Source organism: Aeromonas sobria, assembly GCF_006243315.1.
GTDB lineage: Bacteria > Pseudomonadota > Gammaproteobacteria > Enterobacterales > Aeromonadaceae > Aeromonas > Aeromonas sobria_A.
In genome coordinates this window covers 1-40,770 of record NZ_NKWE01000060.1, presented here as the reverse complement: position 1 = coordinate 40,770, position 40,770 = coordinate 1, and the positions used below count along the sequence as shown (strand labels likewise).

The 40,770-nt window shown below is 51.2% G+C and carries 41 protein-coding genes, 1 tRNA gene and 3 pseudogenes; 37 read left to right on the top strand and 8 right to left on the bottom strand.

What is annotated here, in order from left to right; translation table 11 throughout:
* Window positions 1-1,107 precede the first annotated feature (1,107 nt).
* Window positions 1,108-2,316 carry a tyrosine-type recombinase/integrase gene (locus CF137_RS18830; RefSeq protein ID WP_139442878.1) on the top strand — a complete coding sequence of 403 codons (1,209 nt, stop codon included), beginning with the start codon at window positions 1,108-1,110 and terminating at the stop codon, window positions 2,314-2,316.
* A gap of 43 nt (window positions 2,317-2,359) precedes the next feature.
* Here CF137_RS18830 and CF137_RS18825 read toward each other — a convergent pair.
* The 3 genes and pseudogenes from CF137_RS18825 to CF137_RS18815 form a co-directional block, all read right to left on the bottom strand.
* Window positions 2,360-2,863: pseudogene (locus CF137_RS18825) on the bottom strand (tetratricopeptide repeat protein); the annotation flags it as partial.
* 756 nt (window positions 2,864-3,619) lie between these two features.
* Window positions 3,620-4,021, bottom strand: a complete 402-nt coding sequence (locus CF137_RS18820; protein ID WP_139442880.1) for an H-NS family histone-like protein — start codon at window positions 4,019-4,021, stop codon at window positions 3,620-3,622.
* Window positions 4,022-4,901: 880 nt separating this feature from the next.
* Window positions 4,902-7,007 (bottom strand): hypothetical protein, encoded by a 2,106-nt coding sequence (locus CF137_RS18815; protein ID WP_139442882.1) that lies wholly within the window; start codon window positions 7,005-7,007, stop codon window positions 4,902-4,904.
* Window positions 7,008-7,341: 334 nt separating this feature from the next.
* On the opposite strand from CF137_RS18815, the gene CF137_RS18810 reads away from it, so the two are divergent.
* From CF137_RS18810 to CF137_RS22420, 4 genes are all read left to right on the top strand, one after another.
* On the top strand, window positions 7,342-7,569 hold the full coding sequence (locus tag CF137_RS18810) for a helix-turn-helix transcriptional regulator (protein ID WP_139395871.1): 228 nt from the start codon (window positions 7,342-7,344) through the stop codon (window positions 7,567-7,569).
* Window positions 7,566-9,131 carry a YfjI family protein gene (locus tag CF137_RS18805; protein WP_139442884.1) on the top strand — a complete coding sequence of 522 codons (1,566 nt, stop codon included), beginning with the start codon at window positions 7,566-7,568 and terminating at the stop codon, window positions 9,129-9,131. The genes CF137_RS18810 and CF137_RS18805 overlap by 4 nt, the downstream gene beginning before the upstream one ends.
* A gap of 337 nt (window positions 9,132-9,468) precedes the next feature.
* Window positions 9,469-10,347 (top strand): YagK/YfjJ domain-containing protein, encoded by an 879-nt coding sequence (locus CF137_RS18800; protein ID WP_139442885.1) that lies wholly within the window; start codon window positions 9,469-9,471, stop codon window positions 10,345-10,347.
* Window positions 10,348-10,378: 31 nt separating this feature from the next.
* Entirely contained in the window at window positions 10,379-10,507 is a 129-nt protein-coding gene (locus CF137_RS22420; protein ID WP_265176764.1) for a hypothetical protein, read from the top strand.
* A 1-nt stretch (window position 10,508) separates the two neighbouring features.
* Here CF137_RS22420 and CF137_RS18795 read toward each other — a convergent pair whose 3' ends face one another.
* Window positions 10,509-11,105, bottom strand: coding sequence for a hypothetical protein (locus CF137_RS18795; protein ID WP_139442887.1), 597 nt, complete (start codon window positions 11,103-11,105; stop codon window positions 10,509-10,511).
* A 14-nt stretch (window positions 11,106-11,119) separates the two neighbouring features.
* Window positions 11,120-11,803: a hypothetical protein gene (locus CF137_RS18790; RefSeq protein ID WP_139442889.1), complete on the bottom strand. Its 684-nt coding sequence runs from the start codon at window positions 11,801-11,803 to the stop codon at window positions 11,120-11,122.
* 176 nt (window positions 11,804-11,979) lie between these two features.
* Here CF137_RS18790 and CF137_RS18785 point away from each other — a divergent pair, with 176 nt between their 5' ends.
* Both CF137_RS18785 and CF137_RS18780 read left to right on the top strand, forming a co-directional pair.
* Complete coding sequence (locus tag CF137_RS18785) at window positions 11,980-12,930, top strand: DUF932 domain-containing protein (protein WP_139442891.1); 951 nt, start codon at window positions 11,980-11,982, stop codon at window positions 12,928-12,930.
* 11 nt (window positions 12,931-12,941) lie between these two features.
* Window positions 12,942-13,502: a lecithin retinol acyltransferase family protein gene (locus CF137_RS18780; protein WP_139442893.1), complete on the top strand. Its 561-nt coding sequence runs from the start codon at window positions 12,942-12,944 to the stop codon at window positions 13,500-13,502.
* On the opposite strand, the gene CF137_RS18775 is transcribed toward CF137_RS18780, so the two are convergent.
* On the bottom strand, window positions 13,491-13,835 hold the full coding sequence (locus tag CF137_RS18775) for a helix-turn-helix domain-containing protein (protein WP_139442895.1): 345 nt from the start codon (window positions 13,833-13,835) through the stop codon (window positions 13,491-13,493). The two genes, CF137_RS18780 and CF137_RS18775, sit on opposite strands and share 12 nt — an antisense overlap.
* Window positions 13,836-13,982: 147 nt before the next feature.
* Between CF137_RS18775 and CF137_RS18770 the strand changes: the two genes are divergently transcribed.
* The 28 genes from CF137_RS18770 to CF137_RS18635 all read left to right on the top strand — a co-directional run bounded on the left by CF137_RS18770 (window position 13,983) and on the right by CF137_RS18635 (window position 38,759).
* Entirely contained in the window at window positions 13,983-14,774 is a 792-nt protein-coding gene (locus CF137_RS18770; RefSeq protein WP_139442897.1) for a hypothetical protein, read from the top strand.
* Window positions 14,775-14,841: 67 nt separating this feature from the next.
* Window positions 14,842-15,312, top strand: a complete 471-nt coding sequence (locus CF137_RS18765) for a hypothetical protein (RefSeq protein WP_139442898.1) — start codon at window positions 14,842-14,844, stop codon at window positions 15,310-15,312.
* 74 nt (window positions 15,313-15,386) lie between these two features.
* A complete protein-coding gene (locus CF137_RS18760) occupies window positions 15,387-15,602 on the top strand; it encodes a hypothetical protein (RefSeq protein WP_139390252.1) in 216 nt (71 codons plus the stop codon).
* 104 nt (window positions 15,603-15,706) lie between these two features.
* Entirely contained in the window at window positions 15,707-16,429 is a 723-nt protein-coding gene (locus tag CF137_RS18755; protein WP_139442900.1) for a hypothetical protein, read from the top strand.
* Window positions 16,430-16,508: 79 nt separating this feature from the next.
* Complete coding sequence (locus CF137_RS18750; RefSeq protein WP_139442901.1) at window positions 16,509-16,934, top strand: DUF2787 domain-containing protein; 426 nt, start codon at window positions 16,509-16,511, stop codon at window positions 16,932-16,934.
* A 10-nt stretch (window positions 16,935-16,944) separates the two neighbouring features.
* Window positions 16,945-17,373 (top strand): hypothetical protein, encoded by a 429-nt coding sequence (locus CF137_RS18745; protein ID WP_139442903.1) that lies wholly within the window; start codon window positions 16,945-16,947, stop codon window positions 17,371-17,373.
* Window positions 17,348-17,638, top strand: a complete 291-nt coding sequence (locus CF137_RS18740; RefSeq protein WP_139395857.1) for a hypothetical protein — start codon at window positions 17,348-17,350, stop codon at window positions 17,636-17,638. The genes CF137_RS18745 and CF137_RS18740 overlap by 26 nt, the downstream gene beginning before the upstream one ends.
* 84 nt (window positions 17,639-17,722) lie before the next feature.
* The gene (radC, locus tag CF137_RS18735; RefSeq protein WP_139442905.1) at window positions 17,723-18,220 is read left to right on the top strand and encodes a RadC family protein; all 498 of its coding nucleotides are present in this window, start codon (window positions 17,723-17,725) and stop codon (window positions 18,218-18,220) included.
* Window positions 18,217-18,408, top strand: a complete 192-nt coding sequence (locus CF137_RS18730; RefSeq protein ID WP_139442906.1) for a hypothetical protein — start codon at window positions 18,217-18,219, stop codon at window positions 18,406-18,408. Before radC ends, CF137_RS18730 begins: the two co-directional genes overlap by 4 nt.
* Window positions 18,409-18,432: 24 nt before the next feature.
* Window positions 18,433-18,846 carry a hypothetical protein gene (locus CF137_RS22350; protein WP_234879795.1) on the top strand — a complete coding sequence of 138 codons (414 nt, stop codon included), beginning with the start codon at window positions 18,433-18,435 and terminating at the stop codon, window positions 18,844-18,846.
* A gap of 54 nt (window positions 18,847-18,900) precedes the next feature.
* Window positions 18,901-19,407, top strand: coding sequence for a hypothetical protein (locus tag CF137_RS18720; RefSeq protein WP_139442908.1), 507 nt, complete (start codon window positions 18,901-18,903; stop codon window positions 19,405-19,407).
* Window positions 19,407-19,622: a hypothetical protein gene (locus tag CF137_RS18715; protein ID WP_139442909.1), complete on the top strand. Its 216-nt coding sequence runs from the start codon at window positions 19,407-19,409 to the stop codon at window positions 19,620-19,622. The genes CF137_RS18720 and CF137_RS18715 overlap by 1 nt, the downstream gene beginning before the upstream one ends.
* The gene (locus CF137_RS18710) at window positions 19,619-19,981 is read left to right on the top strand and encodes a hypothetical protein (protein ID WP_139442911.1); all 363 of its coding nucleotides are present in this window, start codon (window positions 19,619-19,621) and stop codon (window positions 19,979-19,981) included. Before CF137_RS18715 ends, CF137_RS18710 begins: the two co-directional genes overlap by 4 nt.
* Window positions 19,978-20,304, top strand: a complete 327-nt coding sequence (locus CF137_RS18705; protein WP_042019086.1) for a type IV toxin-antitoxin system YeeU family antitoxin — start codon at window positions 19,978-19,980, stop codon at window positions 20,302-20,304. The genes CF137_RS18710 and CF137_RS18705 overlap by 4 nt, the downstream gene beginning before the upstream one ends.
* Before the next feature lie 28 nt (window positions 20,305-20,332).
* On the top strand, window positions 20,333-20,857 hold the full coding sequence (locus CF137_RS18700; RefSeq protein WP_139442913.1) for a hypothetical protein: 525 nt from the start codon (window positions 20,333-20,335) through the stop codon (window positions 20,855-20,857).
* 234 nt (window positions 20,858-21,091) lie between these two features.
* Window positions 21,092-21,814 carry a hypothetical protein gene (locus CF137_RS18695; protein ID WP_139442915.1) on the top strand — a complete coding sequence of 241 codons (723 nt, stop codon included), beginning with the start codon at window positions 21,092-21,094 and terminating at the stop codon, window positions 21,812-21,814.
* 77 nt (window positions 21,815-21,891) lie between these two features.
* Entirely contained in the window at window positions 21,892-22,383 is a 492-nt protein-coding gene (locus CF137_RS18690; protein WP_139442916.1) for a hypothetical protein, read from the top strand.
* A gap of 94 nt (window positions 22,384-22,477) precedes the next feature.
* Window positions 22,478-23,617 (top strand): tellurite resistance domain protein, encoded by a 1,140-nt coding sequence (locus tag CF137_RS18685; RefSeq protein WP_139442918.1) that lies wholly within the window; start codon window positions 22,478-22,480, stop codon window positions 23,615-23,617.
* Window positions 23,618-23,682: 65 nt separating this feature from the next.
* Window positions 23,683-25,173 (top strand): SrfA family protein, encoded by a 1,491-nt coding sequence (locus CF137_RS18680; protein ID WP_139442919.1) that lies wholly within the window; start codon window positions 23,683-23,685, stop codon window positions 25,171-25,173.
* 18 nt (window positions 25,174-25,191) lie between these two features.
* Window positions 25,192-28,260: a virulence factor SrfB gene (locus tag CF137_RS18675; RefSeq protein WP_139442921.1), complete on the top strand. Its 3,069-nt coding sequence runs from the start codon at window positions 25,192-25,194 to the stop codon at window positions 28,258-28,260.
* Window positions 28,257-30,959 (top strand): putative virulence factor, encoded by a 2,703-nt coding sequence (locus CF137_RS18670; RefSeq protein WP_139442923.1) that lies wholly within the window; start codon window positions 28,257-28,259, stop codon window positions 30,957-30,959. The genes CF137_RS18675 and CF137_RS18670 overlap by 4 nt, the downstream gene beginning before the upstream one ends.
* A gap of 5 nt (window positions 30,960-30,964) precedes the next feature.
* On the top strand, window positions 30,965-32,029 hold the full coding sequence (locus CF137_RS18665) for a hypothetical protein (RefSeq protein ID WP_139442925.1): 1,065 nt from the start codon (window positions 30,965-30,967) through the stop codon (window positions 32,027-32,029).
* Complete coding sequence (locus CF137_RS18660; protein ID WP_234879797.1) at window positions 32,026-33,999, top strand: vWA domain-containing protein; 1,974 nt, start codon at window positions 32,026-32,028, stop codon at window positions 33,997-33,999. The genes CF137_RS18665 and CF137_RS18660 overlap by 4 nt, the downstream gene beginning before the upstream one ends.
* A complete protein-coding gene (locus CF137_RS18655; RefSeq protein WP_139442926.1) occupies window positions 33,999-34,709 on the top strand; it encodes an ABC transporter ATP-binding protein in 711 nt (236 codons plus the stop codon). The genes CF137_RS18660 and CF137_RS18655 overlap by 1 nt, the downstream gene beginning before the upstream one ends.
* Window positions 34,696-35,910: an ABC transporter permease gene (locus CF137_RS18650; RefSeq protein ID WP_234879799.1), complete on the top strand. Its 1,215-nt coding sequence runs from the start codon at window positions 34,696-34,698 to the stop codon at window positions 35,908-35,910. The genes CF137_RS18655 and CF137_RS18650 overlap by 14 nt, the downstream gene beginning before the upstream one ends.
* The gene (locus tag CF137_RS18645) at window positions 35,900-37,444 is read left to right on the top strand and encodes a formylglycine-generating enzyme family protein (protein ID WP_139442928.1); all 1,545 of its coding nucleotides are present in this window, start codon (window positions 35,900-35,902) and stop codon (window positions 37,442-37,444) included. The genes CF137_RS18650 and CF137_RS18645 overlap by 11 nt, the downstream gene beginning before the upstream one ends.
* Before the next feature lie 143 nt (window positions 37,445-37,587).
* On the top strand, window positions 37,588-38,259 hold the full coding sequence (locus tag CF137_RS18640; RefSeq protein WP_234879800.1) for a hypothetical protein: 672 nt from the start codon (window positions 37,588-37,590) through the stop codon (window positions 38,257-38,259).
* A 203-nt stretch (window positions 38,260-38,462) separates the two neighbouring features.
* Window positions 38,463-38,759, top strand: a complete 297-nt coding sequence (locus CF137_RS18635) for a TM2 domain-containing protein (RefSeq protein WP_139442931.1) — start codon at window positions 38,463-38,465, stop codon at window positions 38,757-38,759.
* A 63-nt stretch (window positions 38,760-38,822) separates the two neighbouring features.
* Here CF137_RS18635 and CF137_RS18630 read toward each other — a convergent pair.
* Both CF137_RS18630 and CF137_RS18625 read right to left on the bottom strand, forming a co-directional pair.
* Window positions 38,823-38,975 (bottom strand): annotated as a pseudogene (locus CF137_RS18630) (IS1595 family transposase); the annotation flags it as partial.
* Between the two features lie 454 nt (window positions 38,976-39,429).
* Window positions 39,430-39,517 (bottom strand) — tRNA-Ser (locus CF137_RS18625).
* Window positions 39,518-39,714: 197 nt separating this feature from the next.
* Between CF137_RS18625 and CF137_RS18620 the strand changes: the two genes are divergently transcribed.
* Window positions 39,715-40,464, top strand: coding sequence for a DsbA family protein (locus CF137_RS18620; protein WP_101346179.1), 750 nt, complete (start codon window positions 39,715-39,717; stop codon window positions 40,462-40,464).
* Between the two features lie 149 nt (window positions 40,465-40,613).
* Window positions 40,614-40,770: pseudogene (locus CF137_RS18615) on the top strand (IS1595 family transposase); the annotation flags it as partial.

The following is a 40,770-nucleotide window of genomic DNA, read 5'->3' as shown; positions in this document are numbered from 1 at the left end:
ACTAATTTTAAAGGCCTTCCCTAACGGGAAGGCCTTTTTGCTATGGGCGAATTTTTCCCATTGAGCAGCATTTTTGAATACAAAAGCCCGGTCTCTTGCCCGGGCTTTGTCATTTTTAGTATGCAAAACAGCCCACATCTGGCTTTTACCTGCCGAAAGAGGGCCAGACAGCCTGCCATTCCCGCCATTTAGTATCTATATCCCGGCCTTTTCGGTCGATTTGCAACCATGTGAACAGGGCTGTGGTCGGCTGTACAAACAAAAAGACCTCCCGTTGGGAAGGCCCCAGACTGATGACAAACCCCTAGAGGCCGATCCCGGGGGTTGATCTAATTACTGCATGGTCAACCAATGGACTGCACCATGCTCCGAGAACCCGCGCTCCATCCTGGATATTCGTCCTTTACCACCACGTCGGTGTGCCGAGCTGGGTAATCCGTGTAGCCCCTTGAGTTATTCGATAGGGAGGGTTCCCGCTACCTCAATGATGCCTTTTTCCCATGTGGCTTGATGTGCTTCAATCGCGGCCAAAAAGTGGTGATTCCAGTGGAAGGCCCTGCCCGCAATGGTTAGAGCCTGGCGGAGATGCGCACCTTCAATGAGGACTTTCCAGCATTGTGTCTTATGCGGTCAGGCCATAAGGGTGTTACTGGTGAGCTGGCACTCTTTGCAACTGTCGCGATCCAGCCTAAGGGGGCTGGCTGGGCAGCATCGGCCCGTACCGCAGGATACATGCTCAGGGAGGTCATTAAATATGGGCAGCTCAAAGCACGGCTGCGGATCACTACTGCATTCAGATAAGTGATGGCTAAGATCGCATGCAGTGGCTCACTCTGCCTGGCGCTGACCCATAAGGTGGGGGATGAGTGATTCAGCCAAAATCGCAGATACAAAAAAGCCCAACCGAATTAATCAGTTGGGCTATATAGATGGCGGAGGAGGTGCCCGCCGCAATCAAGTCCAACCAACTCCACGCCCATCCATCAAGCCCTTTACTATCAGTGCATTAGACGCACATGCTGTCCAATCCACCCCAATCACATATTACCACTGCGCATGCTTGGTGGCATACTGTGTGGCATATTCAATTCTCAAGGAGGTTACCTGATGGCAATCCTCACCGATACCAAAGCTCGTAGCATCAAGCCTGAAGATAAACCCCTTGCTCATGGTGGGGTCACCGGGTTGACGCTACACCCTTCTACTGCCAAGGGTAGAGGCAAGTGGGTATTCCGCTATGTCAGCCCATTGACGAAGAAACGACGTAATGCAGGCCTCGGGACTTACCCCGAGATCTCCATCGCTGACGCAGCTCGAGACGCACAGGCAATGCGGGAACAGCTGGCGAATAATTTGGATCCGCTAGAGGTCCGGCTGCAGGAGCAGAACAAGCCGAAGATCCCGACGTTGGAAGTATCGGCCAGATTGGTCTACGAAAGCTTGCTACCAGGTTGGAAGAACCCTAAACACGGTAAACAATGGATCACCACATTGGAGCAATATGCCTTTCCTACCATTGGCGCTATCTCCATTGATGCGATAACTCCAGCTCATATCGCTTCAGTCCTGCAACCGATATGGCTGACGATCCCGGAAACGGCAAGCCGTGTTAAGCAACGCCTACACGCAGTCATGGCTTGGGCATGGGCTCACGGCTATACCTCTGCAAACCCGGTGGATGTGGTGAGTCACTTACTACCGGCCCAACCCAGCAAATCCGTGCGGGTAGAACACCAGCCTGCAATGCCTTGGCGTGATATTCCCGCCTTTGTGCAAAAGCATCTGCGAACAGCGCAACAGTACGATGTAACCCGCTCCATGCTGGAGCTCTTGATCCTGACTGCATGTCGCTCAGGTGAAGTCAGAGCCATGAAGTGGTCAGAAGTAGACTTGGAAGCAAAGATCTGGACTTTGCCTGCCGAGCGTATGAAAGCCAAGCAACAACATCGTGTTCCGTTATCTCTTCGTGCCGTCGAAATCCTGAAGGGGTTAAGGGGATTACATGACGAGTTGGTATTCCCATCCCCCAGAGATCAGGTACCGCTCTCAGACACAGTGCTGACGATGTTTCTGAGAAGAGCGAAAGCGGAGAGCTGTACTCCTGGCAGAATGGCAACTGCTCATGGCTTTCGTTCCAGCTTTCGAGACTGGTGCAGCGAGCAGGGCTATGCGCGGGATCTCGCTGAACGAGCGTTAGCCCATACAGTGCAGAACAAGGTAGAAGCTGCGTACCACCGTACTGACTTGCTGGATCAGCGACGTCCAATGATGGATGCCTGGGCTGAGTTTGTGGCTGGTTATTTGCCCATTGAATAAGAAGAAAGCGGCCATTTGGCCGCTTTCTTCTATGTTCTTTTTTTTAGCTTTTCTTGGCGGGCGATGACATCTTGCCAAACCAGTGCTCAGAGAGTTTCTGCGCTTGTTTGACTTCCGGCTTGGTCATCGCTGCTTCCAGCTCATCACGAGCCTGCACGGCTTCCGGCATCCCTTCAGTGGCAGCAAGTGAGAGCCAGGCATAGGCATGCACTCGGTTACGCGGTGCCCCCAGGCCTTCCTCTCGCAATGTCCCCATTCGGTATTGCGCCATGCGATCACCTTGCTGGGCCGCCAGGCGATACTGCTTGAGGGCCAGCGCGTAATCCTCTTTGCCACCTTGTCCCAGACGTAACATTTCACCATAGGTGTACTGCGCGGCAATGAGTCCTTGTTGGGCAGCCTTGGCATAGCTGGCTCTGGCCTGCTCCAGTTCACCTTGCTCCTGCTGTAATGCTCCCAGATCGAACCATGCCTTGGTCACGCCACCGTCAGCAGCCCGAGTTAACCAATAGATCTGCTGTTTCCGGTCTACCTGCAGCACCCGCAGTAGATACTGCTGCCCACCCTTGCTGGGTACTCGTTGCTCATCGAACACAACGATCCCGGACAACGCTCGAACCCTGGCAAAATCTCGCTCTATGGACCAAGGCGAGACGCCAAACACGTCTGCGGCTTCACGGGCGCTGATTGCTCGCGGCTGTTCGTGCAGCCAATGTGCTTACTTGCAAGTAACGCGGCAAAGGTGGATTCGGATTGATAGACATGTAATTCCGTCATTACGCTGGGTGATGGGTAGGCACATTGGACTACCCATGGAGCGATTTGTTCAGGTAATCACAATAAACTTCCTGGCTAACTACTTGTCAGCAAGGCTTGGGCTTCGTCGCGTATCGCACAATATCGCTGTGTGAGGAGTGATCGTTTTTCAACTCGCCAACCGCCATATTTAGCTAGCCAGCGCCTGGGGCAACGTGGATCCCAACTATCAATGGCTTCGCGTAATCGCGCATCCAAATCGGTACGCTCTGCGTCTAAGTCTTTTATGGCTGGCATCAGGATCGGCTATGAGGAACTCGGTGGTTATCGTAGTGCTGACGAGAGGAATTGAACTGGTGACCTACTGAGCTAAGCCAGCATCATGCGCATGCTAAAGGATGTTTTGAATAATGTCATTAGAGCTGGCCTCTGTCATGCGACAGATCATTACCTAGTATTCCTGGTTCGTCACAACGAGAGCTGGCACTAATTAGCCACGAAGCACGTAAAAAGAAAGGCCACACCGTGAGGGCATGGCCTTGTCTATTTAGATGAGGAAGTCATCCAGCTGACGACCTTGCTCGAGCTGTTCAGCCAGGAACTTGGGTGTGCGGCCCTGACCGGTCCAGGTTTTCTCTACGCCATTCTCAACGTAACGGTATTTCGGGGGCCGAGGTGCTCGTTTCGCTTTAGCCGCAGTCGCTGCTGCTGGGGCACAGCCTACCAACTCAGTCGGGTCAATACCAGCCTGAGCCAACATCGCTTGGAACTCAGCCAGCTTTTGCTGACGTTCTGCATTGGCTGCTTGCTCTTTCTCTGCCTGCTCTAAACGCTCCAGATAAATCGATTCAATCTTCTCGTGGGCTTCTTTTACTTGTTCCAGAGACAACTCGCGCATTGCTGCGCGTAGGCTACGGATGTTCAACAGCACTTTCAAAAATTCACTCATAGATATCCTTTAATTAAATACTAAAAACCATACAGCCAGTCATCTCTATAGTTCACAACATGGAACATCATACTGCGATATAAGACTTTGCGAGGAGTATAGGATAGTATCATTGTGATAGCGATACAAGCAATCCAATATATACAAGCAGCCGTGACACCGAATGCCTATCAGGTCCTACCATCATAATGCCTACATGAACTTACTTACCCCATGCCCTCACGGGCATTATAGATAAAAACACATGGAGAAAATAAATGACTTCGTTTTTTAAATGGATGCCACCAAGTGTGGATAAATATATCTATAGAATATACCAAGTTCTGATGTACAGCTTGTCAATAAATTTAATCATAGGTGTTTGGCAATTATATTCACCAGTATTAATTTATATCTAACCATGACTTTATATTCATGTTCGCAATTAGTTACGTACAGATCCGGTAATAAAATATGCAAGCCAAAAAATAACCTCTATTGAGTCCTCTCGTGTGATATTTTTGATATTCGTATCAAATAATATCTGTGAATATCACATTTATAACACTGGTGGTTAAAAATCAGAACCGACTTAGATAAGGCTGGCGGAGCTTACCATTATAGCCCGCTAAATAACTGATCCTAATAGTGCTACATCTTGCCGGAAGCCTTGTGGCGTAAGGCATTTGTGCAATCTGGCGAGAAAGCCTGAAGTGACAAGGCTTAGCGCACGATGCGTGCTCCATGTCACTTGTAGAAGCTGTACGAGTGCAGTGATCTACTATTCGGAACAGCAATTTAGTTACAGAAAACGAATCATTTGATGCCAACACGAGACTCCTCTCCGGCAAAGCCGGAGAGGAGTCAATTGCGCACATCTCAGTTTTTTGGTCTGAAGACATCACTGTTTTTTGTGCTTTTCGTCTAACGTTTGATGGTATTGATAAGCCCGAAACAACAACTCTACCACTCGTGTATTTTTACCTAACTCAACAATGTTTTCGACATTATCACCAGGGACAGAAAAAAATGTGATAATGGTTAAGTGATCTAAGAGGCAGACCCCTAGAGATGAACCATCTACACAATGGATGAGATTTTTTGTTAGCTCTCTTCTTGTAATTATTTTTGCATGGAATAGATTTCTTGCAAAAACAATAGGCTCCACATCAGTGCTTACATTATCAAGACCCAGAAGTATTTTTCCACAAATGTTATTCAGATTATCGAGTAAATTATGTATAATTAAAGGAGATGCATAATTAACCTTTAAAAGGTTAACCTTGGCAACACTTTCCACACCATCTAAATAACTTTCATTTATAGCTGTGTGGCGTGCAACCGTAAAGTTATAACTATAGATAGCTTGAGCTATAATACTGTTGTAGGTATTTCCACCACGAATAATTGAGAATCTAATGTAATTATCTATAGAAAGCCAAGCGTCACTACATTCATTACCATCCGAATATATAACGTGAGGTGACTTAATAACAGGAATGGCTATCATACCCTGGTGGTTTATAATATCATTCACGAGTGGATTCATTGATTTATTCTTAATGCGTTCTCTTTTTAACAAATAGGTCAGACCTATTTGAAGAACCGCAAAAGCATACTTTATAAAGCCAAATAGTGGAAGTTTACCTCTGTCGTTGCTTATAACGCTATCCAAAGCAGCATTAGCATCACCACACTTAATAAAGTTAAGTGCATCTATAAGTGGTATATATTGACAAAAATATGAATTTATCTCTATGTTATTTGACTTGTCTTTTATAAGGCTAGTAATGTTCGCGACTTCAGCTATATTGAATACAGTAAAATTAACAGATTTAGCCTGTTCGAAAATGTCTTGTTGACTGATAATCATCGGTGTATTTAATTGAGGAGGTAAGGATACCATTTTAGACAAGTAATTTTCTTCAACAACAAGTGAATGCAATAACTTCTGTAAGTGATCGGGGATACCAACGAATAAATATTTATTTGCAGTTTGCTCTTGGATGTAACCAAGTATTTTTTTGACATTTTCCAATCGTTTATCACTTAAAATCTTCTCAGGCCTCATGTTGAAAGCATGACATTTTATAATTTCAATGGCATTAACTTGTTGGTAATTGTCATTAATAGCGTAATCTATGCTCATGAATAGACTGTGAATGTTTTCATCATCCCCATCAATAATACTGTTGTAAATGTCGTAAAAATGACCAAATTCTTTTGTTTTCTTTCCTATATCTTGCAAAATTATAATGGCAGTATAGGCTGCCTTAATTTTTTCTATAATCTCAATGAGTTTATCTATTATTGTTTTTTCATAGCCCTTCTTAGATAAATTACCGATGCAAGTTTCAATGCGTTCATATAAAGTCACACAGGTCTGATTTCCATTTTTTGGAAGTCCATCCATGTAATCAATAATCTCCGGGATTATTATTTCAGGCTTTATGCAAGTTCCATAATTAATTCCAGGGGATAAATCAGTCGATATAAACAGGAAGTTGATATATTCTTTTAAATATTTTTTAGCAACATTTTTATTTTGCATTTTAACACCGGAATATAGCTTGACTATACCCTCCATTCTTAAAATGCGGTCCAGATGAGTGTAGATAGAACTTTCTTCCCCATACTCACAAAAAATGCATATATCAATAGCTATTATAGGTATTAATATGGTCCTGACGTAATATCTATCTTGGTCGTCAGTAAGCGCTGATATAAAAAGACTTTGATGTGCCACTTCGTTATATATACATTCTAATATATCAACATGATTCGATGCCATAGAGGGCGGTATATTACAACCAGCATGTAGATGCTCACATATCCTCTTCAGTCTTGGCAAGTGACCATCTGTATCACATATTGATTGAAAGTATTCACGGTGTGCATCATAGGGTGACCTACTTATTTGTTGATCTTTCCGAGACTCATCATGATGAGCAAGAGCAAGTGTGTCCGCTATGGAATAAATTAATGCAGCAAAAGGATGTGTCTTCATCGTTTACCTATTGGATCGGCGTAAATTTACATCACGGATTATCTCACCTCTTATACCTGCACTGCTATCCATCTTATCGTCTAGTCGTGTCGTGCCCTTCGCCAGATGAATGATTTGTCCTTACCCACCTCACGCGGCAATCGCAGTTAACCAATGCAGTTCATGTGCAGAAGCCACTGCACAGGTTAATGAAAATAAAAGCATAATATAATCAATAACATACTGACTGCGCCATCATTTTCCCGTTGGGTTCGCAATTTGCCCCCTGCACGGGATGCCACGGGAAAACCATAATGCGAGCTCATTCGGTCACACAGTAGAAGGAGAGCACGCAATGCCACACACCACAGATCGCATCATTAGGCTGCCAGAACTCACAGAGATGATTGGTCTAGCCAGATCAACCATTTATGACAAGCTAGACATCAAGTCAAAACGTTACGACAGCGATTTTCCGCAAGCAATAAAGCTGGGTTTGTCAGCTGTCGGCTGGCGTCAAAGTGACGTCAACCAATGGATTGAAAATCGTTCAAAAAAATCAACTAAAGGATGTGAGAAATGAATATTCGCCGAGAAATCAGGAGCGCTATCGAAAACTTGGATGAAAAAATCCTAGCCCCCTTGGATGATGTTTCTCACGCAACAAAAGCACCTGAGTTTATGATATTAAGTCAGATGCTTTCAGTGATGAGTATAGCTGCGCAACCTTTGGTTGACATTAGAACACCTGTGGGTATGCAGTTACCTGTTTCACTGTATTTTCTCATTCTTGCCGCATCCGGTGAGCGGAAAAGTACGGTTGATAAGTTATTGATGAAGTCTATCCGTGAATATGAACTCTCTTTGGCAACAAAGACAGAAGCTACATATGCGAATTATGTAATAGAACTTGAATTGTGGGAACTGAAGCAAAAGGCTCTAAAAAAATGCTTAGAAAAAAATCATCATGATAGCACTACCTTTAACGAAGCTGCCGAAGAATGGCGTTTACATCAATTATGTAAACCGATTCAACCAATCACTAGACGAGTGCTGATAGATGATATTTCAGGTGCGAAACTGAAAATGATGCTATCAGAAAAAAATTCCTCATTGGCACTGACTTCAGATGAGGGGGGGACCCTACTATCTAGCGAGCTGATAAAAGACCATTCACTTTTTTGTTCGCTATGGTCTGGGCAAACGATAAGAATCGATAGGGCCAACAACACTGAGATACTAATTGATGGTGCTCGCCTCACAATAAGCATCCAGGTTCAACCTGATATATACACATCATTTAGAGAAAAAAGTGGGGCTTCATTCAGAAGCTCTGGACTTGATGCTCGTTTTTTGTTTTGTGAACCAACATCTGAGATTGGCAATAGATTTGAGGATGAGTCTGTAGATAGTGACTTGCCATTCCAGGGCTTAAATGCATTGTGCAATTTTAATACAAGAATTGAAGCTTTGCTGAGAGAGGGGGAAGCTTGTATAGCTCGTCACTGTTTGAAAATGACAGATAATGCCGAAATATTGTGGCGTCAAAAATTCAATGAGATTGAAGCTCATATGCAACGTGGTGAATACCTGATGGACTATACAGATTTTGGCTCAAAGTTTATGGAGCAGGTTTCACGTATCGCAGCCGTTCTTCATGTTTTTACTCACACTGACTATAAAGAGCACTCTGTTAATTACAAAACTATGGATATGGCTATTCACTTGACAGAAATATACTTGCATCAGGCCTTGGAAATTTTTACAAAGCCTGACAAAAAAGATCTGTCAGACCAAAAAGATGCTGACACATTACTCGCCTGGATTAAGCATAACTGGCGGAATAAGTGGATTTTAAAAAGTGACATAAGACGAAGTGGCCCCTATTGCATGCGTGATTTAGGCAGGTTAGATCGCGCAATTGAGATCCTTATTGCTACGGGAGACATTTATTGCTTCAGGAGAAAGCAGTCCCTGCTCATCTCCTTGTCATGGGATAGACATCCAAGTTACATACGTGACCGTTATAGGCTGGAGGAAAATTGTGGACGAATTAAAGGGTTGGTCCCCTATTACGGAAAATATAAATCAAAAATGCCATTGCGTATTCAACGCACACGTAAATTATTAGATGCATTCTGTTGAATGAGAACTCTCGACATAAACGATAAGCTATGCATGCAAGTCATCTGAGATATTTCTAAAGACATATATGAATCCATAAGTTTACAGAAGCCTGAATTCCATATATTTAGTGTTTGCACTATTTTTAGTGCACATAGTTACATATGCATAGGTTGAAACCAGCATTATTAACTTACCAATGAAATCCATTTGGTTAAGTGGTTTATATTATTCATTAATCAATTGCTATTCATTAATCAATTACCCATTAATCAATCAATTGAATTCATTCATCAGTCAATATCAATAGGATTGGCATCCACCAATCCTATTGCCACTCTTCATTGAGGAACTACTCGTGTCTACAGACATACTGGACTTCATTAAAGACTTCGAATCTGACTATCCATCATTCAGCATCCATGCTTTCCAAAAAGCAATGGATGCAGTAACCAAACACTACTATCAATACCAAGAGGCTAAATCAGCTCAACCCTCAGTTGAGCTATTTCTAAAATCCTTCTATCAGTACCGAGACCTGAATGTATTTGACAAATGTTTATCTGCTGAAGCACGCAGTGAACTTTTGACTGAGCTAGAATACGTTCTAGAGGATTTCATGAGTGATCTGATGTCACCGCACCATCAACTACGGCTACGCAATCTGAGACGTTCTGAGAAGCGTAATAGCGCAAGTATAAAATCGTATGTAGATGAACTATTTGCCAAGCATGCAAAACTACTGGTTGTACGAGTAGATTTCCACTTTAGAGACTCAGTGACTATCGAAGAAGCTCAAGAGGAACGAGAGTGGTATTTACGTTCGGTTAAGCGAGAGTACAAATCACTGGTCGGTTATGTGTGGAAGTTAGAATATGGCAAGCACCGGGAATATCATTATCACATTGCATTCTTCTTCAATGGCAATATTGTGCAGAACGATATCCGGATAGGCCGTTTATTAGGTGGAGCTTGGAAAGCTGGTAGTTATCACAATTGCAATGCTGATAAGCAAAAGTACGAAGAATGGGGTACGTACGGTATTGGAGAGGTGCATTGGGATGATTCGAACAAACGGCAGAGGCTATTAGATCATGCCCTGAACTATTTGTTCAAAATGGATGAGAGGTTACTGGCTACGATGTTTGAGCGTTCCCGTAGCGTAGGCAAGATGGAGGTGCCTCACAGAAGCAGTAAAGGTGGGAGACCGAGGGTTCTCAGGGTCTCTCTGGAGTAGTATCTTATTGGCTCCCGACCTGGAGTCACGAATGACCATCGAGCAACTTGCCAGATCCACACGCAGCGTCTTTGAGCTGCACTACGAGAGCCTAACTGGTCTGCCCTTCTTCACCAGTTTCCCCCTGAACTGCTGTCAGGGGGCCTCTGTGGTGTTTTAAGCTATATCTTACTGGGGAGATGGGCCAGCTGACTGGAGATCCAGTCGTGGATATCACCGGGGGTTGCAATGACAGTCTCCAGACTGAAGCGTTTCACACAACAGGCCACTTCTGGGTAATCCTGATCCTGAGTGGTCCAGACATCATGCTTAGCCCAAGGATACTCTTCAGCAATGTCATCCCAACTGTACGCAGCATCTTTCGTGTAGCAGTACAGATGCAACTCCAGTGAAGAGGAGCCAGTATGCGGGTCGTAGTCCATTGCCTCCGGTGCTGCATCGATGAACGCATCATCAGTGTTCAGGCGGAAGTAGAGCACGATGTCCCCTTGTTTCGCATGCTCCGACTGACCGCCTCGCTGGTAGCAGTAGAAGGACTGAAAAAGGGGTAAGAAGCTCCAAGCCGCTCGCGAAGACGGTTTAGAGGTGCTTTTTCCGATACCCTCGCCCTCCATGCTTCCCCAGAAACGAAAGTTGGCGTTGGCCGCTTCGCTCGCTAGTTTATCTAATTGCGGCAGGATCCGTTCATAAAAGCCCTCGAGCAAACGGTGAGCATGTCTGACCTGAGTGACCAGCGATCGTGCTTGGGATATTTCCATTTGTTATCTCCTTACTAACTCCAGTGTTGAAGTTGTTCGATACCAGTAGCCAAGGGCATGGCATCAGCCTTGTCCACCATCGGCAGCCAACTTGGGATAAGCGGAGCCATACCATAAAGTTCGAATGCGCTCTGCCAGTCACGCAGGATCGCTTTATCCTGACGAGTGCTAAAGAGCTCATTCTGTCGTAGCCAGCAGCGAAGCGGCTCCCATTCACAGGCAGACATGCTCTCAAAGCGCTCAGGTAATTCCGTCTGTTCCAGTGGTCTTGGTACTACGTTGCCCAAGGCGATGTAGTAGATCGTTTCATACTCGGCATAAGCCTCTTCAGTCGTGATGGCGTCCATTTGGTTAAACCACTGCGCTTGATACTGCGCTCCGCCGAATGGGGGTTTTACCTCAATGACGAATAACTCCCGAGCGAAGCGAAGAACTACGTCAGGTTCAACCTGCTCACCCAATGAATTCCTCAAACTAGGCCACAGATCTAACTCCATGAAATCTGATAGGTCGAGTTGCTGCCGCCCAAGCAGGAACGCTAATAGCGCCGATAATGCGCTATCTGAAAGATATGGGATTCGTCCAAAAAACGTCGCGGTGAGCAAGTCTTCACTGCGATGAAACACATCGCACCAACGTTGCGATTCATCCTCACGCCCAATCCGTCCAGCCTTACTACTCAAAATCGCTTGTAACATTTCCCCTCCAGCTTTTACTGCAGACCTAAGACATGATCCTCTCACCTTTCGATGATGAATACTCTGTAATAGCACACCAACTGAGCCTCCGATAAACCAAATCTCAGACATATGTTATCTCCATGAACCTACCTCAGGGACTGCCGAAGCAGTCCCTTTTTTCATTGGAGATCTCTATGGCTCATTTGATTGATTCCATGGCCTACACCGGCCAAACCCCTTGGCATGGCCTCGGCAATGTCTTACCCCCACAACAGTCCCTTGATGTCTGGCTGCAAGCCGCCGGGATGGACTGGACCATCGAGCAAAGCGATGTGCTGTATCTGGACTCGCCTGATAATCCCATCCTTCACACCTACCCCGACAGTAAAGTGCTCTACCGCTCCGATACCTTGGCACCACTGTCGGTGGTCTCACAGCGCTACAACGTGGTACAGCCCCATGAGGTGCTGCACTTCTATCAAGATTTGGTGGAGGCCGGTGGTTTCGAGCTGGAGACCGCTGGCTCACTCAAAGGTGGCCGCAAACTCTGGGCCTTGGCCAAGACAGGCCAGGATCTGATGCTCAAAGGCGGTGATCTGGTGAAGTCCTATCTGCTGCTGGCGACCAGCTGTGATGGGACGCTCTGTACCACGGCGCAATTCACCTCGGTGCGGGTAGTCTGCAACAACACCCTTCAGGTAGCAGTAGGTAACCAGTCCGCCGCCATCAAGGTGCCCCACTCAACCCAGTTTGACGCTGTAGCAGTGAAACAGGCTCTGGGGCTGGGGGTAAGCCAGTGGGACCATTTCGGTCAGCATGCTCAAGCGCTCAGCCAACGCCCTGTGGCACCTCAAGAGGCTCTGCGCTTTTTCAGTGAGTTGCTGGCACAGCCTCTGGATGAAGAGAGCATTGTACTCACCCGGCCTGTGCAGCGTTTACATGAGCTCTATCAAGGGGTGGGAATGGGGGCAGAGTTGGCCAGTTCGCACAACACTGCATGGGGGTTGGTCAATGCGGTGACCGAGTATGTCGATCACCATCGCCGTACCCGCAGCCAGGATCATCGGTTGGACTCCGCCTGGTTTGGCCAAGGCGCTCAACTCAAATCTCGTGCCTTGGCACAAGCCATCACCTTGCTGCAGTAGGAGGTCACAACATGTCCGCATTGAACTTTGGCGACCACCTTATCTCCCCGCGTATCGGTTATGAGCACCACGGGATCTACGTTGGTAACAATATGGTAATCCACTACCAGGGCCCCTTCTCGGGACACGACGCTTGCCAGATTGTCCGCTCCAGGCTCAGCCAGTTTTCCCAGGGAAATGACGTCCGAGTCCAGCAGCACCCCTATCGTTACTTCAGCAGGGAAGAGGCGGTCAATCGTGCCCGCCATCGTCTGGGGGAGCGCAGCTACAACCTGCTGTTCAACAACTGCGAGCACTTTGTGCTGTGGTGTATTGAAGACCGGCATCACTCACCTCAGGTCACCCGTGCCGCCCAAACGGTAATCGCCTCCCAGGTGGTGAAAACCTCGGTCGGAAAGCTGGCCTCCACGACCGGAGCCGGGCTGACCAGCGCCTATGTCAGTAGCACCGCTGCGACGTCCACTACGGCCTCCCTGGTTGCGCTTGGGAGCGCGCCTGCCTGGGCACCAGTGGCTGTGGGTGTTGTCGCGGCTTACGGTGTTCACAAACTGTGGGATTGGTTAACGGACTAACCGGCCAATCAGCGTCGTCATCATTTCCATCACCAGTTGCCGGTCATCATTACTCAGCGTTGCCAACTGCTGGCTGAGGATGATGGCCTGCTCCTGAGGGCGGGGGCTGGTTTCACGCAGCAAGTCCACCAGCTCACAGTCAAATATGTGAGCCAACTCAGCCAGTCGAACGATAGTGGGAACCACAATCCCCCGCTCCATGCGCGATACCGCTTCCATCCCAATCTGCAGTCGTTCCGCGACTTCCTCTTGGGTCATTCCCCGTTGTTGACGTTGATAAGCAATAGCTCTGCCCACTGCTTTGGCTAACGCGTCCTGATTGATATCCATCACACCTCCAGATTCAACTTTTAAAGTTGACACCCGGACTTGTTGACATGAAGGACTCAAAACGATGAGGATCGCCCTTAATGGTTGATTTTGGTTGAGGCTGGACCGAATGGGTCGAATTACATCAAGACATTTTAGAAGGAAACAAACATGAAAAAATCCATGCTATTGCTAGTAATGCTGGCAGCCACTCAGCAAGCACATGCCCTCAGTGAGTCAGCCGCTGATGCCCCAGGCTGGAAGCAGTTTGGTAACGCAGCTGAGGGATTCAGCTACGGTGTCTATAACCGGGCGGATTCATTCACCATTCGGTGTCACCCAAACAAGCCCGCCACCATCAATGTGGACATCATGAGTGTCGGAAAATACGGCTCTCAGGACTATCAAAGTGATTTCGTTTTTGAAGTGGATGGCAAGATCTTCATTGGTCACCGGGTTCTTCAAGACCAGAAAAGTTTTGAGGAACTCTGGACCGCACTGAGAAATGCGAAAGAACTAGGCGTATATCAACGCGAAAAAGGCAGCCGCAAATTTTCGTTCCCAACAGCGAACATTGCAAACACGCTACCAGCGCAGGGCTCGCCAGGCTTTCCTTGCCAATCACAAGAGACCTATGACGCCGCCGTCCTCGACGAAGACCTGGCTAACATCGAACCGCTGAAGGAGGGCGATGTACAGTTGAGAAAACGCGGTAATCCCTATTACGGCAAGACGACCTGGAACAAGTACCTGCTCGATATCACCAGCCGCAGCAACCGGATGGTGATCACCGATCTCAAGATCAACCGGGGTAGTTGCACGATCAACCCGCAAGCCAAGCTGCCCTTCCGGATGGGCTTTGGCGGCAAGATCACCTTATCGATGCAGCCAGCTGACTGTAATCCCCTCGAGGTGACGGTGACCACGCTGGGGGGCGAGCAGACCTTGTCGTTTGACCAGTAACGATGAGTGGCGATGCCCGCCATCTCCTAGATAAACAACCTACAACATTGAAATATAAGGAAATGACATGTCTGCCATTAATGAACTGAAAGATAAGTTGAATACAAAAACACTAAACTTTGTCTTGTTGGGCTTGGTGACCGGTAGCATCTATAACATTCTGTGGATGAATAAAGCGACGCAAGTCATCGCTGAGTCAACCAAGACCAAATTGGTAGATAACACATACATTATTTGGGTCAGCGTCTGTCTTGGTATGAGCTACCTGCTGTCTGGGACGGGGGACGACATGTTGAGTGTGCTGTCAGGCATTCTCACCATTGCCAGCATGGTGTTGCATATCGTGTGGGCATTTAAAGCCAGAGCTGCACTGACATCTTATGCACTGAACGAGCATCGCATTGACCTCAAGATGAATGTGTTTTACACCATCATCTTTCACATTTTCTATATCAATTACTGCATCAATGACTTACCTGAGGCAGAGCGGAAGCAACGGATCCTGAGTGGCCAGACAAGCCCTGCTGTAGAACGTTGATCCACCCCCTCCCCATTGGCAGCCTGCTCGGCTGCCAATTTTTATTCTTATTCATGCCTCAGGATGACACATCAATGAACAAAGCATTATCGATGCTGCTGGCAACCACGGTGCTGTTTGGTTGCTCAGATGTTAAAGAAAAACAATTTATCGCGGGATGCCAATCCAGCGGCGCACCGACCCAAGTTTGCGAGTGCATTGCGGATGAGCTGGATGGGAATTTTGAACATCCGACAGAGCGAGACCTCATTGACGCATCATTTGCGTGTCGTAAAACTTTTTCAAAGTAACCCCGATGGGATCTAAGCCAATAGCGATTGCCCTGTCATCCGTCACAGGGGGCATAAACGCTATATGCAACAGCGATCCGCATTAAAGTACAAAGGACTTCATCATGAAGACAAAAGTCATGATATTGGCGGGCTGCTTATCCTTGAGCGCTCATGTCACAGCTCAAGAGCAAGGGGAGTGGTACAGCTGGTTTGGGCCGGGTACGCAGGCCAATTATTCCATTGATGTCGATGGTGACACCACATTGACCATCGTCTGCAAAGATGCTGAACCGGTCTCGATGTTCGCGACGGTCAAGGGCAAAGAGTATGGCTCCGGAGAGCGTGATTTTAAGCTGATGATCGATGGTAACGAATACCTCAAGCCACCCTATCAGTTAGCGCAATTCGACCAGTTTTGGGACCAATTGCGTCAAGCTCAGACGCTCTATGTCACTACGCGACGTGGTGTAACTGAGATCCCGACAAAGGGGATTGATGTCCTCCCGGCATCAAACAGCCCAGACTACAGCTGCTATACCCAGCCGACCCGTGACGAGGTGAGTGGTCAACCACTGACTTCATCGGAAGCGCTCACTGAGGAAGAGGCTGACAGGGTGATCCAGGCTGCCACACAAGAGAATGATATCGACTTGGATCAGTTTGCCGTCCCTGCGACGACGGCAGATATGTCACAAACGCAAATGGGTGACAGGCACCTTTCCGCAACGGATGAAAGGCAAGCATGGTATGAGCGTATGTGGTACTCGGTGACTGAGCGCCTGGAACGTATTTACCACAAACTGCAACGCACAATGAGGACGATAGCCCGCATTTTTACCGCATAGCCTGATTGACGACACAGACCACGAACCAGAGGGAGGTCAACGCCTCCCTCTCTCTTTTTCATCCGTTCAGGAATACCCGATGACAATCCCCTTTCGTCAGGGTGGCTTTGCCCTGCCCGTTGACCAAGCATTGCTGGTTCAGCTTAACCAGGAAGTCGCTAAAACCGAGATCAATATCGAGCGCTTAACCCAACTGACCTTCAACTTTCGCAGCCCCACCTACAGCCCCGAGCAGGGAGGGGCTCACCCGGTCGAGATACGTCTGATACGCGGCCTTGATGGCTGGCTGTTCGATTACGTCACCGACTTCAGCTACCAGGGACTGGGCCAGGATGCCGAGCTCTGCAAGGAGCTCGATTTCAACTTCCTGGATGACGAACACTATCTGCAAGGGTGGGGGCCTATCCAGCGCTCAGAGGCCCATGAGTTATTCACCCTGTGGCAGACCAACTTTGTTGCCTACTGCCGGATGGCGTACTTCACCGTCACGGTCAGTGGGGATTAGGAGGTGTGTGATGACTAACGAACTGCCGCTCTCCCACACCTCACACCAGTGGCTGGGACTGGTTGCGGCCAAGGCCAAGCTGCAGCCAACTCGCCAGGGCGAGCGCTGGTTGCTGCACCTCACTCCTGGTAGCCCAAACGCCCGCACTGTCACGCTGCATTTGCGTTGGTCTAGCGTGCAGTGGCAGCTGCTCTCCCTCACCAATGCCGAGGACTGGCACACCATGAGCCAGCCGATAGATGAAATCTGTATGGACCCTAAGCGTCGGTGTTTTTGGCGCTGCCAGGCTGGCCCCGTCCCACTCTCTGAGCAGCCCCGTGTGTTGGCAAGTTTCCTGGCTGACCTGCAGCGTACCTGCACTCATCACGGTTATCGTGTGGAGAGTGACCCCTTACCCCAAGAGGAGGCACAAGATGCCAAAGCAACCGGTAGCCGTTGAACTTGAAGCCATCAATCGTAATGGCGAGACGCAGGTGGTGCGTGACAGTGGCCTGGCCGTGCAAGGCTACAGCGTTTATCTACGGGCCGTGGAAGCAAGCGGATTGGCACTGGCCACCTGGGTTGCTGACTACGACACCATAGGACCGGCTTACCAACTGGCGGAACGGCTAAGCCTCGCACTGGCTATCCCGTTGAACATGTTGGTCCCCGAACCGCTGATGCCGGAACCTACAACAGTTGGAGCTATCTGCAACACCAACTGAATAACCTTTCGAGCCAACCAACATCCAACCTTTGACCTCGGCACGCCTCGCGCTGCCGGGGTCTTTCTTTTTCAGGAGAACACCATGCGTTACCACAAGCTGAAAGCCGGGGAATGCCCCGGCACTTATGTCGTCACCAACCCCGTGACCGAGCAAGACCTGCTGCGTATCGCCAACCAGATTGCTCGTAAACGCCTGGCCAAAGGCACCGCCATTACCAGTACTACAGAGGCCTCAGAGCGACTGCAAACCCTGTTGCAGGACCGGGAGCATGAGGTGTTTGGGGCACTGTTTCTCGACTCCCAGCATCGCGTGTTGGCCTTTGAGGAGCTGTTTCGCGGCACCCTCGATAGCGCCAGCATCTATCCACGGGAAGTGGTCAAAAGGGCCTTGTTACTCAACAGTGGCGCCATCATCGCAGTGCACAATCATCCCAGCGGTGACCCGGAACCTAGCCAATCAGACCGGGTATTCACCCAGGCCCTCAAAGAGGCCTTGGCGCTGGTCGATGTGCGATTGCTCGACCATCTGGTGGTCGGTGCTGAGGGCGTGGTATCCCTGGCCGAACGAGGTCAGCTATGAACCTTATCCCAAATAAAGCACACCTCACCGCCCTCGATATCCTCCTCGAGCTGAGCGGCTGGCTGGCAGATAACGTCCAGATGCAGGCAGAGCCCGCCATCGTGGCTCACCTGCCGAGTGGCTACCTGCTCACCCAGAGCGATTGTGTCGAGGCCATTGATACCCGGCTCCATCAGCTACGCCATTAGCAACGCCAAGAAGGGACAAGCACCATGCGATTACTCAACCCCTATTCCCTCGAAGAAACGCTCGAGAAGCTGCGCCATGGCCTGACAACCGCCAGCAATGAGAATGCGCTGACGTTGCTGGAGAAGGCAGTCACCAAGGCGCGTGATGACCCAGTTTATGCCAGGCAGCTTGAAGAGACCTTGCTACGTGGCTCCACCATCGAGATACGCGAGTGTCTCAGCTGCTTTGGCGACTACTTCGAGCGATCCCGAGACGCGCCGCCCTATTACCCGCATCACGATGCCGCCAACGGCATTGATTGTGCGATCTACGCCATCCTGTTTGATGCCGCCCATCCCGACACACTCCAGATCACCAATAACATACGGGGCGATCACGCCCAGCCCCCAAACTCGGATCAACAGCGCCAACACCATGACCCGGATATCCCGACATAACCCACAAGGCCACCTCACTACAGGTGGCTTTTTGCATTTCAAGGAGTCATCCCCATGTCTGCTTTCATGATCGATCGCCAGGACTACCTGGCCTTTGCAGTACAGTTGCACCGCTTTTGCAATGCCCCGATGCCACCGCACTACACCCTTGAGTTGCTGCGCTCCCTCTGGTGGCTGCCGCCAGCAGACACGACCAGTACCTGGATGTGGCGGGTTGACCGGTTAGTGCGGCTGATGATGCTCGCCAATCGGCGGGCTGTCTGGCATCGCTATCAACTGGGGCGTCAGCAGGACCGCAAGGAACCACGTCAGCACCGATCGACCAAGCTGAGTCTACTTAAACCTGCCCATCGCTATCACCAGGCACCACTTACTGATGCCGAACTGGTGGCGATCTACAAATTCACCTGCTGCGCCCTGTACCAATCGAGTGAATGGAGCGGGAGCCCTGAGCATGCGCCCCGGCTGGTGAAGGTAATACAGCAGTTGCAGCAGGCGCTGGCGCAAGACGTGCTGACCCGGTTGTCATTGTGGGAACAAGCCCCTTGGGGAGAGATGTAATGAACCTTTCCATCATCCTGACGGTGACAACCTCACCATCGAGCTCAACCGCCCAAATAGCACAACGTATCTCTGATGACATGACACACCTGCATCAGCGTTTGGGGGATGCAGTGAGCGATGAACTGGGCATCAGCATCAGTTATCTGGTCGAGCAGTTTGCGCTGCTGGCAGCGGCTTACCGTTCACCTGCAGAAAGAGAGAAACACCCATGATCGAATTCAACGATAGCTTCACTCAGGTCGCAGTAGCTCAGGCAATGAGCGCACATAGCGATTTGCATCGGCTCATTACCTATCAGCTCACCTTCCCGAAGTGGGCACACGACTATGACGAGACCGGCAAGCGCACTGGCCCCGACAAGATCAAGCCCGTGCCAACGATGCACAAGACCACGCTGTTCGTGAGTCCACTGGACATGGTGGACAACCAGCCCCGCGAGATTAACTTTGCGTGGTGGGAGCGTGAGTGCAACGACCTCGGCTATCCCGTTGGGGAGTGGCGACGCACCATTGTGGGTGCCTACTTCAACCACGGCACCAACGACAACCCAAACTGGAGCAGCCACACATGAGCATCTTCGAGCACATGACATGGGGACTGGGCACCCCGAACCTGCCCAAGCTGGGGGCTCGAGCCATTCTGCAACGTGGTTATGTTGATTTCCTGGGCGACCGTGCCGGTATGTACGGCGAGCCAGACGAGGCGTGGCGGGCCGAGTGCGACACGGTGCTGCCGCACTTCCTGCGTGAGTTAACCAAGATGGCCAAGGCATACCAGATATGCACCGACATGGACGAGGTGTTTCGCCTTGAACACAAGGGCTGGGTGTGTGAAGCCAGTCCGAGACGCAGCTACGGCTACCTCTACCTCGACATCTACCACCCCGCTAGCTAGCGGGGTGTTTGTTTCAAGGAGAAGTATCATGAACAAGTTCTATCACGTGGGCACACTGGCCCGCCGTGAAGTCACCGCCCTGCTGCACACGCTGACGCACAATGCAGCCGCCAATGCCGAGGGGATCCTCAACTACGTGGGCAGCAAGCTGAACCCCTACGACCCGCGCAAAGAGAAGGCCAAGGCACGGCACACATTGCGCCGGGTCAAGAAGGCTCTGAAGGCAGGGCGTATCCCGCTTGAGCTCACCGTGACCGGCTGCCGCATTGACCGGGGCAGCCACCAGGCTGACCGTTACTACTACGACCGGACGCTGCTGGCCCAGGGCTGGCAACAATACGATACCGAGGAAGACGCCTGGTACTTTGGCATCTGGATTCACACCGAGAAGCTGGAGACCTTTACCTACGCCGAAGGGGATACCAGCCATGTGATTGCGCCAAACGTCGAAGCGTTTCGTGCCGAACTGGCGCGGCTGTATCAGTACTACCCGCAGGCACCGGCGTTTATCAGCATCGACCCGGAAGCGGGCGTTGTGACTCACTACTTATAGTGCTGAGTCGTTCATTCAGGCGGTGTAGCACTGCTTAATTAACAAACAAGCTTAGTCATATCCATATAGGAATTTGACCATGCTCAAGTTTTTTGTTTGTCAGAGCTGAATCGAGGTGTGTTGAAAAGTGTGCCGCTGTAGTATGGAGAGCCTATAGGGTCTGGTGCCAAACGGAGTTAGTACTGCTGGTTAGAGGCATAGATTCATTTTTTACAACGTTCGGAGTTTTTGAAGATGAAAATTACGGCTAAACGCACAGCTATTTGTTTAATGGTTTCCGCCAGCCTTATTCTCTCTGGCTGTGCTAGCACTGGGAGCTCGGTGACAGGGAATCAACCGGCAACAGATTCAAGACTTACTAATGGCCAAGAGGCTGAATTTTTTAGTGCGTCTGGATTCCAGGCATGTGCCGTTGCCGCAGGTATGGGTGTTGCAGCTTGCATGCTTTTGAAGTCAGAAGAAAAAACTCAGTGTGCAATAAAAGCGGGCATAGCTGCATGTGGTGTGGCGATGGGGGCTAACTACTATCTTGATACTCGTCGCGCCGAGTATGCAAATACCACCGATCGTTTGCAGGCAATGAACAACGATATTCAAAAAGACACCGAGGTTGTGGTTGCTCGCACCAATACTGCCAAGCAGGTAATTGCTGACAATAGTAAAACCTTGACCCAAATTGCTAAAGATAAAGACCAAGCGGGTTTTGACAAGGTGGTAGCACAGCGTCAGCTCGGCAAAGTCGATGCTGATCTGGCTCAACTCAACAAAGAGTTGACCAATATGCGTAAGAAGGCGACCGAGTATCAGCAAGTGGCCAAAAGCGAGCAGAGTGAGGCAACCGAGACTGAGTTGGCAATGGTCAATACCAAAGTGCTTGAGCTGAACAAGCAGATTGCCGTATTAGAGAAAGAGGTTAATGGCCTTTATGACCAGCGCAGCGCTATCACAGTTGGTTAAATATCAACCATCGCATCATTATCGTTAAGGGAGTCGTCAATATCTCGGGTCTATCTGGATGTTGATAGGAAAATATTATGAAATTTAGAGCCGTCTATCTGAGTAGCTTGCTGGTATTAACTGGTTGTGCCACAACTCCCGCTGATTGCGATCCTTCCAACCGTAGCGCTAGCCTCCTCACAAAAATGAGTTGTGATTCCTCTGGAGGATACCGCCAAAAGGTCAACGACCAAGAGCAACAGCTGCAACGAAATCAGGAACTCAACGCACTATCGCATCAAATTTTGACCGACATGGAAAGCCGTAAGCTGCGTTCAAACACAACACTGGCACAAGAGCAGGCTGATCAGCAGGCATTGAAAGCCTCATTGAGTCAACTGGTTGCCCAACTAAAAGTTAAAGGTGGTAACCAAGTCGGGTTGCAGCAGCAGATCACAGCCCTGACCCAGGCCGAACAGCAGTTCACTCCCTCCTCAAATGATAATGCGGCTCAAGTTGTAGCAAGGAGAGAGGAGGCTGCGCTCCTTGAAGCCAAGGTTAAAGAGCTGAATCAAAGTCTGGGTTATTAGAGCTAATTTTTTCGACCTAGCTTAAGGCCATCTTGGCAGCAGAGTGTTTGTTAGCAAGCACTCTTTAGCGCGCTTTTGGATATGAAGTCTCTTTATGCAGCGAATAATATCGGATTTTCCGATTGACGAAAAAACGCTCGAAAATTATGAGCAGAGCCTTGCAGTACTCTGTCGTTATTTTCCTCCCCTCATTACCAGCCTGTTTGCGACGGCGCGTCGTAGCCGCGATGGTAATCTGGAGTGGTGGAGCGAGCGTGAAGGGCAACCCATACTGCTGAATGCGCTCCCTGCTACAGAACAAGCCATGCTGCAGGAGAAATGTCTGCTTCGCCAAGAGGCGATCCGTCAACTGGCAGAAGAGCTGGTTCGCCGTGGTGAGCCAGTTCCTGCCGAGCGACTGCATAACTTGCTCAAGCAGACACCACAACTCGCATGCTACGGCATCAATGGTGAGCCGGTGTTGGTTCACTGGGGGATCCCGCAACAGCCTGCAGACCCAATTCAGCTAGAAGAACCCACCCCTAGGCTTCACAAGGGGCACTGGATTACCGCCAGGCATCATGGCTGTCTGGCTGCGATATTATTGGCGCTGCTACTAGGGATCCTGCTGCTGCGTTGCTGGCCTACGTTATTCCCAGTTGATCTCCCCTCTGGCGGTAAGCGGCTAACCGAGTTGACCAAAGAACAGCCCAACGTCAGCCTAGTCAAGCAACACGATTATGGCCGTATTCGGGTCAATCTCAATTGGACTAACCCTAACCCAGACAATGCGATTGATCTGGATATCGCTGCTTTTGTTCGGCTGAAAAATCAGAAAAAAACCGGGGTTGAAGCGCTCAGTCGTCTGTTTGGTGATTATGACAACGTGCCTTATGTGGCGTTGGAGGGAGATGATCGTAGTGGGGACAACAGTCATGGGGAGTGGTTGCTAATTAACGGTTCTCATTGGCAGCAGCTCGATGAGGTGCTGATTTATGCCTTCATCTATAGCGGTGCTTCCAATTGGCAAAATACTCAGGCCACCATCACCATCCATATTCCCGGTCAACCACCCATTACGACTCGTTTGACCGAAGGGGGTGAAAATATGCCCGTTAGTGTCATCGCTCGGTTAATCAATGTTGATGGTGCGATCAAAGTTGAACGGATAAACCAGTATTTTGACGATCGAGAGAGCATCGATAAGGCGTTTGGATGGGGGCTAGAGTGGCATTCAACCAAAGGTAAAGGTTGAGCTGCCCTGCTGTCACAAGAGCTGAGTCTCGCAATAACATAATTAGATTTTTTGAGGGTTTATAGATGCAGGATTCCATCCAGGGTCCATTACTACGCAGTGGTCATAATTCCGCGTTTAAGGCGCTCGGTGAGACGGGTTTCCCTGTCTACCGTATGGCTTCCCAATTACGGGAGACCATTCGTCGTCTGGATACGGGGCACGATCTTGCACGCCATTTGGCAATTCCGCAAAACCATCAAGGGGGGGATAGAACCGACTGGTACAGTAGTTTTGCGGGAGATGTGATCCCATGGAACAGTGCTACTGAGTTTGAGCGAGCTGCTGCTTACTCGCAGCTTGAATCCTTTAAGCTAGCGGTGCTGGCACTGAGCGAACAGTTGCTGACCACTGATAACAAGGACAGAGGTGGTGACAAACGGGTCTTTGCAAGTTTGCTCAAACAGGTAGTCAATTTTCCGGATCAGGATTTTGTCTATCTGGTGGATGGGGTATTGGTAATCACGTTTTGGGGATTTGTGCACGATAACGACGAACAACGTGACCCGATGCACTGGCTAAAGCCTGTGAGCCCGAGCTTGACTACGCCGGGAGTAGCCGCGAGTGCCCCCGTCGCAGAGCTTGCCCCTGCGTGTGAGATAGTGCCAACAACAGGCGCGGTGCCGGCAATCCCCATGTATGCCCAGCCGGTAACACCGACAATCCAGAGCGCGAGTTGGTGGAGTCGCTGGCGTTGGAGTTGGTTGTTCTGGCCGCTGTTGTTGCTGGCTCTGTTGGCATTATTGCTGTTTGGTTTGCGATCCTGTGCCCCCAGCTTTTCACTGCCAGGCGTATCATCGATGGGCTTGCCAATACTCAGGGATAGTGCAGTAGCTGTTCCCTCATCAGGGCAAGCGCTGCCCGAGGCGCATGGTCCTGCTGATGTGGCAGCGACAGTACCTAGTCGAGCATCAGAGCCGCATACCACGGTGGACAGCGCCGCTTTAGCGTCAGGCGATCCGCTTACGCCTCCACCAGCCCCCTTGGCTAGCGGTGAGGAGTCGGTGTCAGCAAGCCCCCCGCCAGCTTCGATGCCGGGCACAGCTGCAGACCTAGAGCCGCCCACATTACCGCCAGCAAGTCCCCCTAGCACTGATGTCGCACCGAGTAATAGCACTCCGCAAGATCCGGTACCTCAAGGTAAGGAGCTGACAATACCGCCGACCATTACCAATGGGCCCGCCCAGTTTTTAGACGGTGACTGGAAAGTTAACGGGGGTATTCAGGACACCCAGACCGGCAAGCCTTTGCAACTGCAATACAGCTTCAAAGAGGGTAAAGGCCAAGTTAGCTTGCGCCAGTCCAATGGGGTTGTGTGTCGGGGCGCGGCTAGCGGCGTAATGAAAGACGGCCAATTGAGTATTAATAATCTGGGGCAAGCGCGGTGTGCAGATGGATCCAGCTATATGATCCCTCAAATCGAATGTAAGCCAGGAACGGACAATGGTACCGATTGCGTGGGCCGCAATGAGGGTGAGCAGCAGTTCCCCATCAAGATGCGCCAGAAAAATCCCTAAGGGCAGGAAGAGATAATCATGTTGCCAGAAATAAAACCATTTGATCGTCAGGTCACCCTGGTGGGTGATTCCGGAATCCAGTTTATGGATTTCGGTCTGACGCTGGGGCGCGAGCAGGCAGGTGAGTTTGTTGAGCTGGCCAGCGGCGTGCTCACTCGTCTGCTGTACAACGAAGAGAAGGATTTCCATTTCTTCCAGCCAGGGCCCGACGCCATCGAAAAGGCGCGCGCGAAGTATGATATCGCACTTAAGAGCAGTCTCGAGTTGCTAGACGGGATCTGGCTACCGCTGCCGCTGTTCCGGTTTAATTCTCCCCATTTCTACAACGAGGGACCGATCAACTGGGCACGTTTTCGGTTGGTCAAACTGCAAGAGCCGGACTTGGATGGCCATACCCATCGTCTGACTCTGGCTTTTGATACCCGGATCATGGCCAAGTTGCACGGCTCAGCCGATCTGGGGCCCAATCAAGAAGATGTCAGTGCAGGGGCCACCTTCCAACTTGCCACCTCGACCTATGCCCTTGGTTGGTATTTGACCCAGCCTTGGCTAAAAGAGTGGCTGCTTGAGGTCTTTAATGATGCAAGCCAAGGGCGTGATAGAGAGGAACGGGATAGCGAGATACAGCAACAATACCCAGTTGCACATTACCTTAATCTGCTCTCCTTGTTGGCGAAGCCGGTCGCTGATCAGCAAAGCAAAGAGCCGCCAAGGGTCGAGATACCGCAATTTCGGATCATCGCTAACGGCGAGACCAATGCCATCAAGCCGATCCCGGTGGATCTGGTACTCGATGTGGGTAACTCTCGTACCTGCGGCATTTTGATTGAGGATCATGGTCAGTCCGGTTCTGGCCTGATGCACAACTATGTGTTGCAACTGCGGGATCTAAACGCCCCTGAACAGGTATATAGCCAGCCCTTCGAGAGTCGCATCGAATTTTCTCAGGCCTTCTTTGGCAAGGATCACTGCTCGGTTCGCAGTGGTCGCCATGATGCATTTCAATGGCCGACCATAGCCCGGATCGGCAATGAGGCTGGCCGTTTGGCCAGCCGCCGTCGCGGCAGTGAAGGGTCGACAGGTCTATCTAGCCCGAAGCGCTACCTGTGGGATGAAAAATTCTATGGTCAGGGCTGGCGCTTCAACTCGGCTTATCAGCAGCACGATACCCATTCGCTGGCAACGGCGGCCCCTTTTGCGAACCTTATCAATGAAAAAGGGGAAGCGCTGCACACCATAGAGGATGAGATGGATCGCATCCCGGTGTTTACGCCCCGCTACTCGCGCAGTGCCCTGATGACCTTTATGCTGGCAGAGGTATTGACCCAGGCGCTGACCCAGATCAACAGCCCGGCGCAGCGAACTCGCCAGGGGCATGCAGGTATTCCGCGTCAGTTGCGCAATATCATTCTCACTGTGCCGCCCGGCATGCCGATGGCCGAACGCTGTATTCTTGATGAACGGATGCACCAGGCCGTGGGGTTGGTGTGGAAGGCGCTGCGCTGGCATCAGGGGGAACAAGACCCTTATCTTCGCCAGGAAGATGGGGATGTACAGGATAATATCCAAGTGCCATTGCCCCGCGTCCGAGTGGAGTGGGATGAGGCCTCCTGTGCTCAGCTGGTCTATCTCTATACCGAGATAAACCAGAACTTTGCCGGTCATCCGGAGGAGTTTTTTGCCGTGCTGGGCCGCCCCGATAGAAAGAACCGTGAGAGTATTACGCTAGCCTCCATCGATATTGGGGGCGGCACCACGGATCTGGTCATCACCGATTATGCTCTCGATCGCAGCGGGCAACAGGGGGCTGGTGTCAATGCCCATATCGTGCCACAGCAGCGCTTTCGCGACAGTTTCAAGATAGCGGGGGACGATGTGCTGCTCGATGTTATCCAGCTGTTGGTGCTGCCTGCGCTGGAAACCTCGTTCAAACAGAGTGGTGTTGGCTCGGTTGATACCCTCATGTCGCAGCTTTGTGGTGCCAATAACGTGAGCGCGGCGGAAGCTGTGCTGCGCCAGCAACTCAACTTACAGGTATTTGTCCCGATAGCCCTTGATTTACTGGGTCGCTATGAACAGTACGATCCGCAGGGCTTAGGTGCGAACGTGAGCGAGAGCCTGCGTTATGGCGACTTGGTGCCAGCTAATAACATCAGTGCGGCGGTAGAAGCGTTTGTACAGCGGGAGGTGCAAAAAGCGGGCGGCGGCAGTGACTTCAAGCTACGCGAGGTGCCCATCACCTTCAATTTGGCACAAGTGCATCAGGCACTGCTGTCTGGTCGTTTCAACATCTGCAAGGTGTTGACCGCGCTGTGTGAGGTTATGGCTAACTACCATTGCGACATGCTGCTGCTAACCGGGCGCCCCTCCTTGCTACCGGGTATTCAGGCCTTCATTCGGATGTGTCTGCCATTACCGCCGGGACGCATTTTGCCGCTGCATGGCTATCATACTGGCACTTGGTATCCGTTCCACAAGAATGGCCAAATTGATGATCCAAAGAGTACTGCCTCGGTGGGTGCCATGATCACCTTACTGTGTGCCAATCACAGTATTCCTAACTTCCATTTCCGCACTGCAGCGCTCAAGCCTTACTCCACCATTCGCCATATGGGGATCATCGATCTGCAAAATATCATCCGCGATCACGATGTGACCTACCGTGATATTCAGTCGTACGAAGGTCAGATCCGGCTGCCTAAGGTTGGCAGTGAAGAGACTGATACCCCAGTCTGGATCATGCGCGGTGACTTGCGTCTAGGCTATCGCCAGCTTGATGCTGAACGCTGGACCGCAGCCCCCTTCTATACCTTGCGTTTCAGTGATGAGGGGCGAGCCAAATATACCCAGGCTAAGTCTTTGGATGGCAGCTCACCCTATCTGGAGGTCAAGCTGGCCATTGGCAAGGATAACCGGGCCAGAGCATTGGGGCTTATCAGTGACAAGCTGATAGTCAGCGAGGTGGGTAGCAATACTGACAAAACATTCAATAGGCGGGATCTGGAGCTGGAACTCAACACCATGCCAGATGCCGGACTCATAGATAGCAGACACTGGTTAGATAGCGGGAGTGTAAAACAACAATGAAGCCTCAACAGGAGACCTTAAGTCAGGGTTGGGCGACAATCGAGCGCAGCGCCCAAGATGCACTTGGTTGGGTCGATGTAGTGCGCCATGACTCCCACCGGCTCGATAATGAGGCGGATAAGCTTAACCTCAGTTTGCATCGGGCTCGCAATGTGGCCCACAGCCTCAAGCGAGTGGCGGGGACCCCCATGACGGTGGGTTTTTTCGGCATTTCCCAAGCGGGTAAATCCTATCTGATATCAGCCTTGGCAGCCGGAGGTAATGGTGCGCTGGAGGGGTGCTATGGGGAGCATAAGGTTGACTTCATCAAAGAGGTGAACCCTGTGGGCGGCGGCAAAGAGGCTACAGGTCTGGTCACGAGGTTTACCCGCGCCAAAACCGCAGCTCCGGTGAATTACCCAGTGCCCTTACAGCTGTTTAGCGAGATTGACTTAGCCAAGATCCTGGCCAACACCTGGTTCAACGATTTCAACCACGAGCTGCTGAGCTATCAGCTCGATGAGGCGCGTATCGAGGCCCGGTTGCAGCCGTTTGAGCATCGCCTCATCAACCCGGTCGCCAACAATGGTGTCAGCCGTGATGATGTGGTGGCCCTGTGGGACTATTTGAACGGCAGTTTTAGGAAGTCGGTGGAAAAGCTCGAGCATGGCTATTGGCCACGGGTATTACAACTGGCACCCACACTGATGCCCGCTGAGCGGGCAGAGTTGTTCTCCCTGCTATGGGGCGAGCAAACCGAGCTGACTGAGATTTATCGTAACTTGGCAACCAGCCTTGCCAGACTGGACCACGCCAAGACCGTTTACGCACCTCTTGATTGCCTGTTGAATCAAAGTAACGGCAGCGTCAGCATCATGAATGTGGACAGTCTCGGCTTGTTGGGTTCAGTCGAGGACAGAACAGTCGAGATCTGTTTCTTGGGGGCTGACGGTCGGCACATGCCAGCCTCGATTGCCCAGGCCCAGCTGGCAGCCCTGACCACCGAGTTGATCTTTCCCATGGTCGAGGGGGCGGCGGGTAGCTTGGTGGAACAGGTGGATCTACTCGATTTCCCCGGCTACCGAGGTCGCCTCGCGATTAGTAAACTGGAAGAGGCAGCCAGCGCAGGTGGTAGTCCTATTTCTCAGCTACTGCTACGTGGCAAGGTCGCGTATTTGTTCGAGCGTTATACCGATAATCAGGAGATGAATGCCTTGGTGGTTTGTGCCAGCGCCGCCAAGCAGAGTGATGTGACCAGTGTGGGGCCCGTGTTGACGCGCTGGGTAGAAAAGACCCAGGGCAAGTGTGCCAGTGAGCGGCAGAGCCGCAAACCAGGTTTGTTTTGGGCGTTGACCATGTTTGATATACGGATCAATAGCGGGCTTAACCTGACATCTGCTCAGCTCAAGGAAGGCTGGGATGGCCTGATGCAGCAAACCCTGCTGGAACGTTTTGGCCAATATGAGTGGATCCAGGAGTGGGCTCCGGGGCGCCCATTTAACAACTGTTTCTTGGTACGCAAGCCTGGCATGCCGGTCCCTTTCTTGAGCATAGACGGTGGGCGAGAAGTGGCTGTCGCACCGCAATATGCTGATGTCTTGCAACAGATGGCGACCTCTTTTGTTGCAGGAAAAGGTGTTGCGCAACATTTGGCTGATCCCGAAGCTGCGTGGACGGCGATGCTGTCGCTCAATGATGGTGGTATGGCCCTGCTTGGACAAGAGCTGAGGGGGGTGGCACATCTTGAATTCAAGCTTGATCGACTCCAGCAGCAGCTCGACGCCAAGCGCAAAGAGCTGGCGGAACAACTGCTGGGGCGCTGGTATGAGCAAGATGGTGACGGCCAGCTGGCGAAAAAGCGGGAGATAGGCAAGCAGCTTTGGACTGGGCTTGGCGCCCGTGTTAACTCCCTCGGTGAGCTGATTAGCCAGCTGGATCTGCCCTCAGCGGAACTGAGCAATATCTACCTTAGTATTCGTGAGGATGTCCCCAAGGATGATGGGGGAGAAGCCACCGCAATCTCTCCTTATGGCAGTAGCCCGGCGAACCCGTTTGGGCAGACGCCCTTTGGCGCTAGTACTTTTGATAGCAGCCCATTTGCGAGCAATCCTTTCGATCAGGCTGATGTCGCCGTGGTGAACACAGCCGCCAAGGCTGAAGAGCGGGTAGGCCAGGATGATGGCTTCGCCCGTGAGGCATTCAAGGCATGGGTCGCTCATTTGCGGGATCTGCCCACCCGGAAAACCCTGCTGGCTCAGCTCGGTATCGAGACCGAATTGATAGACTTACTTACTGAAGAGTTAGTCACTGCGGCTAACCGTCTGGATCTGGAGGGAACGTTGAAACGAACCCTGGCTGGTCAGGAGCAGGCGGGGGTGCGGCGAGAACAACAGCTTGCACGGCAAGTGATGAAGGCTCAGCTTATATTGCGCGATTTCGTGGCTTGGTTTGGTTTTTTGGCCATGCCACCAGAGAAGGTACCACACAGCTTTGCGGGCACTAAGGGCAAGCTATTTGCCCGTGGTTCAGCAATAGGCCAAAACGAGTTACCTTGCCTGCCTGCCACTCCGCTCAATCCTGCCATGGCGTATTTGGGGGATTGGCTCTCTTCCCTGGTGCTGATCACCCAAGATAACGCGGGCCATAGCGCCACACGGGATATTTCTCACGATCAGAATCAGCGTCTGGGCCAGATCATCCATCAATTAAAACAAGAGTAAGCACCATGCTAGCCAAAATAATTGCTACCGACCCCGCTGTACCGGGTGAAGCCCAACTACTAATCCGGTTGCGGGGCATCTCCGAGCTGGTGGATGGGCTCGAATTTTCTCTTCTCAATAATCAGCAGAACTATTTGCAAGAGGGGGGGCTGTGGAGCCCCGCCCCCCACTGGTTTGGCATCAGTGGCGGTTATCCGCTACAAAGCGGCAGCGGTTTTCGGGTGGGTGCTGCGATCGTGGATCCCTTGTTGGTCAACTCAAGCCCAATTCAGATCAACGTCAAGCTGGCTTCTAGTGAAATCCGTCATACCACCTTGCAAGTGGCACGCGAGGCGGTATTCCCCTCCAGTGCTCGAGGCGAGGTGGGTGAATATGGTGGCAGCAGTGTCATTAATTCACCCGAGGTTGATGCTCCTCCAGTGCCAGATTTAGCTCCAGTTGAGGTGCCGGTTGAGATTGAACTGCCAGCCTTCCGTGCGGAACCCGAGATCGAACCAGCGCCCGTGCCGGTGGAGACGCCCTTACTGGCGGCCACTACGGCTGCTCCTAAATCGAAGACTCCGCTGATCCTAGGTGGGGTGGTGCTGTTGCTGCTGATTGGCGCCCTGATCTTCTGGTTTAGCCGCTCAGCAACTGCACCAGTGATCGATCCTATTGCTGCAACGGCTGTCGAACCGGTGGCGGCAGAACCAGTGGTTAATGAAGCCAGCGGCGAGGCAACGGAGGATGGTTGCAGTGCCGCTAATTTGGCGACGAAGAGCGAATTGGAGTTTGTGCAGGCCTGTATTGCACAGCAGCCGCCAACCGATACCTTATTGGCGGTGATCCAAAGCGCCAAGTCAGCCCAGAAATGTGGTGTGGCGCAACGCCTTTATGCCAACCGTGCGCAGGGGGGAGATAGCAAGGTGGCCCTAGCCTATGCTCGTGAATATGATCCCAAGTTCCACCAGCCGAACGACTGCTTTAAAGAGGCTGATAACGCCACTGCAGCCTATTGGTATGACACAGTACTTCAGGTTGAGCCCGACAATGGCGAGGCCAAACAGCGCTATGAGGAGTTAAGCAAGTGATTGCAGCAACTAGGTCATTGCGCGGCGCGGCAGTACTCATGCTGCTGTTGGGGGGCGCAGGTGCGGCGGCGGCCGAGACAACATCGGAGCATCGTCCATTGTTACAGGAGGGGAAAAAGAGCCTATATCAACGAGTATTGACCACCCCCGGTTGCGAGTTGGTGGCCGAGGCGGGTCAGACGTCTGGGGTGCTGCAACCAGCCTTCAGTAGCTTCTATGTCTATGAGCAGGTCAATGCCAAGGGGGCCGGCTGGGTAAAGGTCGGCCCCGACAGCTATGGCCAGAGCATCGGTTGGTTACCCCAGTCTTGTACTGTGGATTGGAAGATGCAGCTGACTCTGGCTTTCACCAATCCGGCTAACCGGGATCGCCTGCTTTTTTTCAAGGAGCGAGATCAGCTCAATCAGATTCTGGAGGCGGCGGATCCGGTCGCCAAGGTTGCACCGCTGCGCGCCGCGTTGAAGAAGCAGGGCAATGCTGGCGGGGTGCTGGCGCAAGAACCCGAGTACTTTGTCGATCTGCAGCAACAGTTCTATCTGTTACCCATCCTCAGTGGTGAGGAGGTCATGACCGAGGATGGTTTCTACACCCGTTTGCTCAATGTGGCCTCGGTCAGCAAGGCCGAGTCGGCCACTGTTGAACCCAGTGCCAAGGTGAGCCAGCTCAAGGAGTTCAATGCTGCTGTGGTGTTCGTGGTGGATTCCACCATCTCGATGGGGCCTTATATCGAGCGAACTCGAGAGGCCGTGCGCAAGGTCTATGAGCGGATCAACAAGGAAAATCTGGGTCAGCAGGTGAAATTTGGCATGATCTCCTTTCGCTCCAACGCCCAGGCGGTGCCTGGTCTGGAATACACCACCCGCATGTATGCCGATCCTAATGAAATCAAAGATGGTGCCGATTTTTTGACAAAAGTGGCCGATCTCAAGCAGGCGACCGTTTCGAGCAAGCTGTTCAATGAGGATGCGTATGCAGGTGTGATGCAGGCGATAGACCAGGTCGACTGGAGCCACTTTGGAGCCCGTTATGTGGTGCTGATCACCGATGCAGGTGCGATAGAGGGGGATAACAAGCTCTCTACGACAGGATTGGATGCCAAGCAAATCCGCTTGGAAGCTGCCAACCCAGGTGTGGCGATATATACCCTGCACCTGAAAACGGCGGCGGGTAAGAAAGATCACGCCAAGGCTGCGAGCCAATATCAGGAGCTATCGACTTACAGTGGTACCAATACCTCGCTTTACTATCCGGTCAATGCTGGCGATGTAAACGAGTTTGGTGACAAGGTTGATGCGTTGGCTACCGCCATCACCGAGCAGGTAAAAGCATCCTACTTTGGCGAACCTGCCATCGGCAGCGCCAGTAACGCCACGGAGGATGATTCGCTCACCCCGGAGCAAAAATTGCTGCAAGATACTGCGCTAATCGGTCATGCCATGCAGCTTTCCTACCTCGGCAAGAAGAGTGGAACACAGGCTCCCCTGGTGTTCGAGGCCTGGATCAGCGACCGGGATCTGATCAAGCAGAATATCCCGACCACCGAGGTCAGAGTGCTGCTCACCAAGGGCCAGCTTAGTGATCTTAGCGATGTGGTGAAACAGATTTTGGATGCGGCTAATGAAGGCATGATCTCACCGGCCAAGATGTTCGAGCGCTTGCGCTCGGTGGCTGCAACCATGGGGGCTGATCCCAATCAGCTCAAGCAGTTGGATAATACCAGCATCACGAGTCTGGGGGTGATGGGGGAATACCTTGCCGATTTGCCTTATCGTAGTGATGTACTCAATCTGGATGAGGAGACCTGGAAGAGTTGGGATGGGTTGGCACAGGAGAAGTTTATCCGCACCCTAGCGACCAAGTTGCGCCATTACCAGCGTTACAATGCTGATGTCAGTCGCTGGGTGGCGCTGGCCAAGGATAGCGATCCCCGTGATCATGTCTATCCGGTTCCTCTGGAAATGATGCCCTGATGCTGTGTATCGAAGCTATGAGCATAGTGCGGGGCAGCGGTGAACAGGCCCACAGGGTCTGTTTGCCCTCACTGAACTTGCCTCTGGGGCAGGTGGTCGCCGTGACAGGGGAAAGTGGCTGCGGCAAGAGCACCCTGCTTGAGGTGATTGGACTGTTACTGACTCCCAGCCGCGTGGGGCGGTTTGAGATGGAATTTTCTGATGCAACTCCAGCAGTGGTCAATATTGCACGTTTGCTGGCGGCCAACGATCAAGCGGCGTTAGCCGCTATCCGCGCAGCCAGAATAGGCTTTATGTTGCAAAGCGGTGGTTTGCTGCCCTTTTTGACTGTGAGAGACAATATCCGCTTGCCCTGCCAACTGCTGGGTATCGCAGAAGATGAGCGGTTACTCACGCGGGCCGTCCAGACCCTCAAGTTGGCGGGATTGCTGCACAAGAAACCGGCCCAGCTTTCTATCGGGGAGCGCCAGCGAGTTGCTTTTGTGCGGGCGGTAGCGCATCGACCTAAGCTGTTACTGGCCGATGAGCCTACCGCGTCGCTTGATCCCCACACTGCGAGATTGCTCTTTGCGCTCTTTATCGAGTTAGTTCAAGAGTGGGGCATCGCGGCGCTGGTGGCCTCCCATGATTGGGGGCTGGTCAAGACGTTTGGCTTGCCCTGTCTCAAAGCTAATTTGACGCGGGGAGAAACTCATTTTGCGCTCTCCTAAACGCGGACTACTGCTGCGCTTGGCCATGCAGGATCTTTGGCATGATCGCTCGGTATCGTTTTGTATTATCTCCTCGCTGGTGGCCGTTATCGCCCCTTTACTCCTGATGTTTGGGTTGCGTTATGGGGTGGTAAGCCAGTTGCAGCAGGAGCTTGCGAGAGATCCACGTAATCTGGAGATCCGCATGGTGAGCAGTGGCCACTATTCAGCAGAATGGATCGCTGCCCTGCAGCAAAAATCGGAGGTAGGTTTTGCCATCGGCCAAACCCGATCCCTCAATACCCAAGCCGATTTGCTTAAAGATATGAGCCATTTCATTGAAAATGCGGAGGTGATCCCGACCGATCTTGGGGACCCGCTGCTCGGTGCATTGCAGCTGGGGGGAGAGGATGAGGTGATCCTCAGCTCCGAGGCCGCGCGCCGCTTGGCTGTCCGTGAGGGTGACACTATCCGCTTGCGCGTCATGCGCCAGCTAGACACTCGACGCGAATGGGGAGAGCGCACCCTGACAGTGGGCGCGATATTAGTGCCCACTTATTTCAACCGTCCAGCCCTGTTCGTGCAGCAGTCCTTGCTGCTGGCGCTGGAGTCTTTTCGTGATGGCTATCGTATCCCTATGCTGGGGATCAGCACAGGTCTGCCGTTAACGGACAAACCGCCGATGTTCGCTCGCGCCCGCATTTATGCCAACAGTATTGACCAGGTGGCGGCGCTTGATCTGTGGCTCAAGCAGCAGCGCATCGAGACAGTGAGCAGGCTAGCAGATATCGAGAACATAAAGAGTATCAACAGGGTACTTAGCCTCATCTTCAACGTCATCGCTGGCACCGCGCTGATCGGCTGTATTGCCTCCTTGATCGGCGCTTTCCTCGCGAACGTGGATCGCAAGCGCAAGCACATTGCAGTATTGCGCTTACTCGGTTTCACCAGCCCGGCGGTGGGCCTCTACATCATCTTTCAGGGGGTGATCCTGACGCTGCTTGCCTATGGGGGTGGCATTTTGCTCTATCTGAGCGGCAGTGCATTGTTTAATAGGACGCTGGCTAGCAGCCAGAGTACCGAGCAGATGATCTGCCGGATCACCCCATTTCATAGCTTATTGGCCCTAATTCTGGCCCTGACGGTAGCCATTCTGGTGGCCATTATTGGCGCGCGACGAGCCATTGCCATTCAACCTGCGGAGAGTCTGCGTGAACTCTAAGAAGACCTTATCCCGGCTCATCATCATGGGATGTGCCCTGTCCAGCGGTAGTACATTTGCTGAGCCATGGCCAGAGAAAAATTACAATCCCAAACCCGATGCAGAAGATGTGATCCTGCCGATGCCATGCGAGGGATCCATGGCCTTTCGGCGAGTGCAGGTGCCAGTCAGCGGCCCGCTGGAAGACTTACCCATTCAGGTAGGTCAAGACGGCGGCGACTGGGGCTTTGTCGAGCACACTCATCCTGCTTTCATTGCCGGTAGTTTCACTCAGTCAGCTAAGGAGCAGGGCCGCTATTACCTGATGGCTAAATATGAGCTGAGCCAGCTGCAATATCAGGCACTTACCGCAGATACCTGCCCTACACCATCGAAGAAGCTTAGCCTGCCGGCGAGCGGCATAAGCTGGTTTGATGGGGTCGCGGCAACCGATAAATACAATCTTTGGTTGCGACAGCATGCCGCTGACCAGATCCCCAAAGAAGATGGTAAAGCGGGGTTTGTACGCTTGCCGACCGAAATCGAGTGGGAATTTGCCGCTCGTGGCGGGCTCAAGGTCAACAGCGCTGAGTTTCGTGATATTCGTTATCCAATGAATGACCTTAAAGAGCATGAATGGTTTGCCGGGGCTCAGTCAGCCAATGGTCGTTTGCAACTGGTGGGGCTGCTTGCTCCTAACCCGTTGGGCTTGCACGACATGTTGGGCAACGTGGACGAGATGATGTTTGAACCTTTCTACCTCAACAAGCTCGATCGTCAGCATGGTCAGGCAGGTGGTTATGTGGTACGAGGTGGAAATTACCTTACCGAGCAGGCCGCCTTGCGCAGTGCGGCCCGCAAAGAGGTGAGTTACTACGATGACGATCGTCACTTTACCAGCAAGAGTACCGGACTACGACTGGTGCTAGTTTCTCCCACCATGACCTCGACCAAGCGAGTCAAGAGCATCGAGAGCAGCTGGCGGCAACTGGGAGCAAACAAACCGGCAGGGGAGGCCAGTGATAAGAAGGATGCGGTCAGCGAGCTGAATACACTGGCCTCCGGGGTTGACGATGAGGCGCTCAAGCAGAAACTGAAAAACCTGGAAGGCCAGCTCAGGGCTAGCAACCAAAAGCAGCAGGAAGAGCGTGCACAGTCGATTCGCGCCAGCCTTAACCTCGGTGCCTTTCTTTGCACCAAGTTACAAGATGATGGCAAGTTCTTGGATTTTCTTAGCTCCAACTATGAGCTGCTCTGCAGTGATAAAGCAGATCAAAACTGCGCAGCTCGCAAGACCAAGCTGGATGAGCAAAAAGAACGACTGAGCCAGCTTACGGGCTATTACGCCAGTGGTTTGGTTGAGTCTGCATCCATATATGGTGAGGGCCCAATTAAAGAGCAAGTATCAGTTTTTAATCAAATGCTGACAATTAACAAAAAGCTGAATGGACTTAGGCCATTTCTTGCAACTCATTGGGCAAACCAGCAGCGTTATCTACAAAATGGAAAAATTGATGCTGTCATGTGGTTGGAAAACTGTAAGAAGTTGCAATGACTTAATTGAATTTAAAAATGCTTAGCCTCTTTGACCATTAGTGAGGTCATGTTCTGAATTCCAATATCTATGAGTCCCTATGCGAAGGGGTCATCACGCCCCTAAAGGTGAACGGGGATTACCCAAAACCAATGGAGAAAATCATGATCCATTTTTTTAACCAAGTATTACGCGTAGTTTTATTTAGTGTTTTGGTAACCGGTTCGGTGGCCACCTTCGCTGCTGATGGTACTTTTGAGATTGAGACCAAGGTGCCTGCAACTCTGAGCGGAAAACTGAGCTATGCCAGCATGAAATTTTGGGTCGAAGTATCAGGGAAAGATGCTGTGGAGCTATGGTTCAACGATGAGGATTACACTGCTCTAATGGAACTTGTGGGAACTCAAGTAGCATTTGATGGCTCTATGGTGACTTACACCAATGGGAGTGTCTATTTTCAGCCTAAGCTGGCAAACGCATCGGCTGGATTTACTGTACGCAAAAATGATGAATTGAACTTTGATGTGCTGCTCAATGGTGAGCTACTGACTCATCACGACAGTTATGCTGGGGTTGATGTGGCCCACCAGTTTGCAATACCCGATGGTAAAGCCGCACTTCTTGAGCTTTTTAGTGGTGGGGTGGCGTGTCCTGTTCTCTATCAGTTAGTCATTACCAGGAAAGACTCTCTGACGATGATGTCTGAGGTATTTGGCACTTGTAGTGATCAAGGCAAGCTCAGTTCCCATAGCAACAGTTTTACTCTCGAACTGCCCGGCAATCCTAGTGAGCGTTGGGTATGGGATATCAACAGCCTTATGCTACGTAAGGACTGACAACTGCCATTGAAAAAGCTTCATGAATAGTTCATAGAGCAATTATGTTGGGGCATGAAAAATTCGGTGTTAAAATTGAATGGATTGGAAAGGTGCACTCCTGATGAGTGGGATAGATAGATGGTGTTTCGATATTTATAAGCATACATCATCGTATGAGATTTAACTTTTATAAATAATGTTCATATAAAAATGGAGCTTATATGTCAGAGATGGTTTTTTGTCGAGGGTGTGGTAAGGAAATTCACAAAACAGCAACATCATGTCCCCATTGTGGAGCAGTATATGGTGCAAGCAAGAGCCGGATTACTGCCGCTCTACTTGCTTTTTTCCTTGGTGGGATTGGTATTCACAAGTTTTACCTTGGCAAGGCCCTGCAAGGGTTTCTATATCTAATCTTTTGCTGGACGTTTATTCCGGCAGTCATCGCCTTCATTGAGTTCGTGATATACATCTGTATGTCTGATGAGAAGTTCGCAGAGAAATACGCCAAAGTGTAGTCAGGGGGGAGTATCTGAGCCCGCTTGCGCGGCGGGCTTTTTAGGTTCAAGATTTGCCGTTGGCTATGTTCCGATTACGTGTTGCCCCAGTGCCTCATGCAAACACGCTTTGATATTTACGCCCCTTTCGTAACGTTCCAGCATCATGCGCCAACCTAGGTAGTTCTTCAGGCAGTGCGTAGCCACGCCATGGAACAGCTCCATCCACTCTGCCAGTGATTCGCTGGCCCGACACATGGCTCAAAAATTTTCGAGCATCACGGACAGGCACCTTTTGAACATGATTCATTTGGAAGGAAACCCCCGTACCTGAGTCAAGATGACGGTTCAGCGGAATGTAGTGTTATCTAGCCACCCCAGTTAGCCAAAATGACATGATGGGCTGCAGCATGAAATTATCGAGAAGCTTGCTGCTCTGTCAGCGTTTCGTGATGTAGCAAATAACCTACCGAGCAGTGTTGATAGCAGAGATACAGAGTAGATAGTAAGACAGATAGGGCCGAAGGCCCTCTCTTGTTTTGGGTAATTTGAAAGGAGTGGTGGCAATGACCTGTCCAAGGGAGTGCTATCAAGGGGTAGGACAGCCAACACCTAATGGCATACTCACTGGCATACCAAAAATCACAGATACTAAAAAGCCCAACCGAATCAATCAGTTGGGCTATATAGATGGCGGAGGAGGTGGGATTTGAACCCACGGATGGTCACCCATCGCCGGTTTTCAAGACCGGTGCATTCAGCCGCTCTGCCACCCCTCCGCAGCAGTGCGGCGAATATTACCATGCTGATCCGGCTTGTAAATCCCCACTTGGTTTGATTGCTGGTAAATTGCGCAAAATGACATAAAAAAGTGGCAAAGCGGGTACCACCTGCGCTTTTTAGGCCAGATAACTTGACTTGAAAACAGACTCAACCACTATAGTGGCCTCTATCATATCCTCTGCAAGATAACGTTATGACTATTAAAAATGCCCTGTTTTGCGCGCTGGCAGGCGTGACCCTGCTGGCTGCACCGGTACATGCAAGCGAGCTGACCAAAAGTGATGTCGAGCAAATCGTTCGTGACTATCTGGTCAAGAATCCGGAGATCCTGGTCGAGATGTCCAATGCCCTGCGTGCCAAGCAGGAGAGCCAGCAGGCCGAAAGCGATAAGGCGCTGATCAAGGCTCACTCCAAGCAGCTTTATGCCAATAATGATCCCGAGATGGGTAATCCGAAGGCTTCGCTTACGGTGGTGGAGTTTTTTGATTACAACTGCGGTTACTGCAAGCGGGCCCATCCGCTGGTCAAGCAGCTGATGGCGGAAGATAAAGACATCCGTTACATCTACAAGCAGTTCCCCATTCTGAGCGAGTCCTCCTACCTTGCGGCCCGCGCTGCCTTGGCGGTACAACTGGGCCAGCCTGACAAGTATCAGGCGTTCCACGAGAAGCTCTATACCCATCAGGGCCCGCTCGCTGATGACGCACAGGTCAAGCAGTTGGCACAGGCGGCCGGTGTTGACTGGAGCAAGGTGGAAGCCAAGATCAAGGATGGCAGCATTGACCAGAACCTCGGCACCAACCGTGCGCTGGCTGAAGCGCTCGGTATTTCCGGTACTCCGGCCTTCATCATCGGTGATCAGATCCTGCGCGGTGCCCCCCGTGATCTGGCCAGCCTGAAGGGGTTCATCAAGGACGTGCGTGCCGGCAAGAGCATTCAATAAGCGCTTGCCATGGCAAGGGGACTGAGCGCCCCAAGCCAGATACAGAAAGAGGGTCGGTATCACTACCGGCCCTCTTTTTTATGGCTCTGTCCCAATTATGTGTTGAAAGGCTAAGCTTGAAGTAGGCCATCACCTTGAGGTCTACCATCATGGATACCCCAGCCTTTCAACACCTGTTGTCTCTCTTTCCACAGCTTACCCTGCGCCAACGCCGTGTTGCCCGGCAGGAGCTCACTGCGCCCCACGCCATTACCTCACTCAATACCCAGTTACCGGCATGCTGTGGCTGCCCACATTGTCAGGCCG

Excerpts from the sequence above, each read along its gene's own strand:
- CF137_RS18830 (WP_139442878.1), top strand. The coding sequence starts at position 1,108 with ATGGCAATCCTCACCGATACCAAAGCTCGTAGCATCAAGCCTGAAGAT.
- CF137_RS18820 (WP_139442880.1), bottom strand. The coding sequence starts at position 4,021 with ATGAGTGAATTTTTGAAAGTGCTGTTGAACATCCGTAGCCTACGCGCA.
- CF137_RS18815 (WP_139442882.1), bottom strand. The coding sequence starts at position 7,007 with ATGAAGACACATCCTTTTGCTGCATTAATTTATTCCATAGCGGACACA.
- CF137_RS18810 (WP_139395871.1), top strand. The coding sequence starts at position 7,342 with ATGCCACACACCACAGATCGCATCATTAGGCTGCCAGAACTCACAGAG.
- CF137_RS18805 (WP_139442884.1), top strand. The coding sequence starts at position 7,566 with ATGAATATTCGCCGAGAAATCAGGAGCGCTATCGAAAACTTGGATGAA.
- CF137_RS22420 (WP_265176764.1), top strand. The coding sequence starts at position 10,379 with ATGACCATCGAGCAACTTGCCAGATCCACACGCAGCGTCTTTGAGCTG.
- CF137_RS18795 (WP_139442887.1), bottom strand. The coding sequence starts at position 11,105 with ATGGAAATATCCCAAGCACGATCGCTGGTCACTCAGGTCAGACATGCT.
- CF137_RS18790 (WP_139442889.1), bottom strand. The coding sequence starts at position 11,803 with ATGTTACAAGCGATTTTGAGTAGTAAGGCTGGACGGATTGGGCGTGAG.
- CF137_RS18785 (WP_139442891.1), top strand. The coding sequence starts at position 11,980 with ATGGCTCATTTGATTGATTCCATGGCCTACACCGGCCAAACCCCTTGG.
- CF137_RS18780 (WP_139442893.1), top strand. The coding sequence starts at position 12,942 with ATGTCCGCATTGAACTTTGGCGACCACCTTATCTCCCCGCGTATCGGT.
- CF137_RS18770 (WP_139442897.1), top strand. The coding sequence starts at position 13,983 with ATGAAAAAATCCATGCTATTGCTAGTAATGCTGGCAGCCACTCAGCAA.
- CF137_RS18765 (WP_139442898.1), top strand. The coding sequence starts at position 14,842 with ATGTCTGCCATTAATGAACTGAAAGATAAGTTGAATACAAAAACACTA.
- CF137_RS18760 (WP_139390252.1), top strand. The coding sequence starts at position 15,387 with ATGAACAAAGCATTATCGATGCTGCTGGCAACCACGGTGCTGTTTGGT.
- CF137_RS18755 (WP_139442900.1), top strand. The coding sequence starts at position 15,707 with ATGAAGACAAAAGTCATGATATTGGCGGGCTGCTTATCCTTGAGCGCT.
- CF137_RS18750 (WP_139442901.1), top strand. The coding sequence starts at position 16,509 with ATGACAATCCCCTTTCGTCAGGGTGGCTTTGCCCTGCCCGTTGACCAA.
- CF137_RS18745 (WP_139442903.1), top strand. The coding sequence starts at position 16,945 with ATGACTAACGAACTGCCGCTCTCCCACACCTCACACCAGTGGCTGGGA.
- CF137_RS18740 (WP_139395857.1), top strand. The coding sequence starts at position 17,348 with ATGCCAAAGCAACCGGTAGCCGTTGAACTTGAAGCCATCAATCGTAAT.
- radC (WP_139442905.1), top strand. The coding sequence starts at position 17,723 with ATGCGTTACCACAAGCTGAAAGCCGGGGAATGCCCCGGCACTTATGTC.
- CF137_RS18730 (WP_139442906.1), top strand. The coding sequence starts at position 18,217 with ATGAACCTTATCCCAAATAAAGCACACCTCACCGCCCTCGATATCCTC.
- CF137_RS22350 (WP_234879795.1), top strand. The coding sequence starts at position 18,433 with ATGCGATTACTCAACCCCTATTCCCTCGAAGAAACGCTCGAGAAGCTG.
- CF137_RS18720 (WP_139442908.1), top strand. The coding sequence starts at position 18,901 with ATGTCTGCTTTCATGATCGATCGCCAGGACTACCTGGCCTTTGCAGTA.
- CF137_RS18715 (WP_139442909.1), top strand. The coding sequence starts at position 19,407 with ATGAACCTTTCCATCATCCTGACGGTGACAACCTCACCATCGAGCTCA.
- CF137_RS18710 (WP_139442911.1), top strand. The coding sequence starts at position 19,619 with ATGATCGAATTCAACGATAGCTTCACTCAGGTCGCAGTAGCTCAGGCA.
- CF137_RS18705 (WP_042019086.1), top strand. The coding sequence starts at position 19,978 with ATGAGCATCTTCGAGCACATGACATGGGGACTGGGCACCCCGAACCTG.
- CF137_RS18700 (WP_139442913.1), top strand. The coding sequence starts at position 20,333 with ATGAACAAGTTCTATCACGTGGGCACACTGGCCCGCCGTGAAGTCACC.
- CF137_RS18695 (WP_139442915.1), top strand. The coding sequence starts at position 21,092 with ATGAAAATTACGGCTAAACGCACAGCTATTTGTTTAATGGTTTCCGCC.
- CF137_RS18690 (WP_139442916.1), top strand. The coding sequence starts at position 21,892 with ATGAAATTTAGAGCCGTCTATCTGAGTAGCTTGCTGGTATTAACTGGT.
- CF137_RS18685 (WP_139442918.1), top strand. The coding sequence starts at position 22,478 with ATGCAGCGAATAATATCGGATTTTCCGATTGACGAAAAAACGCTCGAA.
- CF137_RS18680 (WP_139442919.1), top strand. The coding sequence starts at position 23,683 with ATGCAGGATTCCATCCAGGGTCCATTACTACGCAGTGGTCATAATTCC.
- CF137_RS18675 (WP_139442921.1), top strand. The coding sequence starts at position 25,192 with ATGTTGCCAGAAATAAAACCATTTGATCGTCAGGTCACCCTGGTGGGT.
- CF137_RS18670 (WP_139442923.1), top strand. The coding sequence starts at position 28,257 with ATGAAGCCTCAACAGGAGACCTTAAGTCAGGGTTGGGCGACAATCGAG.
- CF137_RS18665 (WP_139442925.1), top strand. The coding sequence starts at position 30,965 with ATGCTAGCCAAAATAATTGCTACCGACCCCGCTGTACCGGGTGAAGCC.
- CF137_RS18655 (WP_139442926.1), top strand. The coding sequence starts at position 33,999 with ATGCTGTGTATCGAAGCTATGAGCATAGTGCGGGGCAGCGGTGAACAG.
- CF137_RS18640 (WP_234879800.1), top strand. The coding sequence starts at position 37,588 with ATGATCCATTTTTTTAACCAAGTATTACGCGTAGTTTTATTTAGTGTT.
- CF137_RS18635 (WP_139442931.1), top strand. The coding sequence starts at position 38,463 with ATGTCAGAGATGGTTTTTTGTCGAGGGTGTGGTAAGGAAATTCACAAA.
- CF137_RS18620 (WP_101346179.1), top strand. The coding sequence starts at position 39,715 with ATGACTATTAAAAATGCCCTGTTTTGCGCGCTGGCAGGCGTGACCCTG.